This is a genomic window from Paenibacillus sp. JT22N1, from assembly GCF_059692155.1.
The window spans coordinates 1-57,671 of sequence record NZ_JCAUAW010000032.1 but is presented as its reverse complement, the minus strand read 5'-3'; the positions used below and the strand labels follow the sequence as shown (position 1 = coordinate 57,671).

General features: G+C 46.2%; 58 protein-coding genes, 1 rRNA gene, 1 pseudogene and 1 riboswitch (1 of these 61 running past the window's edge). Of the genes and pseudogenes, 56 read left to right on the top strand and 4 right to left on the bottom strand.

What is annotated here, in order from left to right; all coding sequences use genetic code 11:
- From yabA to rsmI, 3 genes are all read left to right on the top strand, one after another.
- Nucleotides 1–323, top strand: the 3' portion of a protein-coding gene (gene yabA / locus AC58UU_RS36120; RefSeq protein WP_029198494.1) for a DNA replication initiation control protein YabA. The gene continues 19 nt to the left of window position 1, outside the view; 323 of the gene's 342 nt are visible here — the last part of the coding sequence; its start codon lies off the left edge, out of view; its stop codon occupies nucleotides 321–323.
- Between the two features lie 81 nt (nucleotides 324–404).
- Nucleotides 405–1,166, top strand: a complete 762-nt coding sequence (locus AC58UU_RS36115; RefSeq protein ID WP_497322307.1) for a tRNA1(Val) (adenine(37)-N6)-methyltransferase — start codon at nucleotides 405–407, stop codon at nucleotides 1,164–1,166.
- Between the two features lie 90 nt (nucleotides 1,167–1,256).
- On the top strand, nucleotides 1,257–2,144 hold the full coding sequence (gene rsmI, locus AC58UU_RS36110) for a 16S rRNA (cytidine(1402)-2'-O)-methyltransferase (RefSeq protein ID WP_497322306.1): 888 nt from the start codon (nucleotides 1,257–1,259) through the stop codon (nucleotides 2,142–2,144).
- A gap of 170 nt (nucleotides 2,145–2,314) precedes the next feature.
- On the opposite strand, the gene AC58UU_RS36105 is transcribed toward rsmI, so the two are convergent.
- On the bottom strand, nucleotides 2,315–2,569 hold the full coding sequence (locus AC58UU_RS36105; RefSeq protein ID WP_028557356.1) for an AbrB/MazE/SpoVT family DNA-binding domain-containing protein: 255 nt from the start codon (nucleotides 2,567–2,569) through the stop codon (nucleotides 2,315–2,317).
- A 369-nt stretch (nucleotides 2,570–2,938) separates the two neighbouring features.
- On the opposite strand from AC58UU_RS36105, the gene AC58UU_RS36100 reads away from it, so the two are divergent.
- Complete coding sequence (locus AC58UU_RS36100; RefSeq protein ID WP_497322305.1) at nucleotides 2,939–4,216, top strand: HD domain-containing protein; 1,278 nt, start codon at nucleotides 2,939–2,941, stop codon at nucleotides 4,214–4,216.
- A 48-nt stretch (nucleotides 4,217–4,264) separates the two neighbouring features.
- On the top strand, nucleotides 4,265–5,032 hold the full coding sequence (locus AC58UU_RS36095) for a TatD family hydrolase (RefSeq protein ID WP_497322304.1): 768 nt from the start codon (nucleotides 4,265–4,267) through the stop codon (nucleotides 5,030–5,032).
- Here the strand turns inward: AC58UU_RS36095 and AC58UU_RS36090 are convergent.
- Nucleotides 5,018–6,250 (bottom strand): ABC transporter permease, encoded by a 1,233-nt coding sequence (locus AC58UU_RS36090; RefSeq protein WP_497322303.1) that lies wholly within the window; start codon nucleotides 6,248–6,250, stop codon nucleotides 5,018–5,020. The genes AC58UU_RS36095 and AC58UU_RS36090 overlap by 15 nt on opposite strands.
- Nucleotides 6,247–6,990 (bottom strand): ABC transporter ATP-binding protein, encoded by a 744-nt coding sequence (locus AC58UU_RS36085; RefSeq protein ID WP_497322302.1) that lies wholly within the window; start codon nucleotides 6,988–6,990, stop codon nucleotides 6,247–6,249. Before AC58UU_RS36085 ends, AC58UU_RS36090 begins: the two co-directional genes overlap by 4 nt.
- Nucleotides 6,991–7,272: 282 nt before the next feature.
- Nucleotides 7,273–7,458: riboswitch (cyclic di-AMP (ydaO/yuaA leader) on the top strand.
- 293 nt (nucleotides 7,459–7,751) lie between these two features.
- On the opposite strand from AC58UU_RS36085, the gene AC58UU_RS36080 reads away from it, so the two are divergent.
- From AC58UU_RS36080 to AC58UU_RS36005, 16 genes and pseudogenes are all read left to right on the top strand, one after another.
- Nucleotides 7,752–8,891, top strand: a complete 1,140-nt coding sequence (locus tag AC58UU_RS36080) for a resuscitation-promoting factor (protein WP_497322301.1) — start codon at nucleotides 7,752–7,754, stop codon at nucleotides 8,889–8,891.
- A 210-nt stretch (nucleotides 8,892–9,101) separates the two neighbouring features.
- Nucleotides 9,102–9,644, top strand: a complete 543-nt coding sequence (gene rnmV / locus AC58UU_RS36075) for a ribonuclease M5 (RefSeq protein ID WP_497322300.1) — start codon at nucleotides 9,102–9,104, stop codon at nucleotides 9,642–9,644.
- A gap of 182 nt (nucleotides 9,645–9,826) precedes the next feature.
- Nucleotides 9,827–10,735, top strand: a complete 909-nt coding sequence (gene rsmA, locus AC58UU_RS36070; RefSeq protein ID WP_171690729.1) for a 16S rRNA (adenine(1518)-N(6)/adenine(1519)-N(6))-dimethyltransferase RsmA — start codon at nucleotides 9,827–9,829, stop codon at nucleotides 10,733–10,735.
- Nucleotides 10,736–10,790: 55 nt separating this feature from the next.
- Nucleotides 10,791–11,663, top strand: a complete 873-nt coding sequence (yabG, locus tag AC58UU_RS36065) for a sporulation peptidase YabG (RefSeq protein ID WP_497322299.1) — start codon at nucleotides 10,791–10,793, stop codon at nucleotides 11,661–11,663.
- A gap of 296 nt (nucleotides 11,664–11,959) precedes the next feature.
- Nucleotides 11,960–12,235, top strand: a complete 276-nt coding sequence (veg, locus tag AC58UU_RS36060) for a biofilm formation stimulator Veg (RefSeq protein ID WP_028557365.1) — start codon at nucleotides 11,960–11,962, stop codon at nucleotides 12,233–12,235.
- Nucleotides 12,236–12,340: 105 nt separating this feature from the next.
- Nucleotides 12,341–12,511: pseudogene (locus tag AC58UU_RS36055) on the top strand (small, acid-soluble spore protein, alpha/beta type); the annotation flags it as partial.
- Nucleotides 12,512–12,994: 483 nt separating this feature from the next.
- Nucleotides 12,995–13,849, top strand: coding sequence for a 4-(cytidine 5'-diphospho)-2-C-methyl-D-erythritol kinase (ispE, locus tag AC58UU_RS36050; RefSeq protein WP_497322298.1), 855 nt, complete (start codon nucleotides 12,995–12,997; stop codon nucleotides 13,847–13,849).
- 199 nt (nucleotides 13,850–14,048) lie between these two features.
- Nucleotides 14,049–14,885: a pur operon repressor gene (gene purR, locus AC58UU_RS36045; RefSeq protein ID WP_497322297.1), complete on the top strand. Its 837-nt coding sequence runs from the start codon at nucleotides 14,049–14,051 to the stop codon at nucleotides 14,883–14,885.
- 4 nt (nucleotides 14,886–14,889) lie between these two features.
- Nucleotides 14,890–15,273 carry a RidA family protein gene (locus AC58UU_RS36040; protein WP_171690726.1) on the top strand — a complete coding sequence of 128 codons (384 nt, stop codon included), beginning with the start codon at nucleotides 14,890–14,892 and terminating at the stop codon, nucleotides 15,271–15,273.
- Between the two features lie 118 nt (nucleotides 15,274–15,391).
- The gene (gene spoVG, locus AC58UU_RS36035; RefSeq protein WP_028557369.1) at nucleotides 15,392–15,676 is read left to right on the top strand and encodes a septation regulator SpoVG; all 285 of its coding nucleotides are present in this window, start codon (nucleotides 15,392–15,394) and stop codon (nucleotides 15,674–15,676) included.
- Nucleotides 15,677–15,808: 132 nt separating this feature from the next.
- Entirely contained in the window at nucleotides 15,809–17,212 is a 1,404-nt protein-coding gene (glmU, locus tag AC58UU_RS36030; protein ID WP_497322296.1) for a bifunctional UDP-N-acetylglucosamine diphosphorylase/glucosamine-1-phosphate N-acetyltransferase GlmU, read from the top strand.
- A 152-nt stretch (nucleotides 17,213–17,364) separates the two neighbouring features.
- Nucleotides 17,365–18,012, top strand: coding sequence for a 50S ribosomal protein L25 (locus AC58UU_RS36025; protein WP_497322295.1), 648 nt, complete (start codon nucleotides 17,365–17,367; stop codon nucleotides 18,010–18,012).
- Between the two features lie 483 nt (nucleotides 18,013–18,495).
- Complete coding sequence (gene pth, locus AC58UU_RS36020; RefSeq protein WP_029197997.1) at nucleotides 18,496–19,056, top strand: aminoacyl-tRNA hydrolase; 561 nt, start codon at nucleotides 18,496–18,498, stop codon at nucleotides 19,054–19,056.
- A 132-nt stretch (nucleotides 19,057–19,188) separates the two neighbouring features.
- Nucleotides 19,189–19,416: an anti-sigma-F factor Fin gene (gene fin, locus AC58UU_RS36015; protein WP_029197996.1), complete on the top strand. Its 228-nt coding sequence runs from the start codon at nucleotides 19,189–19,191 to the stop codon at nucleotides 19,414–19,416.
- A 74-nt stretch (nucleotides 19,417–19,490) separates the two neighbouring features.
- The gene (mfd, locus tag AC58UU_RS36010; RefSeq protein ID WP_497322293.1) at nucleotides 19,491–23,012 is read left to right on the top strand and encodes a transcription-repair coupling factor; all 3,522 of its coding nucleotides are present in this window, start codon (nucleotides 19,491–19,493) and stop codon (nucleotides 23,010–23,012) included.
- Nucleotides 22,999–24,105 carry a peptidylprolyl isomerase gene (locus AC58UU_RS36005; RefSeq protein WP_497322292.1) on the top strand — a complete coding sequence of 369 codons (1,107 nt, stop codon included), beginning with the start codon at nucleotides 22,999–23,001 and terminating at the stop codon, nucleotides 24,103–24,105. The genes mfd and AC58UU_RS36005 overlap by 14 nt, the downstream gene beginning before the upstream one ends.
- Nucleotides 24,106–24,239: 134 nt before the next feature.
- On the opposite strand, the gene AC58UU_RS36000 is transcribed toward AC58UU_RS36005, so the two are convergent.
- Entirely contained in the window at nucleotides 24,240–24,410 is a 171-nt protein-coding gene (locus tag AC58UU_RS36000) for a hypothetical protein (protein ID WP_171649126.1), read from the bottom strand.
- Between the two features lie 56 nt (nucleotides 24,411–24,466).
- Here AC58UU_RS36000 and spoVT point away from each other — a divergent pair, with 56 nt between their 5' ends.
- The 35 genes from spoVT to AC58UU_RS35825 form a co-directional block, all read left to right on the top strand.
- Nucleotides 24,467–25,009: a stage V sporulation protein T gene (spoVT, locus tag AC58UU_RS35995; protein WP_497322291.1), complete on the top strand. Its 543-nt coding sequence runs from the start codon at nucleotides 24,467–24,469 to the stop codon at nucleotides 25,007–25,009.
- Nucleotides 25,010–25,141: 132 nt separating this feature from the next.
- Nucleotides 25,142–26,920, top strand: coding sequence for a putative polysaccharide biosynthesis protein (locus AC58UU_RS35990; RefSeq protein WP_497322290.1), 1,779 nt, complete (start codon nucleotides 25,142–25,144; stop codon nucleotides 26,918–26,920).
- A 191-nt stretch (nucleotides 26,921–27,111) separates the two neighbouring features.
- A complete protein-coding gene (locus AC58UU_RS35985; protein WP_497322289.1) occupies nucleotides 27,112–27,396 on the top strand; it encodes a hypothetical protein in 285 nt (94 codons plus the stop codon).
- Between the two features lie 91 nt (nucleotides 27,397–27,487).
- Entirely contained in the window at nucleotides 27,488–29,014 is a 1,527-nt protein-coding gene (gene yabN, locus AC58UU_RS35980; protein ID WP_497322287.1) for a bifunctional methyltransferase/pyrophosphohydrolase YabN, read from the top strand.
- A 164-nt stretch (nucleotides 29,015–29,178) separates the two neighbouring features.
- Entirely contained in the window at nucleotides 29,179–29,451 is a 273-nt protein-coding gene (locus AC58UU_RS35975; RefSeq protein ID WP_029197991.1) for an HU family DNA-binding protein, read from the top strand.
- Nucleotides 29,451–29,714: an RNA-binding S4 domain-containing protein gene (locus AC58UU_RS35970; protein ID WP_029197990.1), complete on the top strand. Its 264-nt coding sequence runs from the start codon at nucleotides 29,451–29,453 to the stop codon at nucleotides 29,712–29,714. The genes AC58UU_RS35975 and AC58UU_RS35970 overlap by 1 nt, the downstream gene beginning before the upstream one ends.
- A 139-nt stretch (nucleotides 29,715–29,853) precedes the next feature.
- Nucleotides 29,854–30,141, top strand: a complete 288-nt coding sequence (yabP, locus tag AC58UU_RS35965; RefSeq protein WP_029197777.1) for a sporulation protein YabP — start codon at nucleotides 29,854–29,856, stop codon at nucleotides 30,139–30,141.
- Nucleotides 30,138–30,713, top strand: coding sequence for a spore cortex biosynthesis protein YabQ (yabQ, locus tag AC58UU_RS35960; protein ID WP_171649121.1), 576 nt, complete (start codon nucleotides 30,138–30,140; stop codon nucleotides 30,711–30,713). The genes yabP and yabQ overlap by 4 nt, the downstream gene beginning before the upstream one ends.
- 15 nt (nucleotides 30,714–30,728) lie before the next feature.
- Nucleotides 30,729–31,052, top strand: a complete 324-nt coding sequence (locus tag AC58UU_RS35955) for an FtsB family cell division protein (RefSeq protein ID WP_171649120.1) — start codon at nucleotides 30,729–30,731, stop codon at nucleotides 31,050–31,052.
- 108 nt (nucleotides 31,053–31,160) lie between these two features.
- The gene (locus tag AC58UU_RS35950) at nucleotides 31,161–31,757 is read left to right on the top strand and encodes a S1 domain-containing RNA-binding protein (RefSeq protein WP_056833811.1); all 597 of its coding nucleotides are present in this window, start codon (nucleotides 31,161–31,163) and stop codon (nucleotides 31,755–31,757) included.
- A gap of 326 nt (nucleotides 31,758–32,083) precedes the next feature.
- Nucleotides 32,084–34,576: a stage II sporulation protein E gene (gene spoIIE, locus AC58UU_RS35945; protein ID WP_497322286.1), complete on the top strand. Its 2,493-nt coding sequence runs from the start codon at nucleotides 32,084–32,086 to the stop codon at nucleotides 34,574–34,576.
- A 245-nt stretch (nucleotides 34,577–34,821) separates the two neighbouring features.
- A complete protein-coding gene (locus AC58UU_RS35940; protein WP_497322285.1) occupies nucleotides 34,822–35,544 on the top strand; it encodes a SpaA isopeptide-forming pilin-related protein in 723 nt (240 codons plus the stop codon).
- 157 nt (nucleotides 35,545–35,701) lie between these two features.
- The gene (locus tag AC58UU_RS35935; protein WP_171649148.1) at nucleotides 35,702–36,421 is read left to right on the top strand and encodes a vWA domain-containing protein; all 720 of its coding nucleotides are present in this window, start codon (nucleotides 35,702–35,704) and stop codon (nucleotides 36,419–36,421) included.
- Complete coding sequence (locus AC58UU_RS35930; RefSeq protein ID WP_497322284.1) at nucleotides 36,405–37,310, top strand: protein kinase domain-containing protein; 906 nt, start codon at nucleotides 36,405–36,407, stop codon at nucleotides 37,308–37,310. The genes AC58UU_RS35935 and AC58UU_RS35930 overlap by 17 nt, the downstream gene beginning before the upstream one ends.
- 36 nt (nucleotides 37,311–37,346) lie before the next feature.
- Complete coding sequence (gene tilS / locus AC58UU_RS35925; protein ID WP_497322283.1) at nucleotides 37,347–38,762, top strand: tRNA lysidine(34) synthetase TilS; 1,416 nt, start codon at nucleotides 37,347–37,349, stop codon at nucleotides 38,760–38,762.
- Nucleotides 38,763–38,833: 71 nt separating this feature from the next.
- The gene (gene hpt / locus AC58UU_RS35920) at nucleotides 38,834–39,373 is read left to right on the top strand and encodes a hypoxanthine phosphoribosyltransferase (protein WP_029197788.1); all 540 of its coding nucleotides are present in this window, start codon (nucleotides 38,834–38,836) and stop codon (nucleotides 39,371–39,373) included.
- A 97-nt stretch (nucleotides 39,374–39,470) separates the two neighbouring features.
- Nucleotides 39,471–41,423, top strand: coding sequence for an ATP-dependent zinc metalloprotease FtsH (ftsH, locus tag AC58UU_RS35915; protein WP_497322282.1), 1,953 nt, complete (start codon nucleotides 39,471–39,473; stop codon nucleotides 41,421–41,423).
- 212 nt (nucleotides 41,424–41,635) lie between these two features.
- The gene (gene nadA / locus AC58UU_RS35910) at nucleotides 41,636–42,574 is read left to right on the top strand and encodes a quinolinate synthase NadA (RefSeq protein ID WP_047682971.1); all 939 of its coding nucleotides are present in this window, start codon (nucleotides 41,636–41,638) and stop codon (nucleotides 42,572–42,574) included.
- A 119-nt stretch (nucleotides 42,575–42,693) separates the two neighbouring features.
- Entirely contained in the window at nucleotides 42,694–44,304 is a 1,611-nt protein-coding gene (nadB, locus tag AC58UU_RS35905) for an L-aspartate oxidase (protein WP_497322281.1), read from the top strand.
- Nucleotide 44,305: 1 nt separating this feature from the next.
- Nucleotides 44,306–45,175 carry a carboxylating nicotinate-nucleotide diphosphorylase gene (gene nadC, locus AC58UU_RS35900; RefSeq protein WP_497322280.1) on the top strand — a complete coding sequence of 290 codons (870 nt, stop codon included), beginning with the start codon at nucleotides 44,306–44,308 and terminating at the stop codon, nucleotides 45,173–45,175.
- Nucleotides 45,172–45,936, top strand: coding sequence for a type III pantothenate kinase (locus AC58UU_RS35895; RefSeq protein WP_029197793.1), 765 nt, complete (start codon nucleotides 45,172–45,174; stop codon nucleotides 45,934–45,936). The genes nadC and AC58UU_RS35895 overlap by 4 nt, the downstream gene beginning before the upstream one ends.
- 23 nt (nucleotides 45,937–45,959) lie before the next feature.
- The gene (gene hslO / locus AC58UU_RS35890; RefSeq protein WP_497322279.1) at nucleotides 45,960–46,826 is read left to right on the top strand and encodes an Hsp33 family molecular chaperone HslO; all 867 of its coding nucleotides are present in this window, start codon (nucleotides 45,960–45,962) and stop codon (nucleotides 46,824–46,826) included.
- A 36-nt stretch (nucleotides 46,827–46,862) separates the two neighbouring features.
- Complete coding sequence (locus tag AC58UU_RS35885; protein ID WP_497322278.1) at nucleotides 46,863–47,813, top strand: peptidyl-prolyl cis-trans isomerase; 951 nt, start codon at nucleotides 46,863–46,865, stop codon at nucleotides 47,811–47,813.
- 112 nt (nucleotides 47,814–47,925) lie between these two features.
- On the top strand, nucleotides 47,926–48,867 hold the full coding sequence (gene cysK, locus AC58UU_RS35880) for a cysteine synthase A (RefSeq protein ID WP_497322276.1): 942 nt from the start codon (nucleotides 47,926–47,928) through the stop codon (nucleotides 48,865–48,867).
- Between the two features lie 117 nt (nucleotides 48,868–48,984).
- Nucleotides 48,985–50,544: an anthranilate synthase component I family protein gene (locus tag AC58UU_RS35875; protein WP_497322275.1), complete on the top strand. Its 1,560-nt coding sequence runs from the start codon at nucleotides 48,985–48,987 to the stop codon at nucleotides 50,542–50,544.
- A gap of 33 nt (nucleotides 50,545–50,577) precedes the next feature.
- The gene (gene pabA / locus AC58UU_RS35870) at nucleotides 50,578–51,159 is read left to right on the top strand and encodes an aminodeoxychorismate/anthranilate synthase component II (RefSeq protein WP_497322274.1); all 582 of its coding nucleotides are present in this window, start codon (nucleotides 50,578–50,580) and stop codon (nucleotides 51,157–51,159) included.
- A 3-nt stretch (nucleotides 51,160–51,162) separates the two neighbouring features.
- Nucleotides 51,163–52,020 (top strand): aminodeoxychorismate lyase, encoded by an 858-nt coding sequence (pabC, locus tag AC58UU_RS35865; protein WP_497322273.1) that lies wholly within the window; start codon nucleotides 51,163–51,165, stop codon nucleotides 52,018–52,020.
- A gap of 29 nt (nucleotides 52,021–52,049) precedes the next feature.
- Nucleotides 52,050–52,874, top strand: a complete 825-nt coding sequence (folP, locus tag AC58UU_RS35860; RefSeq protein WP_497322271.1) for a dihydropteroate synthase — start codon at nucleotides 52,050–52,052, stop codon at nucleotides 52,872–52,874.
- A 17-nt stretch (nucleotides 52,875–52,891) separates the two neighbouring features.
- Nucleotides 52,892–53,260: a dihydroneopterin aldolase gene (folB, locus tag AC58UU_RS35855; RefSeq protein ID WP_171649103.1), complete on the top strand. Its 369-nt coding sequence runs from the start codon at nucleotides 52,892–52,894 to the stop codon at nucleotides 53,258–53,260.
- Complete coding sequence (folK, locus tag AC58UU_RS35850) at nucleotides 53,257–53,772, top strand: 2-amino-4-hydroxy-6-hydroxymethyldihydropteridine diphosphokinase (RefSeq protein WP_307436240.1); 516 nt, start codon at nucleotides 53,257–53,259, stop codon at nucleotides 53,770–53,772. Before folB ends, folK begins: the two co-directional genes overlap by 4 nt.
- Nucleotides 53,754–53,966 carry a helix-turn-helix domain-containing protein gene (locus AC58UU_RS35845; protein WP_029197803.1) on the top strand — a complete coding sequence of 71 codons (213 nt, stop codon included), beginning with the start codon at nucleotides 53,754–53,756 and terminating at the stop codon, nucleotides 53,964–53,966. Before folK ends, AC58UU_RS35845 begins: the two co-directional genes overlap by 19 nt.
- A gap of 17 nt (nucleotides 53,967–53,983) precedes the next feature.
- Nucleotides 53,984–55,000, top strand: a complete 1,017-nt coding sequence (gene dusB, locus AC58UU_RS35840) for a tRNA dihydrouridine synthase DusB (RefSeq protein WP_497322269.1) — start codon at nucleotides 53,984–53,986, stop codon at nucleotides 54,998–55,000.
- A gap of 221 nt (nucleotides 55,001–55,221) precedes the next feature.
- Nucleotides 55,222–55,698 carry a transcription elongation factor GreA gene (gene greA / locus AC58UU_RS35835; protein ID WP_056833844.1) on the top strand — a complete coding sequence of 159 codons (477 nt, stop codon included), beginning with the start codon at nucleotides 55,222–55,224 and terminating at the stop codon, nucleotides 55,696–55,698.
- Nucleotides 55,699–55,785: 87 nt separating this feature from the next.
- Nucleotides 55,786–57,282, top strand: coding sequence for a lysine--tRNA ligase (gene lysS / locus AC58UU_RS35830; protein WP_497322268.1), 1,497 nt, complete (start codon nucleotides 55,786–55,788; stop codon nucleotides 57,280–57,282).
- A 330-nt stretch (nucleotides 57,283–57,612) separates the two neighbouring features.
- A 16S ribosomal RNA gene (locus AC58UU_RS35825) occupies nucleotides 57,613–57,671 on the top strand; the annotation flags it as partial.

Genomic DNA, 57,671 nt, shown 5'->3' with positions numbered 1-57,671 from the left:
TTGGACAAATAGATGGGATCGAAGAACGAATGGGTGCCACTTATGCCGAGTTGGGAGCCTTAAAGAAACAGATCATTAACCTTATCGAAGAAAATAAGAGATTAAGCATAGAGAATCAGCAGCTCCGCAAACTGATCCGACAAGAGGAAACGATTGTCGAGCAGCCAGTAGGAGAGGCGGAGGAACCACTTCCGTTACCTGGAGCAGGTTATGATAATTTGACTCGCTTGTATAATGAAGGTTTTCATATTTGCAATGTGTATTATGGACACCTTCGGACCGAGGGAGATTGTTTATTTTGCTTATCCTTTTTAAATAAATAAGTGATTTTGACCGTAGGGGTGTATGCCTTACGGTTTTTTTCCATAATGTGCAGACTAGAGAGGAAATGACGGAGAATACGTATGAAGCAAGTACAGTTAAGACCTACCGAACGAATTGATGATTTATTGACGTATGATTTGAAAATTATTCAGAGTGATGAAGTGTTCAGCTTTTCTCTAGATGCTGTCCTGCTAGGCCGGTTCTGCAGTGTATCTCCCAAAGGGCGCATGATTGATTTATGTACAGGTAATGGGGTCGTTCCCTTGCTCTTAACAACGCGGACACGCGCTGAGATTTGGGGCGTTGAAATTCAAGAACGGCTCGCGGATATGGCGGTTCGTAATGCAGAGATTAATGGGTTAGAAGAGCGGCTGCATATGCTCCAAGGGGATCTGAAAACGATTCATGAAGCTTTAGGTCATGGCCAATTTGATGTCGTAACGGTGAATCCTCCCTATCTGCCTGTGCCTAACGGTGAGCAGAACGCCAATGAGCATTTCGCTGCGGCTCGTCATGAGATATATTGCAACTTGGAAGATGTCATTGCGGCAAGCGCAAAACTGGTGAAGGCTGGCGGTAAAGTAGCGATGGTCCACCGGGCTACTCGTTTAATCGATATCTGCTGCTTAATGAGGCAGTATCGTCTTGAACCGAAGCGCATTCGCTATGTACACGCACGTGCTGGGGAAGAAGCGATGATGGTGTTGATCGAGGGAATGAAGGATGGAAAGCCAGAGATCCGTACCTTACCGCCGCTTATTGTTTATGATGACAATCAAGAGTACTGTAAAGAGCTGAAAGAAATTTACTACGGGGGCAGAAGCTCCTTAGAGTTTTCGTAGAAATCTTACTTCGTAAGCATAATCTTAGAGTTTTCTTAAGAAAACTAGCATCGTAAGCATAATCATAAAAAAGTGAAGAGGGAAATAACAGTGAGCTTGAATGTGCAAAAGAGCTATCGCGAGGATGGAAGCGGCGTAGGCACGCTGTACTTGGTTGCCACACCGATAGGCAACCTAGAAGATATGACCTTCCGTGCGATTCGCACCCTGAAGGAAGTGAGCATGATTGCCGCTGAAGACACGCGGCAAACACGCAAACTGCTGACGCACTTCGAGGTCGCTACGCGACTCGTCAGCTATCACGAACACAACAAGCAAGCAAGCGGACCCGAACTGATCCGCTTGCTGCTTGAAGGGCAGAGCATCGCGCTGGTCAGCGATGCAGGGCTTCCGGCCATCTCCGATCCAGGCTATGACCTGGTGAGGATGGCAGTCGAGCAGAGCGTGCCGGTGGTGCCCATCCCCGGCGCGAATGCAGCCCTGTCGGCGCTGATTGCATCAGGCTTGCCGACAGAGCGTTTCGCCTTCGTCGGTTTTCTCCCCAGGGAGAAAAAGGATCAGACGAAGGTGCTTGAAGGGCTGCAGCATGCGCAGGATACGCTGCTGTTCTATGAATCGCCGCACCGCGTAGAGAAAACACTTACCCGCATGGCGGAAGTGTGGGGGGCGGAGCGCCGGGTGTGTCTCGCCCGCGAGCTGACGAAGCGGTACGAGGAGTTCCTGCGAGGCACCATCGCAGAGTGCCTCGCGCACTTAGAGCAGTACCCGCCTCAGGGCGAGTACTGTGTGATCGCCGAAGGCGCCTCGGAGAAGGCAGCCCGCGAAGCAGCCGACGGCTGGTGGGAGGCGATGACGCTGGTTGAGCATGTTGAGCACTACGAGCAAAGCGGGAGTGATCGTAAGGATGCACTGAAGTTGGTCGCAAGCGATCGCAGGCTTTCCAAGCGCGATGTCTACAATGCACTACTCGAGCGCTAAGACGCGCGGAGAGTGCAGCGTTCCCGCCGCACTCTCCGCTATATCGTTCTCCGGACAAAAAAAGATCTCTAATCCGTGGCCGAAGCCAACAAATTAGAGATTAGAGGAGATATGAAAAAGGTTAGAATTACCAATAGGATAAGTGCTACTTCTATTATATACTACTTTTCTTATTTTGTCACAGGTGTTGGCATTTCTGCTAAACAAATATGACAAACAATTTTTCCTTTGAAGTAAGATACGTTTTCAGCATTACCACAGAAGATACAAGCAGGCTCATATTTTTTCAACATGATGCGCTCGCCGTCTACATAAATCTCCAAAGCGTCTTTCTCACCAATTCCCAACGTGCGGCGCAACTCGATTGGAATAACAACGCGACCCAATTCGTCAACTTTTCTTACAATTCCCGTAGATTTCATCATATATATAAACCCCTTTCGATTTTATCAAAAATTTATCAATATCGTCATGTTTCGACATAACTTCTTGCTTTATGATACCAACGATTCCCAAAATAGTCAACCATATTTTCGTCTGTTTAAGCTTATAATTCAAAAAAAATTTAAATGTAGTTTCTGTTTAAAATATGAGAAAAACCAAGTAGAATAAGGGGATGTAAGGAATATATTACGTGTAACCTCCATAAAAAGCTCAAAATTACGAAGATAAAGGCTAGCCTAGTAAGACAGAGAAATTGGAATATGTAATTCGACAAAAAACGACAATTATGTCGAAGTAACGAGGAGAATTGTCGAAATTATTTAAATTTGCTAAAGAGAGGTTGTGAATGGATGAAAGAAGAGAAGGTTTTTAAAGATCCGGTTCATAAATATATTTACGTGCAAGACAATACGATTTGGGATTTAATTAATACGCGAGAGTTTCAGAGACTGCGCCGCATAAGGCAATTAGGCACCTCATATTTAACTTTTCATGGTGCTGAGCATAGTAGATTCTCTCATTCACTCGGTGTTTACGAAATCACTCGGAAAATTATTTCACAATTCGAACGAAATCACTATGAGGATTGGCCTCAAGAGGAACGACTGCTCTGCCTTTGTGCGGCATTGCTCCATGATCTGGGCCACGGGCCCTTCTCGCATTCCATTGAAAAAGCTTTCGGAACGAGACATGAAGACTGGTCATGTAGAATTGTCCTTGGAGATACCGATGTGAATAAAGTCCTCAGCCGAGTGTCACCTGATTTTCCCGAAAAAGTGGCTGGCGTTATTTGTAAATCGTATAGTGAAGAAATTGTGGTTAGCCTTGTGTCGAGTCAGTTGGATGCAGATCGCATGGACTATTTATTGCGCGATGCCTATTTCACTGGTGTAAATTACGGCACGTTCGATCTAGAGCGAATTCTTCGTGTTATTAGGCCCTATAAAGGGCATATTGTTGTCAAGGAAAGCGGCATGCATGCCGTAGAAGATTATTTAATGTCTCGTTATCAAATGTACTGGCAGGTATATTTTCATCCTGTGACACGCAGTGCGGAAATTTTGCTGCACAAAGTTTTTGCGCGTGCCAAACATTTATACGAAGAAGACTATACGTTTGGTTTTATGGTGGAACCCATTTTACATCTGATTCAGAATAAAATTACATTGGAAGATTATTTACTATTGGATGAGTCTGTTATGCAGACGATGCTAACTTTCTGGAGTAATGAGAAAGATCCTATTTTAGGCGATATGTGTAAGCGATTTTTGGACCGTAAGTTGTACAAATACAGTACCTTTGATGAATCTAATCAACGTCAGATCAAGCTGATGGAAAAAGTGATGGCTGAGGTCGGATTCGACCCTACCTATTACATGGAAATTGATTTTCCGTCGAATCAATCCTATGACGTGTATAGACCAGGCGAAACGGATGACAATTTGCCTATTTTCCTGCTGGATCATAAGGAGACTTTAACGGAAATTACGCATCGATCTGAGATTGTTCAGTCCATCAGTGGATTCCAAATGGGTAAGCATCATGTCTATTATCCGGAGGAGCTGTTGGAACGATTGAATGCAACTAATTATCCTGATTTATGGGCACTGCTTGGTGAGCAAGATTAGCGAGAAAAATAAGTGCAGCAGAATATTTCAAGTTAAGGGAGAACAAAGATGCTAACGGATTCACACACACATTTAAATGCCGAACAATTTAATGAAGATCAAGATGAAGTGATTCAAAGAGCGCTGGACGCCGGAGTGACAAGAATAGTAAATGTAGGCTTCAACCGGGAGACCATACCCAGTTCGATTGCCCTCGCTGAGAGGTACGATTTCATCTATTCTACGGTAGGGTGGCATCCTGTTGATGCTATTGATATGATGCCTGGCGACTTAGAATGGATTGAAGAGTTGTGCAAGCATGAGAAAGTTGTTGCCATCGGAGAAATTGGACTAGATTACTACTGGGATAAGTCGCCGAAGGATGTACAGCAGCGGGTATTTCGGGAGCAAATTCGTTTAGCTCGTAAATTGGGTATGCCCATCGTCATACATAATCGAGATGCTCATCATGATATTTTGCACATTTTAAAAGATGAGAAGGCCGAGGAAGTTGGGGGAATCATGCACTGCTTCTCAGGAAGCTGGGAGACGGCGAAGCAGTGTCTGGATATGAATTTTCATATTTCTTTTGGAGGTCCAGTTACGTTTAAGAATGCTAGGCAACCGAAGGAAGTGCTGGCGCAAGTTCCATTAGATCGTTTGTTAATTGAGACCGATGCTCCCTATCTAACCCCGCATCCTTTCCGCGGCAAGCGTAATGAAACCGGCTATGTTCGCTTGGTAGCTGAGACAGCCGCGGAAATTCGGGGTATGACTTTGGAAGAAATTGCGGAAATAACAACAAACAATGCAATTCGGTTGTTAGGTCTCAAGTAGAACATTTTTCTCGAACTTACGGCGAAGCACAATACCGCAGCTGAAAGAAATGAAGATGAGACTGATAAGTGGAACGAGCAGATAGATTGGTGAAGAGCGAATCATAAGAGGGATCGTTAAAATACATAGCTCTAGCAGTAAGGCTAACCAAATTATAAAGGCCAATGAACCGGCTTTCGTATTCTGATTGAGTGGATACATCTCTAGCCAGAACGTATAGCGATGAGCGCGCTCTAGCGACGATAACTGAACAAGAGAGATCACAAGGGCGATCAGGAAGATCAACGTCCTTGCAGTACCGCTGCTTGAAACGGCTATAGCTAGTACACCTAACAAGGTGATACGCAGTATGATCGCGAACAGCTCCGTACGCAGCAATGTCTTCATATACAGGTACAAATAGGCAGCATCTTGTCTAAAAGGAATGAACCGTGTCAGCCCGCTGATCCAACTTCGGCGGGCTATTCGCGTTCCCATTTGAGGCACATCGACGAACCAGCTGAAAAAGGCATAAAGCCTAGCTTGCTGCTGATTTTCCTTGATGATCAAGTAGTCCCAACCGATGAAGTATTTAGATACGAAATGAACGGCTGCTAACCATACGAAAATGAGAAGCAGCGCAGCGCAACTTGCCCATAAAATACTAGTTAGAAATTGCAGCGAAATGAGAGCGGTTGTTGCCATCCAGCGAAAGCTAACCGAAGCTAATCTGGTGCGCTCATGAGCAAAGCGACTTTCCTGCCAGCTCGCTAGTAAATTAGCTATCTTTAATAGAAGAAGTAATGCAAGCATCAGTAAGAAATGCTGCTCTGAAGCGCCAAGACAGTGATGGTAAAGCGGCCATAAAATAACCCAGGCGATAAATGTCCCGAAAGCTTGCAGTGTCAAACTGTACATGAATCCACTTCGAAAATAAGCACTCATTTGATGTTCGATACGTAACAAAAACATGCGGTCTGCTTTCCTTACCAATGTACGAATGGGGCTTGAAGATAGAAGCGGAACGAGCAGCAAAAGCACGATCCACAGATAGGGATAATCTGTCGGAAGACGCTGTAGTATTTTTGCATAATAATAGGAAGAAACGATGACAAGAAACAACACGAGACCGATGAAATTACTACGCGCTGCATATTGCCAATAGCCCATGGATTCCTTCATATAATGCTCGAATCTTTGCTGCCATAAGGTACGGGTGTTGATGTCCATATTTCTCATAACGAATCCCCTTGTACGAGCTTATAGAAAATGTCGTCTAGTGACGCTCCCGGGAGTTCGGTTTGCCCGCGTAATTCGACTAAATCACCCTGAGCAACCATACGACCTCGATGAAGGACAACGTAGTTATCGCAATATTTTTCAATTGTAGACAAAATATGCGATGAGATGAGGAATGATGCTCCTTTATGTTTCATTTTGACCATTAATTCGAGTAAGGAACGGATCGCTAAAGGGTCGAGGCCGAGAAAGGGTTCATCAATAATATATAACGAGGGTTCGATCAGAAATGCGTTCATAATCATGACTTTCTGTTTCATGCCTTTGGATAAATGACTGGCGAAGCTGTTCAGCTTGTCCTGCATTTGAAACTGCTCCAAAAGGGAGCTAGATCGAGCCAAATAATCGTCCTTCGACAATCCGTAGGCCATAGCGGTTAACTCAAGGTGTTCGCGGATCGTAAGCTCTTCGTAGAGCTCAGGACTTTCGGGTACATAAGCGTAGGTTGCGCGATAGGACAAAGGATTCTCAGCTAAAGTTAGTCCGTTGATTCGAATCGATCCTTTTTGCGGTTGAAGAAGACCGAGAATATTTTTGATTGTCGTACTTTTACCCGCACCATTAAGTCCGATCAGACCCATCATTTCACCTTGACGAATAGAAAAGGTTAGGTCATGAAGAACAGGTTTTTTTGGTAAATATCCCCCGTATAAAGAGTCAACTTGTAGAATGGAGCCCATCTCATTGCCTCCCTGATTAGCAAATTATTGGTATTTATGAATCACTTTCCTATACGATCATTATAAACAAATTTGTAATTTAAGCCTAGTTTAGGGATGAAAAGTTGAAAAGAGTTAGTATACGTACGTTAAAGTGAGATATAAGTAGAAATAGGGCTGTTTAATTGTTCATTTAAGCAAATTTTAGTCGATTTAGCCCTTTTTAGTAGGTGTCAATCCCTTTACAGGTTAAGATTAACAGCGTAATATACTTTTCATAATAACTTAATAACCAATTTGCCATTTTTCCATTCGCTGAGTTCCATTTATGGGAACGGGGGAACCACTGTAAGCTGAAGAAGAATACTTCTTGAGTGAACAGAGTGAGTAACAGGGGTGAATCTTGGAGTATACTTTGTATGCTCTTAGTAGGGCGACTCTCACGTCCGAATCCGTCAGCTAACCTCGTAAGCGTAAGAGAGGTAACGATTGTCGTGCGTGCTATTTGTGTATTTTACTATACAAACTAAGCCAGCGAGAAGAGTCCTCTTCTTGCTGGCTTTTTGTCTTCATAAAGGGCTATACACATTTCGGACGACTAAAGATTGCCCGGAATTCATATGAATGTTGAATAGGCAAACTGGTGTGGGACGACCAGAAGGCAGCGGTATAGCACCGTACTGCTGATGGCGAACACGTTAAGTTAAACTAAAAAACCTTAGTCGCGTCAAATCTAATCATGCTGTAACCTGGCGGCGAGGCTTTGAAGGAGGACCGAAGAAGTGGGCAGTATCTCTATTAGCGAGACCCATGTAAAACGATCATCCAGCATGTCCTTCGCATTGCGATGGAAGCATGAAAACTTGCGTTTGATTTTAAGTCTAGCCATAATTTCAATCGCAATGACTTTCATGTTTTTGGTGTTGTTGTACGGTACGGCTACCAAGAGCGTATCCGTGGTTGTGAATGGACAAGAAACCGTTGTGCATACGAAGCAATGGGTCCTGCAACGCCTACTGGATGAACAAGCCATAAAGATTGGTGAACACGATGAAATTTCTACTGCGCCAACGACAACAATCAAGGGTGGAGACAAAATTGTCATCGAACATGCCTCACCGATTCAATTGACTGCTGATGGAAAGACCACCACTGTTTACACAACTGCAAGAACGGTAGAAAGTGCATTGCAACGTTTAAATATTGCACTTGGGGAGCACGATCGTTTAACTCCCGAACCGACAGCCGCTCTGGGCTCGGGCGATGAAATCAAAATCGTTCGTGTGAAAAAAGAGACGGAGGAAGTAACTGAGCCGATTGCGTTCGATACGGAAAAGAAAAGCGACGCATCGCTACTCAAAGGCAAAGAGCAAGTCGTCCAAGAAGGTAAAGAGGGCGTACTCTTGAAGAAGAAAGAAAAGACTTTCGAAGATGGTGTTTTAGTCGCGGAAGCAGTTGTGGGTGAAGAAGTACAAACAGAAAGTATTAATAAAGTCGTGTCCGTGGGCACGAAAAATCCTGTTGTTGTTCTCTCGGCTTCATCACCTGGTGTGGATGAGGTTTCGAAGAATGGTGTAACATTTGGGTACAAACAAATCCTGAAGAATGTGAAGTTGACTGCTTATTCGGCAGACGTGGCATCTACAGGTAAGTCCGAAGGAACTCCTGGTTTTGGTAAAACCTATACAGGGACTACCGTGTCGGAAGGCAGAACGATAGCGGTTGATCCCAAAGTTATCCCACTCGGATGGTGGGTTTACATTGAGGGCATTGGCTTCCGCCGTGCTGAAGATATTGGCAGCGGTGTGAAAGGTCAAATGATTGATGTATACTTTGAAGATCATGGTTATGCCAATAAATTCGGAACGAAGCAAGGGTACACCGTGTATGTGGTAGGACCGAAAAAGCCGTCTGAAAATTAACGTGTAAACGTCTGTTTCAGCGGGAAGAATGTCATATATACGTTGCCAGGTAACAACCTGGGCGAAAGAAGAGGGGACCCCTCTTCTTTTTCTGCGTTGAATATGGAAGTATAAGTTCTATATTTTAGCTCCGCATCAACATTGACAAACGCGCTCGTCCCTGTAGGACGACGGAGTCGTTTATCCTTGGTACTTGGAAGGGAACCGCTTATGATAAAAGAAGTGATTGTCGTCGAAGGTAAAGACGATACAACTGCTATTCGCCGAGCGGTAGAGGCGGATACGATTGAAACAGGTGGCTCTGCGATCGGACAAGCCGTGCTAAAGCGTATTGCGCTTGCACAGCAGCGCAGAGGCGTTATTATATTCACGGATCCGGATCACGCAGGTGAACGGATTCGGAAGATTGTAGCAGCCAAGGTGCCTGGCTGCAAGCATGCCTTCATTACGCAGGAGCAGGCTGAGTACAAGGGTGATATTGGCGTCGAGAATGCGACGCCTGAGACGATCCGTCAGGCTCTTCAGAGCCTTCGCACGGAATATGATGGTGCGGTTTCACAACTGACCATGGAGGATCTCATGGCCGCAGGGTTGATTGTTCATGCTGAGGCGGCTTCTCGCCGGCTGATAGTGGGTAAAGCGTTAGGAATTGGCTATTGCAATGGCAAGCAGTTTTATAAGCGCTGTGCGATGTTTCAAATCTCGCGTGAGGAATTTGAGGCGGCTTTGGAGCATTTGGAAGCTGATAAGTAGAATGGCCATTTTTCTCTAAAGACGGCATTTGAGCAGCAATTGTTGCACTTCCTGCAATATTATCCAACTGAATATATGTATTCATTTAGCGAGCTCTCATGAGCTTACATGACTTTGCATGTAGAAATAAATTGCAATGAAGAATGTGAAATCCAGAACCTATAGATAATGAGGTCTATATCATGAATATACCCAACAATGAAGTGATTGTAACAGCAGATGACGTAGCAACACCGAGTAAAACGAAACAAATTATTAAGAGAAATGGTTTGGTGCTCAAAAAGAGCTTGGGTCAAAACTTTCTAATTGACCAAAATATCCTGAGCAAGATTGTCATGGCAGCTGAGCTAGGGCCGAACAAGGCTGCGCTTGAGATCGGCCCCGGCATTGGGGCGCTCACGCAGCAGCTGGCCAAGCTCGCTGGCCGCGTCTTGGCCGTCGAGATCGATCAGCGTCTGCTGCCCATCCTGGACGAGACGCTAGAGCCTTATCCCCATGCTACCGTTGTCCATGGGGACATCTTGAAGACCGACCTGCCGGAATTGTTCCGGCAGCACTTTGAGGGCATGGACGGCGTCAGTGTCGTCGCCAACCTGCCCTACTACATCACGACGCCGATCATCATGAAGCTTCTCGAAGAGAAGCTTCCCTTGGAGAATATCGTCGTGATGATTCAAAAAGAGGTGGCCGACCGCATGGCGGCTCGCCCGGGCACTAAAGATTACGGCAGCCTCAGCATTGCCGTGCAGTTCCACTGCGAGCCGGAGCTTGTCACGATCGTGCCGCGCACCGTCTTCGTGCCGCAGCCGAACGTCGACTCCGCCGTGATCCGGCTGCGTGTGCGCAAAACCCCGCCGGTCGAGGTGGCGGACGTGGACTTCTTCTTCGCCGTCGTCCAAGCGTCCTTCGTCCAGCGGCGCAAGACCCTTTACAACAACCTAGCTGCGCGGTTCTTCACCAAAGAAAACAAGCCTGAGCTGGAAGCTCTGCTGCTCGGCATTAACATAGAGCCTTCGCGTCGCGGCGAAACGCTCAGTATGGAAGAGTTCGCGCGCTTGTCGTCGGCTCTTCGCGCGCACGGCTGCAAATAACCCGCACCAAATGCCTAGTCCCGCCATAGGATACCCCTAGGAGGGGATTTGTGCGATGAGGCAAGGAGACTTTGTTACCCGTAAATCCTATGGCGGAGACGTCATGTTTAAGATTGAGCGCATAGAGCAGCTGAAGGCTATCCTGCGAGGTGTAGATTATAGGCTGCTCGCGGATGCGCCGTTAGTTGATTTAACCATTTCAAATCCGACAGATGTCATGGATCATCCCCGATCGAGTTCCCCCGAATTTCGGGAATCGCTTCGGCGTCTGGCGGTATCCCAGGTGCAGCTGCAGGAGAAGAACCAACTCTTAATAAACCATAAACAAAATACCAATAAAACCTACTTCGAAGTGCCTGGTAAGGTGCTGCACTTAGATGGTGATCCTACTTACTTACGTAAAAGTATGCAGATCTATGGGGAATTGCGTGTGCCTGCCGAGGGATTTTATATTCCTGAAGCGCAAATGGCAGATGCTCTTCACAGGCTGCTTCCACAAATTAAGCCGGACATTGTTGTCGTTACCGGTCATGACGGAATACTTAAACAACGTAAAGGTAGAGGTCCAAGCAGCCTGGCCAGCTATAAAAATTCACAGAACTTCGTCAATGCTGTTCAGATCGCTAGGCAGTATGAACGAAACCGGGACTCCATGATTATTGTGGCTGGTGCCTGTCAGTCTCATTTTGAGGCCCTACTGAGGGCTGGAGCTAATTTTGCGAGTTCTCCTGCTCGTATCCTCATTCACGCCTTAGATCCGCTTTGTATCGCGGCTAAACTGTCGTATACTTCCGTGAAGGATACCATATCCATGCTTGATATCGTTGACTTGACGGTGACAGGTTTGGATGGGTTAGGTGGGGTAGAGACAAGAGGGAGCTATCGCATGGGGGTTCCAGGTATTCAATATACGGAAGATCATGTTTAAATATTCCTATGGTACATGTAAAAGCAACATGATCCGACAAAACATACGGTATGCAGTAGTAACACTTACCTGTCATTCGACTCATTGGAGGAGGCTGACTGGGTAAGTGTTCTTTTTTTAGTGGAAAAGTGTGAATAATTTGCGAACTTTGGAGACAACCTGTAAGAGGGGGATTTCGAAAATTCAGCAAAAATGCCGTTGACAACAGGAATGTGGTGCTGATATAATATTTGACCGCGTTTGACATGCCTGTCTGAATGGGTTATAATTAACTAGGAAAGAGGTGGTAGTTGACAATGGCAAAAAATGCGCTGTTGGAGATCAAACGCAGTTTGGAGCCCCACGTTGGGCAGAAGATCATGTTAAGAGCGAATGGTGGCCGTCGAAAGACTGTCGAGCGTTCTGGTGTTTTAGAAGAAACCTACCCTTCTGTGTTTATTGTGAAATTAGATCAAGAATCCCACGCCTTTAAACGAGTGTCGTACAGCTACGCCGATATCCTTACCGAATCCGTTGAAGTTACCGTATGTAATGACGATGGACAGGTTCGTATCACCTACATCCAACATTAGCTTAATGCATTCCTATATGAGCAGACCCTGAGGGTCTGTTTTTGCATTAGAATGGACCTCATCAGGTTGGGCATACTATAGCAAAACTCTAAGGAGGTTCCAATTATGAGTCGCAGAAGAGGAATCATGTCCGAAAGCTTTAAATATGAATTAGCTAAAGATCTAGGGTTTTATGATGTGGTGCAGCGTGAGGGCTGGGAGGGCATCCGAACGAAGGATGCAGGGAACATGGTGAAGCGGGCGATCCAAATTGCTCAGGAACAGCTGGTGAAACAGTATAACCCTTCGGCTTCTACATTCAACCAGACGCAATCTACGTACAGTCAGCAAAGTAACATTCAACCTAACTATAATCAGCCTAACTTCAATCAAACTAACTACAGTCAACCTAACTACAGTCAAGCTACTTCCAATCCGTCTAGCTACACTCCATCGAATTATAATCAGTCTGTCTATCAATCTGTATCTTCCCAACAACCCTATTCACAGCCTCAATCAAACTTTAGTCAGAACGTATACAGTGGAACGCAGCAAATGCAATCTTCATATACAGCTGCTGCCGACACGCCGAATACGTCCAATGTAAATACCTATAGATCTTCTAATCCAATACAACCGTAAATCAAAATAATTGCAGGAACGCAGCAAGTAACGCAAGCGGAACTGCGTCCCTTCTACAGCTAAAGCGAATGCTTTAGCTTTTTTTTTGCGCTTTTGTTATAATATTTTAACGGCAAACGAGCAAAAGAAGGTGATCTGATGAAGATTTTTGAAAAAGCACCGGCTAAAATCAATTTATCCCTTGATGTTTTACATAAAAGATCAGACGGTTACCATGAAGTTGAGATGGTCATGACGATGGTAGATCTAGCAGATCGGATCGAAATGCAGGAGCTTTCGCGGGACACCATCATCATTTCTAGTCAAGCGGGGTATATTCCACTCGATGAGAAGAACTTAGCCTTTCAGGCGGCACGCCTTATAAAGGATCGATACGACGTCAAACAGGGCGTGTACATCCATTTGGACAAGCAGATCCCCGTAGCAGCGGGTCTAGCAGGGGGCAGCAGCGACGCGGCAGCTACACTTAGAGGTTTGAATCGGCTTTGGAACTTAAACATCCCTATGGAAGAGCTGCAGGTGCTTGGAGCGGAGCTTGGCTCGGATGTACCCTTCTGTGTAACGGGAGGGACGGCTGTCGCTAGAGGACGCGGAGAGAAGCTGGAACCAATCGTCTCGCCGCCACAGTGCTGGGTCGTACTTGCAAAGCCACCTATTAATGTGTCCACATCGGAGATTTACGGGAAATTGAATGCTCGGGAGATTAAGCATCATCCTTCGACTGAAGGTGTGCTAATCGCGATTCGAGAGAAGCGGTTCGATCAGCTTTGCGGAAGCCTCGGCAATGTGCTTGAGGAAGTAACGCTGGACCTTTATCCCGAGGTGAGACATCTCAAAGAATGCATGCAGAGGCTTGGTGCGGATGGTGTGTTGATGTCAGGCAGCGGGCCGACGGTATTCGGTCTCGTATCCAAGGAAGCGAAGGTACCCCGGATTTATAACGGGCTGCGTGGATTTTGTAAGGATGTTTACGCAGTGCGGATGTTGACGTAGATGAAGTAGGACGGTTGCAGGGCCCGCGAAGGGCTCTTTTTCATTGATTAGAGGGCGGACTATGACTCCATCCATTTCTATAAACTGTGTTAGATTAATGTTAAGTTCATGTTAATATAATTTTCATGAGAAGCTTGAATAAATACGTATAAAAATGGTATATTTTCATTATAATATTCGGATTTTTGGGGGTAGTGCGATGAAAAAGTTGAAAAGGAGCGCTAGGCTGGTGGAAATGACGCAATATTTGTTATTCCGCCCCCATTCGTTAATCCCTTTAACGACTTTTGCCGAGCGTTACAACTCTGCTAAATCCTCCATTAGTGAAGATTTAGCGATCATCAAGGAAGTTTTTGAAGAAGAAGGACTAGGCGAGCTGAATACGCTTGCGGGGGCAGCCGGAGGTGTGAAATTTTCACCAAAGGTGCCAAAGGAAGTATCACTGAAATTTATACAGAACCTTTGTTTACAACTGCAGCAGCCAGAACGGATTCTTCCAGGCGGTTATTTGTATATGTCAGATATCATGGGGCAGCCCCAATATTTGAATGAAATTGGCAAGACGTTTGCATCCGCTTTCGCTGGTCGTGATATTGATGTGATTATGACGGTAGAAACGAAAGGCATTCCACTTGCTTATGCGACGGCAACTTATATGAATCTGCCCGTTGTGATTGTCCGCAGGGACAGTCGAGTGACGGAAGGTTCAGCGGTTAGCATCAACTATGTTTCAGGTTCCAACAAGCGGATCCAGACGATGTCACTCGCAAGGCGTGCTTTGAAAGAAGAGTCTAAGGTGCTTATCATTGATGATTTCATGCATGTTGGTGGTACCATCCACGGCATGATGGATTTGTTAGCGGAATTCAAAGCCTCGGTTCAAGGGGTTGGTGTGTTCATGGAGTCTTGTGAGGCTGAAGAGCATTTGGTTGATCACTACGTATCGCTTGCTCGTTTATACGGCGTAGATTCCAAGACGAAGCAAATCACGGTAGAGCCAGGCAACTATTTTGACAGTAAAAAAGGAGATTCGTAAAACGATGGAACTTATTTCAACAACAGCAGCACCTGCTGCTATCGGACCTTACTCGCAAGCGGTAAAGTTAGGTAACCTTCTCTTTACTTCTGGACAAATTCCACTTGGCTTGGATGGACAGATTGTAGAGGGTGGAATCAAGGAACAAGCACATCAAGTGTTCGCGAATTTGAAAGGTGTGCTTGAAGCAGCAGGTTCATCATTTGATCAAGTTGTGAAAGCGACGGTTTTTTTGAAGGATATGAATCAGTTTGCAGAGCTGAATGAAATTTATGGATCGTACTTCGGAGACCATAAACCGGCTAGATCCACTGTCGAAGTGGCTAGATTACCCCGTGATGTTTTTGTCGAAATCGAGTTAATTGCTGTGATTTCTGTCGAAATTTAACAGTAACATTAAGATTGTATAAAATTATCGAAAATTTCAAAAAAAGAAGAAGGAATTTGCACGACGATGTGGAATATTACACCCAAGTCTCAGAGATGGAAAAAGGTGGTGAACACAAGTGCAAATTACAGATGTAAGACTCCGCCGGGTCAACTCCGAGGGGAGGATGAAGGCGATTGCTTCCATTACCATTGATAACGAGTTCGTCGTTCATGACATACGTGTCATCGACGGTAATAATGGGATGTTCGTGGCTATGCCAAGCAAACGAACACCGGATGGTGAATTCCGTGATATCGCTCATCCGATTTCTTCCACAACACGTGAGAAAATTCAAGCGGCTGTATTGGCTGAATACGATCGCGCGGCTGTAGAAGAAGAGGTAATTGAAGAAGGCGCATAATTCAGATTATTGAGAGAGCCCTTGGGCTCTCTTTTCTTTTGGGTGGTATTGATGCTATATTTGGTTGAAGAACTCGTCGATTATACATATAGTAGTGTGTAACTATTTATATTAAAAGGGGTTGGATGTTAGTTGAAACTCATGGGGATCGTACTGGCCGCAGGACAAGGAAAACGCATGAAATCGAAGCTATACAAGGTGCTACATCCGGTTGTAGGTAAGCCAATGGTGGAACACGTTGTAGACACGCTGCAGCATATAGAAGTAACAAAAACACTCGTCATTGTTGGATTCGGGGCGGAAGCCGTGAAGGGACATCTGGGAGATCGAGTGGAGTACGCTTTACAGGAGCAACAGTTGGGGACAGGGCATGCTGTTCTTCAAGCGAAGGATGCTCTTGGCGAAGAGGAAGGGATGACTGTTGTCATTTGCGGCGATACACCGCTGATTTCGGAAGCCACCTTGATGAGCACCATTGAGCTGCATGAACTGTCTGGAGCGTCTGCGACAATTCTGACAGCCAAACTCGATGAACCGCATGGTTATGGACGTATTATTCGCGGTGAAGACGGCCGAGTAGCAAGGATTGTTGAGCAGAAGGACTGCAGCAGTGAGGAGGCAGCTGTTCAAGAGATCAACACAGGTACTTATATTTTCGATAATCAGAAACTTTTCAAGGCCCTAGCTTCGGTTACGAACAATAATACGCAAAATGAATACTATTTGACGGATGTCATTGGGATTATGACAGGCGCTGGAGAAGTTGTTCAAGGCTACTGCATGGCTGACAGCGCAGAGTCGATCGGTGTGAACGATCGTGTGGCACTTTCTGAAGCCGAGCGGTTGTTCAAGGCGCGTATTAACCGTGAGCACATGCTGAACGGGGTTACGATTATAGATCCATTTAATACGTATATTGAAAAGGATGTTACCATCGGTATGGATACCGTACTGCTGCCGGGTACTATTTTGCGGGGGCGCACAGTTATTGGGGAACAATGTACAATTGGACCGCAAACGGAAATTATCGACTCGACGATTAGGGATGAGGTTACGATTAAACAATCCGTCCTTCAGGATGCCTATGTGGATAATGAGGCTAGTGTGGGGCCGTTTGCATATTTAAGACCTGGCGCTAATATTGGGAAGCAAGTGAAAATTGGCGACTTTGTTGAGATTAAGAACGCGACGCTGGGTGAGGGGTCGAAAGTTTCTCACTTAAGCTATGTAGGGGATGCGGTAGTTGGTACGAATGTAAATATCGGCTGCGGCGCAATTACCGTGAACTATGACGGATTCAATAAGAGCTTAACGGAAATTGGCGATGATGCCTTTGTGGGCAGTAATGTGAATTTGATTGCTCCCGTGAAAATCGGCAAGGGTGCTTATGTTGTTGCAGGTTCTACAATTACACATTCCGTAGATGATGGCGATCTAGCGATTGCCCGCGAGAGACAATCCAACAAGCCTGGCTATGCTGATAAAATTAGAGCGCGAGCTAAAGCGAAGAAGGAAAATAAACGGAACAAAGAGTAATTCACAAAATAGGAACGGTAAATCTCACTTTGTGAGGATGAAATTGGATGGAACTTCTTGAGGTTGGGTAGGCTATGAACTAGCTGTTACCCACTTGGCACTGCTTATTCAAGCGAGATGCTGAGCAAAACCCTTAGGAGGTTCTTTTTCTTATGGCATTTTCATTAAAAGCGGAATCCCGCAAAGAAACAACGAAATCAGATATTAAACAACTGCGTGCGAAGGGCAGAGTGCCTGCTGTTGTGTATGGCGAGAAGGTTGCCTCTACGGTCATTACAGTTGACCAGAAGGAATTAATAGCGCTGCTGCGGCAAAATCCTCATGCTATTATTGATTTGGATATGCCAGACGGCAGTGGCAAGCAACCAGTGATGATTAACGAGATCCAGAGGGATAAACTAAAACGAGAGCGGTTGCTCCATATCGATTTTCATCAAATTAATATGAATGAGCCTGTTAAAACGATTGTAAGTTTGGAATTTATCGGTGAAGCAGAAGGGGCCAAAGAAGGCGGTATTGTTCAAATTCAAATGCATGAGCTGGAGATTCGATGTCTGCCTAATCAGATACCAAGTTCGATCAAGGTGGACATTTCGAACATCGGACTCGGGGATAACTTATTAGTAAACCAACTCACTATCCCTGCGGGGATTGAAGTGAAGTCTGAATCTAATGATTTAATTCTCACGGTTCTTGCACCTCAGAAAGAGACTGCTGTAGATGAGCCAGCAAATAATGAAGAGAAGGTTGGACAAACAGAAACATCGAACGAGGCTGCGACTGAAGGACAGCCGGTATAGCCCAAACGAACGACAAGGAACCCTCAACGATATGTGGAGGGTATCCTTAATTACTGTGATGTAAGCGCTTAATATCCGGGTCGCGAAAGAAAAACGTGAGTATTTCGGTTGTAGAATGTATTATTTACTTTGATAAAATACAAGGTGTAGATTTCAATGAAGCCTATATCCTTATGTACATTTTGATAGTATACTTGGACGGGAATACAGGATTCAGCATGATCCTGAAAATGAAGATCAGTTGTAAGCTGTTGACCATTTAAATACATATGACTGAATCACCCACAGCTTTAAATTTGATGGTTAGTTTTTCAGTAGATAAGAAAGATAAGTTTTATACTTTTGCTTCGCATCTACCTTGACAAACGCGCTCGTCCCAGAAGGACGACGGAGTCGTTTATCCTTGTATAGGTAAACAATAACCTCTAGATGATGGTTCCGCAAAGGGTTTTTTAGTTTAACTTTAGGAGGATTTAGAAGAAGATGAAATGTTTTATTGGACTGGGTAATCCGGGAAAACAATATGAGATGAATCGACACAATGTTGGTTTCATGGCCATTGACCGTTTTGCTGCCAAATGGGGTATTACTTCTTTTCAAAATAAAAGTAAGGGGCTTCTAGGCGAAGGTATGGTAAATGGTACGAAGGTATATTTACTTAAACCGATGACTTATATGAATCTTTCGGGCGAATCCATGCGAGCGTTCTTGGACTTTTATAAAGCGAAACTGGAAGACGTTACGATTGTTTATGATGATATGGATACATCCTTCGGTCAAATTCGACTCCGTTATCAGGGGAGCCCTGGCGGTCACAATGGGATTAAATCCATTATTCAACACGCTGGGACGCAAAGCTTCAATCGTATTCGAGTAGGTGTGAACAGGCCTGCACCCGGCTATAATATTGCCGATTATGTCTTATCTAACTTTTCCAAAGACGAGATGAAGTCGATTGATGAGGTACTGGACCTCACCTGCGAAGCCATGCTGTTCAGTTTGAGTGAGTCATTCGAAAAGACGATGGCGAAGTTTAATAAATAAAGTGAAGCCATCCGCTTCAGACTCATTGTATGCAAGTCGACTATTCGAAAATGACAATGGCACATTCGGCTAATTTCTCCGGAGAATGGTCATACTAGGATGTAATCGAATAGTCGAAGGAGGCATACATATATGATTAAGTATATTTGCAGACATTGTCATACCTTTGTTGGGGAAATTAATCAGAATTCGATCACGGAGCAGCAGTTAGGCTTCCATTTCTTGACCCCCGATGAGCGTAGAGATATAATATCGTATAACACGAATGGAGATGTTACGGTAAGGGTCGTTTGCGACTACTGTCGTGAGGCATTAGATGCAAACCCAGAACTGTCCCTGCTGGCAAGTCCGTTGCAGTAAAATTGATGAAGATAAAGAGTTAATAGCCGAGGCAAGTGTGCCGAGGCTTCTTTTTGTGAGGGGAGTGTACTTGTTTGCAAGCTTTAATTCAAGCTTTTTCTACGGATAGCGACTTTCAAACGATCGTGACAGGCCTCAGGTCCGAAATGAAAGAGCAGCTCGTTGCCGGACTTACCGGTTCCTCCAGGCAGGTGATGATTGCCACTCTTGCGCGAGAGTTAGCGCGCCCGCTGTTCATTGTTACTCACAATATGTTCGCCGCTCAAAAAATAGCGGAGGATTTACTAGAATGTCTATCGCCTGGTGAAGTGCTGCTCTACCCATCTCAAGAGCTTCTGACGACAGAAGAAGCGGCTTCAAGCCCTGAGATGCTAGCGCAGCGTATTGACGTTCTCACCAAGTTGGCTGGCGGTTTCCGTGGGGTTGTTATTGCGCCTTTTGCTGGAGTACGTCGACTTCTTCCGCTTAAGCAAGTATTCGAGGAATCCCGCGTTACGGTCAACGTAGGGGATACCGTGCAATTGGATGAGCTCTTAAGTTCTTTATCCAGCCTAGGTTACGAACGCGTGGAGCGGGTTGAGACGAAAGGTGAAATGAGCGTACGCGGCGGAATTCTGGATTTATTTCCGCTAACGTCGGAGAACGCCATTCGGATTGAACTGTTCGATGTCGATGTTGATTCTATTCGTACTTTTGATGTAAGTGACCAGCGTTCAATTGATAAACTAAACTCGATAACGATTCCCCCTTGCCGCGAGATTCAAGCGGATAGAAAGCGGTTACAATCTGCCGCGCAGCATGCCTATGAGCTGCTTCAAGCGCAGCTGGAGAAAATGACGGACCGATCTGCCAAAGACAAGCTGCTCGAAGGCATCGGACATGATATTGAACTGCTTCGTGAAGGGCAGACGTTTCCTGGTATTTATAAATATATTTCGCTTTTATATACGGAAAGACAGACCCTCATGGACTACATGCCTAAGGATACTGTGCTAATCATCGACGAACCGGCCCGATTGCTGGAGACAGCAAAGCAGCTAGAACGCGACGAGGCAGAGTGGATGATGCATGCGCTGACAGAGGGGAAGAGCTTGCCGGCTTTTGTGCTGTCCAAATCGTATGAATCACTGCTGCATCGCAGGCCTTTCCCGACATTATATGTATCGCTATTTCTGCGCCAAGTGGCTGGGATTCAACCGCAAAATATCGTAAACTTCGTTTGCCGCGTCATGCAAAACTTCCATGGACAAATGAATCTCCTCAAAGCGGAGATGGAGCGTTGGAAGAAAAATGGAAGCAATGTTATTTTGCTGGCTAACGGCGAGGACCGTGCTGAACGTGTTCGGCGGGTGCTGCAGGACTACCAAATTGACGTCCCCGAAATTGTAGATGGGAATCTGCAGACGGGGTTTGAAATGCCTTCGATCCATTTGGTTGTCATCACGGAAGGCGAGATCTTCACACAGAAACAGCGTAAAGCACGTAAGGTCGAGAAGAAGCTAGAGAACGCTGAGCGTATCAAAAGCTATCAAGAGCTTAAGGTTGGCGACTATGTTGTTCACGTGAATCATGGGATCGGGAAGTATGTTGGGATCGGCACCTTGGAAGTGGGCGGTATTCATAAGGATTACCTCCACATCATGTATGCTGGCGGCGATAAGCTGTCTGTACCGATTGATCAGATTGATTTAATCCAGAAATATGTGGGGTCCGAAGAGAAGGAACCGAAGGTTTATAAGCTCGGAGGCGCTGACTGGGCTAGAGTGAAGAGCAAGGCGCGGGCATCCGTTAAGGATATTGCCGATGAGCTGATCAAGCTTTATGCAGAGCGTCAAGCTGCAACCGGCTACGGATTTAGTAAAGACAGCTCCTATCAGAACGAATTCGAAGCGATGTTCCCTTACGATGAAACGCGGGATCAGCTTCGAGCGATCGAAGAAATTAAGGGAGACATGGAGAAGGCACGTCCGATGGACCGTTTGCTTTGCGGCGACGTAGGTTATGGGAAGACGGAAGTTGCGGTACGCGCAGCCTTCAAGGCAGCGATTGACGGCAAACAGGTTGCTGTTTTGGTGCCGACGACGATTTTGGCTCAGCAGCATTACGAAACGTTCCGTGAACGGTTCTCAGGCTATCCTTTTAACGTAAAAGTATTAAGTCGTTTCCGCTCTAAGAAGGAGCAGACTGAAGTTATGAAAGGCGTCAAGAAAGGGACGGTTGACGTCGTTATTGGTACTCACCGGCTATTGTCGCAGGACGTGCAGTTCAAGGATCTTGGTTTGCTTATAGTCGATGAAGAGCAGCGTTTTGGCGTGTCCCACAAAGAGAAGCTGAAACGGCTCAAGACGAATGTGGACGTGCTAACACTGACGGCAACACCGATTCCGAGAACTTTACACATGTCCATGTTAGGTGTTCGTGATTTATCGGTCATCGAGACTCCGCCGGAAAATCGTTTCCCTGTCCAGACTTATGTGGTCGAGTACGGACCAACGCTTGTTCGAGAGGCGATTGAGCGAGAGTTAGCGCGTGAAGGTCAAGTGTATTATTTATATAACCGTGTACAAGGTATCACTCAGATCGCTGATCAGATCTCCATGATGATTCCGGATGCCCGCGTTACTGTGGCACATGGACAAATGGGTGAGCAAGAGCTGGAGAAGACGATCCTTGATTTCCTCGATGGGGAATACGATGTGCTGGTAAGCACCAGCATTATCGAGACGGGTGTCGATATTCCGAATGTTAACACACTGATTGTTCACGATGCGGATAAAATGGGGCTGTCCCAGCTCTATCAGCTGCGTGGACGTGTGGGACGATCTAATCGCGTAGCGTATGCCTATTTCACGTATCAGCGTGATAAAGTGCTCACGGAAGTGGCGGAGAAACGCCTTCAAGCGATTAAAGAGTTTACAGAACTTGGATCAGGCTTTAAAATTGCGATGAGGGATTTATCTATTCGCGGTGCTGGTAATTTGCTTGGCGCAGAGCAGCATGGTTTCATTGCATCTGTCGGATTTGATTTATACTCCCAAATGTTAGCGGAAGAAATTGCAAAGCTGAAACTAGAAATAGATGGGGAAGCGGTCATTCCGGAACCGGAGTGGAATACTTCCATCGATATACAATTGGATGCGTACTTACCATCCGACTACATCTACGACAGCATGCAAAAAATCGAAATCTACAAAAAAGTGGCCGCCATTCGGACGTTGGAAGAAGCCGCGGATCTGCATGATGAGCTTGTTGATCGCTTCGGCGATCTGCCGCAGGCCGTGTTCAACTTACTAACAGTGGCTCGTTTGAAAGCATACGGTTCGGAGTACCGGATAGAAACGATCAGCCAAAAAGGGGATGATTACCTAATCAAGGTGCATATTGACCAGAATGGCAGGCTGGAAGGACAGAAGCTTATCGCATTGTCCAAAGGCTTTGATGGTCGAATCAAGTTGAACGCGGACCCTCAGCTTCATATCGTTATTCGTTGTAAAGGCATGAAACCAGAAGCTTCCATCGAATTAGTGGAGAAGTTTCTGGTACAATATAAGGATGTTCTGAAAACGAAAGGGGAATTACAGGATGTTGCCAAATAATACTAGCGAACGACGTTTTTCGAAAAAATGGATTTTAAGCATGGTGGCATTGCTCCTTGCATTTTCAGTCTTAAGTGCATGTGGAAGTAAAAAGGAAGGTGCAGCAACAGCTTCACCTTCACCTTCCTCTACTGCAGCAGCAACTGGTAACCCGAGTGACGTGATTGCTACGTATAAAGAGGGCGGTAAAATTACGCGCGGCGAGTTTAACTCTTTCATCAGTGTGAACAAAATGTTCTCACCGCAGCTGGCGCAATTCATGACTGACCCGGCTTTTCAACAAGATATGTTGAAACAAATGGTTACTTTCCGTGTTCTATCGGCCAAAGTGGACGATAAAGTGAAAGCTGACGCTGATAAACAAGTGACGGAGCAAATGAAAGCCATCACTGATTACTTCGGTAAGCAAGAAGGCGGAATGGACAAGCAGTTGAAAGACAATGGTATCGAGCTTAAGGATATCGAGTCATTAATGAAAATGAGCTTCTACACCATGGGCAGCATGGAGAGTAAAATCACTGATCAAGCTGTTCAGGATGCCTACAAAGAACAATCGGCTACTCATGCCTTTGATATTGCAACAGTTAGCCATATTCTGATCTCCTTGAAGGATGCAGCTACACAAAAAGATTTGCGTACCAAAGAAGAAGCTTTGGCAAGAGCCAAAGAAGTGAAAGGGAAACTGGATAAAGGCGGCGATTTCGCAGCACTTGCGAAAGAATATTCCGATGATCCAGGTTCCAAAGACAATGGCGGTACGTATAAAGATGCAGACATCAATCAATGGGTGCCTGAATTCAAACAAGCAGCAAGCACGCTTCCTTTGAACACAATCAGTGATCCTGTTGAATCCTCTTTCGGTTACCACGTGATGAAAGTGGAGTCCAGAAGCACGAAGCCACTGGATGATACGCTCAAAACACAAATCAAATCTCAGCTTGCGGAGAAATCCCTGTCTGAATTTGCAGAGAAAGAATATCCGAACTTGATTCAAACCAACAATCTGCCGAAACCGGAAGCAAGCCCAGCTCCAGCAGCAAGTCCTGCTGCAAGTCCGGCAGCAAGCCCGGCGGCTAGTCCAGCTGCAAAGTAAGAACTTACCAGGATGTCCAATAACGGGCATCCTGTTTTTATTTGTTACCACATAAGAAAGCAAATATAAGTTTTCGGTTCACGAAAACAGCTTTCTTATTGGCGATAAAATCTACCTCTAAGCGCGGTCGCTCATCATTGAATTTCTTCGATATAGATTTTCTCATTTTTGGACATGATAAGCGCAGCAGGATGCAAAGCTAAATAAAGTAAATTCCGTAGAAAAGCGTCTGCATAGAAGAATGGGAAGTGAAGAATACTATGGATAGAATTCGAGTTCCCACCAAATCCCGATCTAGCATACAAGATTTCATGCTCCTGTCGTATCTAATTACTGAGCGGAAAGTGAGGCATCTAGAGGTATGAAAGCAACTGGAATTGTCCGTCGGATAGATGATTTAGGGAGAGTTGTTATTCCCAAGGAAATACGACGCACACTACGCATTCGCGAAGGTGACCCTTTGGAAATTTTCGTGGATCGAGATGGTGAAGTGATCCTTAAGAAGTATTCACCTATCGGCGAACTTGGTGATTTTGCCAAAGAATATGCGGAATCGTTATTTGAAAGCACGAATCATGTGGCCCTGATCTCAGATCGAGATAACATTATTGCGATGGCTGGGGGGTCCAAAAAGGACTATTTCGAAAAGTCGGTTGGATCGATCGTTGAATCATGTATGGAAAATCGCAAAGCGATTCTTGAAAGCGGCAGTGGTCAATTTGAGCTTATCAAGGATACAAGTGAAACATTCTCTTCTTTCGTAGCCGCTCCGATTGTAGCCGGTGGCGACCCTATTGGATGTGTCATTTTGCTCTCCAAAGATGATAATGTGAAAATGGGGAATATGGAAGTTAAGATGGTGGAGACTGCCGCTGGATTTTTAGCGAAGCAGATGGAACAATGAAAGAAAAATAAGACATAAAGGCTTCCTTACCGAGATGCCCCCGCATCTGTAAGCGAAGCTTTTTTTGTCTGCCATGACTGATTTCGTTATAATATGTCTATACACATGAAGTCAGGGTAGAGGAGAAGTAAGATGGGGGACTCCGACAAGGGGCATCAAGGTTATAAAGAGGAGCTCCAGAGGAATGTCGGTAATAAGAGTGCCAAGCTGTTAAGAGGCGCTGCTCTACTTGGGGCTGCCGCTATTCTCTCTAAACTATTGGGAACACTGCAGAAGATTCCGCTGCAAAATGTAGCCGGTGATACAGCTTTTGGTATTTATAATGCGGTTTATCCGCTCTATATTCTGATTTTGTTTGCGGCTACAGCCGGATTTCCGGTAGCTGTATCTAAGTTCGTAGCCGAACGAGCAATTGATGGTGATCATCAAGGGGCTAGGCGTATTGTCCATGTCTCCACAACCATATTAATGAGCACCGGCTTTGTAGTGTTTGTTCTGTTGTACTTCGGAGCAAGCGAGATTGCCAGTTGGATTGGAATTAGCCAGACAGAAAAGGCGATCCGAAGCGTATCCTTCGCGCTGCTGCTATCCCCGATGCTTGCTGTCCTGCGTGGTTATTTCCAAGGGTATCAAAATATGGTGCCGACGGCTGTTTCACAAGTGATTGAGCAGCTTATAAGGGTGATCACGATGGTCGCGCTGCTGCTCTATATGGTGGCCTTAGCTTATAACGAGGAGTGGATTGCTGCTGGGGCTACTTTTGGCTCCGTGACAGGTGCAGCGGCTGGGTTGTCCGTGATGTATGTTTATTGGCGGAAGGCGATGAGACAGGAACGGGACCGGGAGGGTGGAGTGAAAGAAGATGACGGGCTGAGGTCAAATGAGCGAAATAGACTGAGGCCAGAAGATAGCATGCGAAAAGAGGACGGGGCGCTGTCGAAGGAGCTTTCCTCCTGGGAATGGGCGAAACGCATTACGGCTTATGCGATTCCTGTTTGTTTGGGTGCTATCGTGGTTCCTCTGCTCACGCTTGTCGACACGTTTACCATGCCGCGTCTTCTCGAGGCTGCACAAGGGAGCGAGAGTGAGGCTATGAGGCAGTTCGGGCTTTATAACCGAGGGCTTCCTCTCGTTCAGCTCGTTGTCATGATCGCTTCCTCTATGTCCGCTGTGCTAGTTCCTGCATTAGCAGAAGCTAAAGCAAGAAGGCAGGACGAGCTCATCCGCTTTAGGGCTGAGATGGCGATAAGACTCTCCTGGCTTATTGGGCTCGGAGCCTCGTTTGGACTTGCCTTTGCAGCAGTGCCGATTAACGTGATGCTATACAAAAGTGATGAGGCCAGTTGGACGATGGCCGTGCTTGCCTTCACGGCCTTGTTTAGTACGCTGAACGCTGTCTCGGCCAGCGTTCTCCAGGGCACCGGCGCGATCCGCACGCCGGTGAAGGCCTTGCTCGTTGCCATCGTGCTGAAAGCACTCGGCAACGTGTTGCTCATGCCCCGCTGGGGCATCGACGGCGCCGCGCTGAGCGCGGTGATCGCCTATGCCGCTGCGGCGGGGCTGAATCTGGTGCAGCTGCGCCGCAGCACCGGGGCGCGCTTCGCGCTGCGGCCGTACGCCGTCAGTCCCACGCTGGGCGTGGGGCTGATGGGCGGCTGCCTCGCAGCGCTGCAGCTTCTGGCCATGCCCGCTGCGGCGGCATGGCACGTGCCTGTGCGATTGAGCGCAAGCGCAATCGCCTTGGTTTGCGTAGTCGGCGGCGCAGCCGTCTACGCGCTCGCGCTGCTGCGCAGCGGCAGCATCAGCCGCGAGGAGCTGCGGCTGATGCCTGAGCTGGACCGGAAGCTGGCGCCGGTCCTGGCGAAGCTATGGCCGACTAAGGCGTCCGCCGGCCTACGCGACCAAATCTAATGGTTCCTTTGTGGTTACTAGCGTATGGTTCCTTTATTGTTAATAAGCTGCAAAAACTACAGCAAAATCAACGGTAACTCCTTTGTTTCCATCCATTAGCTGCATTTCCTACAGTTAAATTTCGTCCAAGCAGCCAAATCGGCTGATTTCCTCTAAATTAGCTGCACATTTTGCAGCAAAACTTACTGGATATGGGTTGTTTGCTCAGATTACCTGCACTATTTGCAGCAAATGTCGGTTGGGATGGGGGGAAGGTGGTAGCTCTGGAGAGTGGTTTTGTGCTCAGATTACCTGCACTATTTGCAGCAAACGTCGGTTGGGATGGGGGGAAGGTGGTAGCTCTGGAGAGTGGTTCTGTGCTCAGATTACCTGCACTATTTGCAGCAAACGTCGGTTGGGATGGGAGAAAGGTGGTAGCTCTGGAGAGTGGTTTTGTGCTCGGATTACCTGCACTATCTTCAGCTAACACTGGTTAAGCTGGAACCAGCTAGTGTAGGCCTTTTGCATAATCCTTAAATCCCATCCTTATACATAGCAGTTAACCAACAATCAGGAGGTGTTTCCTACATGTCAACAAACAACCCGCAAATAACCGTCCTCGGACTCGGAACGGGAGACGAAGACCAGCTCACACTAGGTGTCTGGAAAAAGCTGCAGCTGGCAGCCAAGGAGCAAGCCGTGCTTTATCTGCGAACGAAAGATCATCCGATGGTTCAGATGCTGGATACGAACCAAATTCCTTACCAAACGTTCGACGAGAATTACCTAGCGCACCAAACCTTTGAACAAGTGTACGAATCGATCGCAGAGGCGCTCATCCAATCTGCCAAGATTCAATCCTCTGAGGTTATTTATGCCGTGCCAGGCCATCCGATGGTGGCTGAATACACGGTACAGCTTCTGAAACAACGCTGTCCATCTGAGGGCATCTCACTCCGAATCATCGGCGGGGAGAGCTTTCTTGATCAAGCGTTTCTACGTTTTGGTTTTGACCCGATTGATGGCTTTCAACTGCTTGACGCGACAAGCCTGAGCCGTTATACTCTTAATCCGCAGCTTCATACGGTTATTGGACAAGTGTATGATAGCCTTACCGCGTCAGATCTTAAGATTAGCCTCATGGATGCTTATTCGGATGATTACCGTGTTGTCGTTGGTCATTCCTTGGGTGTGGCAGGGGAGGAACAGATTATCGAGGTCCCCCTGCATGAGCTTGATCATGTGAAGGGGTACGGCAATCTTTCCCTTGTCTGGGTGCCGAAGAGTGAAAAGGATGAAGACTATTACCGCACTTTTGGCCGATTGCATGAAATCGTTCAAATCTTACGCAGCCCGGAAGGCTGCCCTTGGGATCGTGAGCAGACGCACGCAAGCCTGCGCAAAAATCTCATCGAGGAAGCGTATGAGGTTCTTGAAACAATTGATGAGGACGATCCGGAGCACATGTGTGAGGAGCTCGGCGATCTGCTTTTACAAGTGATGTTGCATGCGCAGATGGAAGAGGAAATTGGCACGTTCACCGTTTATGATGTCATTGCCACGTTGAATGAGAAACTCATCCGCCGTCACCCTCATGTATTCGGTGAGAACAAGGCTGAGGATGCCGACGAAGCTCTTGTGAACTGGAATGCCATGAAGGCGGAGGAGAAGCGCAAGAAGGGCATTGATGTCACGAAGCAATCCGTACTTGACGGTGTGCCACGCGAGCTGCCAGGCCTTATGAAGGCGATGAAGCTTCAGAAAAAGGCAGCAACAGTTGGTTTTGACTGGTCAGAGCTGGAAGATGTCCTGAATAAGGTGGAAGAAGAGTTAACGGAGCTTCGTGAAGCCATCGCTAATCCAACCGAAGTAGGGGCTCAAGATCGGCTCGAGGAGCTGGGCGACGTCCTTTTCTCCATCGTCAATGTCGCTAGATTCCTGAAGGTTGATCCGGAAGAGGCGATCGCGCAGACGAACCGCAAATTCATTCAAAGATTTTCGTATATCGAAGATCAACTACGTTTAAGAGGGCTTTCTTTTGAACAAACTGAATTATCAGAGATGGAAAATTTATGGCAGGAAGCAAAAAAAGTTACAAAACTTGGCCAGAGTTAGAAGGATTTTGACGAAAAAAGCAGAATACTAGATTTGGTGTAAGGTTGAATATGGAAATATAATATAGGGATCTTTGAACAAAGTTCAAAGTCTCTCAGCTTTGCAAAATAGCTACATAGTAGAAGACTAGATCTTCAAACATTTTTGGGAGGTAAAGAAACCACATGAACAAAACAGATTTGATCAACAACATTGCAGAAAAAAGCGGACTTACTAAGAAAGACGTTGAAGTTGTACTAAACGGATTCCTTGGTGAAGTAACGGACGCTCTTTCATCCGGAGATAAAGTTCAATTAATCGGTTTCGGAACATTCGAAACTCGCAAACGTTCTGGTCGTACAGGCCGTAACCCACAAACAGGCAACCCAATCGTGATCGCGGAATCCAACGTTCCTGCTTTCAAAGCGGGCAACAAGCTTAAAGACGCTGTAAAATAATGCGTATCGATAAGTTTCTCAAAGTATCTCGTCTCATCAAACGTCGCACCGTGGCGAAGGATGTGTCCGATCAAGGGCGTGTCTGGATTAACGGTAGAGATGCCAAAGCGAGTACACACGTGAAAGTCGGAGATGAGCTCTCTATTCAATTCGGTCAGAAAAAAGTGACGATTCGAGTCGAGGTTCTTTCGGAGTCGACCCGCAAGGAAGACGCTGCTCAGATGTACACGCTGCTCAAGGAAGAAGCTTTTCAATCCGAATAACACGGCAAGTTGTGAAATAGCCTGAGATTCCTGAATAGGGGTCTCGGGCTATTTTTATATTTGTATGAAGGCTAATGCATGGTTCTAAAATAGGACATCCTCCCATATCGTAATGATAGATGAAGGAGGGGTACAGGCCATGATTGAACCCGTGAAAAACACGAATAAGCGGCAAGAAATTAAAATGCTGAATCGCAAGCTCTTGGAGATCTCCGGAGTTTTGAACGTAGAAAGCTTTGACAGTGAAGAGTTCCTCCTTGAAACGGAAATGGGCTACTTGATGATTAAAGGACAGAATTTGCACATCAAGAACTTAAGTTTGGAACAAGGGTTGGTCGCCATAGAAGGAATCATCCACGAATTAGCTTATGTGGACGGAAATACCCAGGAGAAATCCAAGGGGTTCCTTGGTAAGTTATTCAAGTGACTCTAAATGTTCAGTTCCATACGATCTTCATGATGTTCCTGAGCGGAATCGCCATAGGTGCGATCTTCGATGTGTTTCGTGTGCTCTCTGGCAAGCTGAGACTGCCGCGATGGACGATTCCGTTCATTGATATGGTTTATTGGATTGTGGCGACAATCCTCGTGTTCCGTCTGCTCATTTACAGTAATGAAGGACAAGTTCGTGTATTTATTTTTCTGGGGATGGGGATTGGCATTTGTTTTTATTTCGCCTTCCTCAGCACTTGGGTCATCCGGCTTACGCTGCTTCTCATTCGAATTACGATTGCTATCTACCGTTTCATTGCTAAAACTGTCGAAATTATCCTGATTAAACCGATTATTGGCTTATATCGTCTAACTGTGATTATTTTAGGCTTTTTACTAGCTGTAGCTATATTCCTTTATAGAATTGTGCTACAATTGCTTTATCCTGTGTGGAGATTACTCCTTTGGATGACTCGGCCTGTGCATAAATATTTTGTTATCCCTGTTTGGTTGAAGAAACTTAAGGGTAATATCATATTGATCTTTCGCAGGTTATTCTCAAAGTAGGAGGCATTCCTATTCATGCATGCTAAAGCAACCGTTCCATCCAAGCGCAGCAACAGTGTAGGCTCGAAACGAAGACTGCGTTTTCTGATGATTTTTGTCCTATGTTTTATGAGCTGGGCTGCTGTGAACATCTGGGGGCAGTTCGCTAAGCTGCAAGAGAAGAGTAGTGTCGTAGCGAATATGGAGCAACAGCTTGTTGAGTCAAAAAAACTCAAAGAGCAAACAACGAAAGAAATCGCTCGACTTCATAATGACGAATATTTGGATCAAATTATTCGTCGAGATTTTCATTATAGTAAAACCGGAGAGACGCCACTAAGTGTCTCAAAGTCGCAATAAAAATCAACAAGAAGAAGAGGCTGTTGCCGTGTTGACCGTGGTTTCTGCATCGGTTATAATCGGCGTAGCCAGTGTTTTCAACATTTTAAGGGAGGAACATTTTACTTTATGGCAATTGAAGTTGGCACCAAGTTAGAGGGTAGAGTGACGGGGATTACTCACTTTGGAGCATTCGTCGAGCTTGCTGAAGGAGTTACCGGTCTTGTTCACATTTCGGAGATCGCGGACAACTATGTGAAAGACGTTAATGACCATTTAAAGCTGGATGACAAAGTATTGGTCAAAGTGATTAACGTGGACAAGGATGGCAAGATCGGACTGTCGATCAAGCAGACGGTTGACAAGCCAGTTGAGGAAAGACCAGCTCGTCCTGAACGTACAGGTGGCAGCAGCTATCAAGGACGTCCAAGTGGAGATCGTCCAGGAGGCTACCAAGGTGGTCGTCCAAGTAGCGGCGGAGAACGTAGTGGTCCTCCAAGCGGTGGTCCCGGTGGTGGTGGCGGTCGTCCAGGTGGCGGCGGTGGCTTCAATCGAGGCGGCGGCGGTGGTGGTCGCGGCGGCTTTAACAAGCAGCAAGGCGGAGCTAGACCGTTTTCGTTCGAAGATAAAGTATCTCGGTTCCTTAAAGATAGTGAAGAGCGGATTTCGTCTTTGAAAAAGAACACCGAGTCCAAACGCGGTGGCCGAGGCGGAAGAAGAGATTAATAGATGCAGTAACGAACCACATTCGCTTAGGCGAGTGTGGTTTTTTTTATCCAAACGTCAAATAGTTAAAATAACGTAAAGAACAATCGACATGGAATTACGGGTATCTCCCCCATACGCAGGTCGAAAGTTCGAGGCAATCAGACTTTTGGAAACGTTTTCGATATGGTAAAACGAGACTAGGCAAGGGCTGAGGCATGGTGACAAGGCAAACGCAGCTTGTCGGAAATTTCTTTGAATCTATCAACTCATTCTGACAAACTTTCTGCTAGATTGTCTCTATACTAGAGAAACAAATAAGGAATGAATGGATGGTGTTCGAAAACATGCAGAGAAGAAGCTTAGGCACAGTGATTGGTGGCGGTTGGTCGGGATTGTGGCAGAAAGCGAAGATAGGCGCACACAGCGCTGCCGTGGAAAATCGATTCGTACAAGCCTTTGTAGCTAAGAAGTGGTCTTTACTGCTCATCGTGATGGCTTTCTTACTCGGTCGTGCGATGATTTTGGAACAGCTATCTCCGTTTGCGCTTGCGTTCATTGCTGTCATTTATTTTACAAGGAGAGATATTTTACACTGGGTAGGTGTCGCTGCATTTGCTGGTAGCTTATTCTCGCTGAGTTCGAATACTGGTTATCTTGTTACGGAGATCATCGTGTTCTTACTCATCCAAAAAGCTTTGGAGAAATTTGAACGCTCTGATATTTCCTTAGCGCCGCTTCTTGTATTCAGCTCAACCTTGCTGGTTCAGCTCTTTGCAGAGCTTGTAGTCTCGAACTTAAGCTGGTATACGCTAATGATGGTCTCCGTTGAGGCACTGCTAAGTTTAGTGCTGACGCTAATTTTTATTCAAGCCATTCCTGTATTTACGCTTACCCGTAAGAACTACCATTTAAAACATGAGGAAATTATATGTCTGATTATCTTGTTAGCTTCTGTGATGACAGGAACGGTGAGCTGGGTTGTGGGTCCAATCACTGTAGAACATGTACTGTCCCGGTATTTAATTCTATTATTTGCGCTGGTGGGAGGAGCGCCTTTCGGAGCCTCGGTAGGTGTCATAACAGGATTAATCCTAAGTCTTGCGAATAGCAATGCAGTTTATCAAATGAGTTTACTGGCTTTCTCGGGGATGTTAGCAGGACTTCTCAAAGATGGTAATCGATTGGCTGTTGCTTTCGGAATGCTGATCGGGTCATCGATACTTGCTTTCTATATGGGATCGGGGGCTGATGTGATCAACTCCACGTGGGAGTCGCTTGCAGCTGTTGCACTCTTCCTGTTGACACCGCGGAGTCTGATTCTGACTCTTGCTAAATATGTGCCTGGTACGCAGGAAAATCTGAAATCCCAACAGGACTATGCGAAGCGGGTTCGGGATGTTACGGCAGGACGTGTTGAACAATTTTCTGAAGTGTTCCGCCAGCTTGCACGCAGTTTTAAACAGTTGACGACGGATGATGCGGTGAGCCGCAAGGAGGAGGATGTTGGCCATTTCATGAATGCGGTTGCGCAGAAGGCTTGTGATTCCTGCTGGAAAAAGAGCCAGTGCTGGGATCAAAAATTTTATCAAACCTATACGTATATGACCGATATGATGACCCAAATTGAGATGAAGGAGAGTATGACGAAGAAGAATATTCCACCAGAGTGGAGGAAGGTATGTATTCGCACGGATCAAGTTCTGGATGTGATGAAGCAGCAATATGGCTTGTACAAGAATGATTTGCATTGGAAAAAGCAGATTATGGATAGCCGGCATCTCGTGGCGGATCAGCTTTCGGGTGTATCCCAAGTAATGGAGGACTTGGCCAAGGAGATTAAACGGGAAGGACAGGAACTGTTCCTTCAAGAAGAGCAAATTCGTAATGCCCTGGAGGAGCTGGGCTTATCCATCCATACCATCGATATCATTTCCTTGGATGAAGGAAATATCGAGATTGAGATCATTCATCAATACACGAAGGGCTTCGATGAATGTCGGAAAATCATTGCGCCGCTCTTGAGCGAAATTATCGGCGAGAACGTCGCCGTCATGCGCGAGGAGATGCATGCGCGCGGCGAGGGCTACAGCACGGTCGTATTCGGCTCCGCCAAGGAATACGAGGTTGAGACCGGGGTCGCCGGCGCAGCCAAAGGGGGCGACCTCTTCTCGGGTGACAGCTTCTCCACGGTGGAGCTGGGCAATGGCAAGTATGCCGTGGCGCTTAGCGACGGCATGGGTAACGGCGAGCGCGCGCGTGCGGAGAGCCAGACAGCTCTGAGCATCCTGCAGCAGCTGCTGCAGTCAGGGATGGACGAGAAGTTGGCGATCAAGTCGCTGAACTCGGTGTTGATGCTGCGCTCCTCGGATGAGATGTACGCGACCGTAGATATGGCCTTGATCGACATGTACAGCGCAAACACAACGTTCATGAAGATAGGCTCTACCCCTAGCTTCATTAAGCGCGGAACGGAAGTGATTTCGATATCGGCTAATAATCTGCCGGTCGGCATCCTGAGTGAGATTGATGTTGATCTGGTCTCGATCCCACTCCAATCGGGTGATATCCTTGTCATGATGACAGATGGTATCTACGATGCGCCGGGACATGCGGTAAACAAAGAGATGTGGATGAAGCGGATGATTCAGGAAATTGATACGACGATGCCGCAGGATTTTGCGGACTGTTTATTAGAAAGGATTTTCCGCCACCATCATGGCGAAATTCAAGATGATATGACCGTCGTTGTGGCACGCGTTGAGAAGAGGCAGCCCGAGTGGGCCACATTCCGCTGGCCAGGAATTACGCGAATGGAGCGTCCCAAGACGGTTAGTTAATGGAGAAATAGAAGCCGTAACAGCTCATTTGCTGTTATGGCTTTTTATGTGCAGTTATTCTCATAAGAGTATAGTGGATGCTGCATTTTTTAAAACTGGAAAATTTTCACTTCGTGGTTGCACTTAGAATTCAAATCATGCTTAACTTATGAATATGTCTGTTAACTAATTATGCCAAATCTAGCGATTTCAATAAAATTCTAAGTTGTCAGGGCTGTATATGATGCCAAAGCCCCCTATTAATTATGGGCAACGATAACGAAACGGTTTCCAATAAAATCGGTCTCAGCGGCACCAACGTAACCTCTATCACGAAAGAAACGACCAAGGATATTGTGGTAGGCATTTCGGATGGATCTGGCACCGGCAGCGGAGTCCGTGGGTCTTTGACGGTTAAGAAAATTGATTCTGCAAACAACACCTTATTGCTCAGCGGCGCAATTTTTGAACTGCATCGTAAATCGGGTGTCACGAAAACGTTTATTAACAGGTTAACAACGGATGAAACAGGTACGGTTGTCTTTAATAATCTGCTTGCAGGTGATTATATAGTGAGTGAAATAACAGCTCCTCTTGGATACGTTGTAAATAAAGAGGATAATACGATTACCCTTCATCCGGGAGATGAATTTCATCTCAATGTGATCAACACCAAGAAAACTGATTCTGAAACACCGCCAGAATCGCCGCCACCGCCAACACCAAGCCCGACACCAAGTGCACCGCCAACGCCGTCTATAACACCAGCGCCAAGTGTAACGCCAACACCGCCAACGGTTCCTACTCCTTCGACGGATCCGGACATACCGATTGATACTGATAATGATGTGCCTTTGGGGGGGATTCCTCCTGTCACTAAACCGGAGACCCTCCCGAAGACAGGTGAATCTAGTCATCTGTACGTGGAAATCGCAGGTATCACCTTAATCCTACTAGGTCTTATCTTAAGAAGGAGATTCACTCGATAACTCTTCAATCTTGAGACAGTCCGCCATTACCACTGGGCAGGCTGTCTTTTAATTTCGCTTAATTAGTTCGTGATTAGACTCTCTCATAAATGGAAAAACTAGGAGTAGAACTACTAGAGAGCTAATCTTTTCTTGGGCCAGGGAGGCAAATATCATGATGAAGCAGATTCTTTTAATTACAGATGGGTGTTCAAATGTAGGGGTAAGTCCGGTAATAGCGGCAGCACAAGCGCATACCGAAGGCGTTACCGTGAATGTCATTGGTGTGATTGACCATGGGGAGCTAGGGGTGTTAGGCTCTGAGGAGATTCAAGAGATTGCTGCGGCAGGCGGTGGGATGAGCCGAATCGTGAATTCAGGCCAACTTTCCCAGACGGTTCAGATGATGACGCGCAAAACGGTAACAACAACAATTCAGCATGCAGTAGGCAAAGAGTTGCAAAGTATTCTAGGCTTTAATCAATTGGAGCAATTACCTCCAGAGAAGCGCGCTGAAGTGGTTCAAGTGATCGATACCATGAGTGAAACCACCTCACTCCGCGTAGCTCTTTTAATAGATGCGAGTGCCAGTATGAAGCCCAAGCATGCAGCGGTGCGTGAAGCGATTCATGATCTTTTGCTTAGTCTTAGAGCCCGCAGCGGCAAGAGTGAGCTGGCAGTTTTCCACTTTCCGTCAACCAAAACGAGAGATCAGGAATTAGAAATGGATCTCAGTTGGACGAATCAACTTGCAAATTTAGACAAGATGTTCTATAAAATAAACATGAAGGGTACAACTCCGACAGGTCCGGCGTTACTGCAAACTTTGCAGTTCATAACGGAGAAGCCTATCTTACCAAAGACCGAGGATGGGATGCTGAGTGACTACGTGGTATGAAGACGCCTTCCGTCCAGGGTCAGAAATCCAAGGGAAATGGAACGGCAAGATGTATGTGGTCGAACGTTTATTAGGTGCTGGTTCCAACGGAGTAGTGGCGCTCGTACGAAGAGGGACAGCTAGATTTGCGCTTAAAGCAGGTCATGAGACGGTTGATCATCAATCGGAGATTAATTCCTTGCTTGCCATCTCACTGACAGAAACTTCGTTCAAGAACTTTTTAATAGATGCCGATGATATGACGATAAATGGGAAAGAAGTCTCTTTCTATGTCATGCGCTATATTGAGGGAATGACGATTTCTAATTTTATACATAAACGTGGTCAGGATTGGATCTATGTGATTGGTTCTAACCTGCTTCGAAAGTTAACGGAGGTTCATAAGAGCGGCTATGTTTTCGGTGATCTGAAAATCGAGAATATGATCGTTTCCAATTATGGCGATGTGGATCTCATTGATTTTGGGGGTGTGACTCCTAAAGGCAGAGCGATTAAACAGTTAACCGAAGTGTATGACCGCGGCTTTTGGAATATGGGGGAGCGGGTTGCGGAAGAGAGCTATGATCTATTTTCATTTGCCATTTTACTATTAAAATCGCTCGATCAACGCAAACGCTTCACTGGTTTATCCAAAATGCTGCCTCAAAACCGAGATTTAGATCAACTAACGGCCATTATGCGCGAAAATTCAGTTGCCGCCCATATCGCGCCATTTCTTAACAAAGCTTTAAATAATGAGTTTGATTCTTCGCAAGAAGCCTATCAGTACTGGAGAACTTTGGTTTCAGGTAAGAAGATTACGCAGACAACACTTCAAATGCCATGGCTGAAAATATGCTTCGCCGCTTCTATTTTTATTTTTGGGGCAACGCTCTATATGTACTGGTAGCATGACGGAAAGTGCAGGAATAGAAAGGAATACCCGATGGAAATCGATCTTGTTGCCAAGGTGGAACAGCGAATTATTGAAGAAAAACTCGTCGATCCAGGAGATGTAGTTGTCGTTGCGGTTTCAGGAGGACCTGATTCCGTGGGGCTGCTTCATGTCCTGTTTGCCCTTGCTGAGCGTTACGGCTGGCAACTCGTTGTTGCGCATGTGAATCATCAATTCCGCGGCGCGGAATCGGATGCGGAAGCCTCTTTCGTAGGGAAGCTTGCAGATGACCTAGGACTTCCATGTGAAATCGGCGTCATTGATGTGCCCGCCTATATAGAGGAAACGTCACTCAATGGACAAGCCGCGGCCCGTGAGAAGCGCTACGAATTTCTACATCAGATCGCAGCGAAATACAGCGCTAAGCGTATTGCCTTCGCTCATCATGCGGATGATCAAGCCGAAACCGTCATGATGCGGATTCTGAGAGGGACAGGCCCTTCGGGTCTGGTTGGCATGCCGGAACGCAGGCGCGAAAAAAAAGTGGAACTGATTCGTCCGTTTTTACGTATATACAAAACAGATATTGTGAATTATTGCGCTCAGCATGAAATGACGTATTGTAAGGACAGCAGCAATGAGCTGCGGAAGTATTTTCGAAATCAGATTAGGCTTGATGTAATGCCGATGCTGAAGCAGTATAATGAACAACTTCCAGAGTCACTGAATCGATTGACGGATTTGATGCGAGCTGAGGATGATTATTTGGCCAAAGAAGCCGAGCAGGTTTTTCACCGAATAACTACTTTCCAGCAAGCCTGCTGCCGTATAGAAAGACGTGATTTCACTGAGCTGCACGTTGCTTTACAAAGGCGTTTGATTAAATTAATATTAAACTGTCTTTGTTTGGAAAGAGATCGGTTGGATTTTACGCGAATTGAAAGTATACGTGAGTTGATTTTACAGGATAAGGTTTCTAATCAAGTCCTTCAGGTGGATGAACAGGTTTATATTGTGAGAGAATATGAATCTATTCAATTTCAGACCTTCGCTCCTTCTCCGAAGCCTTATGCTTATGAGGTTGGATTAGATACAAGCGAGCTGAGCCTGCCGGAAGTTGAAGCCAAACTGATTTGCTCATGGGTGCCGGCTAGTTCGAAGGAGACAACTGCTTATATCTCATATGCAACGGACGTGTTTTTGGATCTAGATCAACTTAACTTGCCGCTAGTTGTAAGGAGTCGCAGGTCAGGAGATCGGTTTGAGCCCCATGGTTTAAACGGATCCAAAAAAGTAAAGGATATGTTCATTGATGCCAAAATGCCGCTAAGCCGGCGTGATGTCATTCCACTGCTGGTCGATGCTTCCGGGCAAATTCTTTGGATTGCTGGCTTTCGTAGGTCCAAGCACGCTCTGGTTGGACCAGATACAGTACGTGTACTTCATATGAAGCTAGTGCTGAAGTAATATGCGTAAATTTCGTTCTTCTAGAATGTAAATTTATAAGGATTCATAATATAAAACTAGGGGGTTCATCCTTGTACAGCGACATTCAAGAAGTTCTTTACAGTGAAGAACAAATTCAAGGCAAGATTAAAGAATTAGGGGAGAAACTTTCCATCGATTACGAAGGTAAGAACCCATTGGTTATCTGTGTGCTTAAGGGAGCTTTCATTTTCATGGCTGATCTTGTGAAGCAAATCAGAGTACCATTGGAACTCGATTTCATGGCTGTATCCAGCTATGGTCAATCCACGAAATCTTCTGGTGTTGTCAAGATTATTAAAGATCTTGATGTTCCCGTAGAAGGACGTCATATTCTTATCGTGGAGGACATTATCGATAGCGGTTTAACGCTGAGTTATCTGATAGATGTGCTAGAGCGACGCAATGCTAAGACGATTTCGGTCGTTGCGCTGTTTAATAAACCGGCACGCAGAACTGTGGATCTCGAACCTGAATATGCAGGTTATGTGCTTCCAGATGAGTTCGTAGTCGGGTATGGTCTGGATTATGCAGAGAAATATCGCAACCTTCCATTTATCGGCATATTGAAACCAGAGATCTACAGTAGCTAATGTCATTTCCCGCAGACTCGTCAACGCTGTTATGTTGTAGTGCTTTACCGGGATGTGGTAAAATAATAAACGTGTGCCGTTTGAGAGGAGGCTCGGGATGAATCGAATTATCCGGAATACCGGCTTTTATTTACTTATATTTTTGGTTACTGTAGGTATCGTCCATTTCATTAGTACCCAAAACGAGCAAAAGGAGTTAATTACTTACGATAAATTCCGCCAAGCGGTGGTTAACAAAAATGTGGAATCCGTGACATTAAAGTTTGATGGATACACATATTTGATTAAAGGTAAGTACATTAACCCACCAAGTGGTGCTGATAAGAAGAGCTTCGAAACCCATGCTCCGTTCGAGCCTATGGTCGTCCAGCTGATTGAAGCGAATGGCGTTCCATCAGAAACGTACGAGACTATGGAACGGGATAGCGTTTGGATTAGTTTCCTAACTTCCATCATCCCATTCGTCATTATCTTCATCTTGTTTTTCTTCCTGTTAAATCAGGCTCAAGGTGGCGGCGGCAAAGTGATGAACTTCGGCAAAAGCCGTGCCCGCTTATATAATGAGGAGAAAAAACGCGTCACGTTTGAAGACGTGGCAGGAGCAGACGAAGAGAAGCAAGAATTGATCGAGGTTGTCGAATTCCTCAAAGATCCACGGAAATTCGCAGCTGTCGGTGCTAGAATTCCTAAAGGGGTTCTGCTCAATGGTCCTCCGGGAACCGGTAAAACCCTTCTTGCACGAGCTGTCGCTGGTGAAGCAGGCGTACCATTCTTCAGTATTTCAGGTTCTGACTTCGTTGAGATGTTCGTCGGTGTCGGTGCTTCCCGTGTTCGTGACTTGTTCGAGAACGCGAAGAAGAACTCACCTTGTATCATTTTTATCGATGAGATCGATGCTGTAGGTCGTCAACGTGGCGCTGGTTTAGGCGGCGGACATGACGAGCGAGAACAAACACTCAATCAATTGCTAGTAGAAATGGACGGATTTGGCGCGAACGAAGGTATCATTATCGTTGCAGCGACTAACCGCCCTGATATCCTTGACCCAGCCTTACTGCGTCCAGGTCGTTTCGACCGTCAAATCACGGTAGATCGTCCGGACATCAAAGGCCGCGAAGCTGTACTGAAAGTACATGCTCGCAACAAACCACTTGCCAAAGACGTGAAGCTGGACGCGCTATCTCGCTACACAACTGGATTCACAGGTGCAGATCTAGAGAATCTTTTGAACGAATCAGCTTTGATTGCTGCTCGTCGTAACCGTAAAGACATTTCGATGGCTGAGATTGAGGAAGCTTTTGACCGTATTATTGTTGGTACGCAGAAGAAAAGCCGGATTATCAGTGAGACTGAGAAGCGCATTGTTGCTTATCATGAAGCCGGACACGCGATCATTGGTTATTATGCAGAGAATGCCGATATGGTGCACAAAGTTACGATCGTTCCGCGCGGACGCGCTGGCGGTTATGTCATGATGCTGCCCAAAGAAGGCGAAGATCGCATGATGCAGACGAAGAACGAATTGCTGGATAAAGTAACAGGACTCCTGGGCGGCCGTGTTTCCGAAGAACTATTTATCGGAGAAATTGGCACTGGGGCTTATAGTGACTTCCAGAAAGCAACCGGTATTGTCCGTCGCATGATTATGGAATATGGAATGAGCGATAAGCTAGGACCAATGCAGTTCGGCAGTTCGCAAGGTCAAGTGTTCTTAGGCCGCGATATCGGACATGAGCAAAACTACAGTGATGCGATTGCTTATGAGATTGATCAAGAGATGCAAAGCTTTATTCGCACTTGTTATGATCGTGCTCGTGCGATGCTTACGGAGCATGCGGATCAGATTCATCTCGTAGCCAAAACGCTGCTTGAGAAAGAAACACTCGATAAAGACGAAATCATCGAGCTTCTTGAGAAAGGCAAATTGAATGCAAGCGCGGATGACGAAGAGGTCAAAGTGAACATTCAAGGGCAAAGCCAATCTAGCGAAAGCAACAAATTGGAGTTAAACAAAGATAAAGATTCTAATTCGGATCATTCCGAAGAGTAACAAGCAATAGCAACTCGTAAATCCGGTGTACACGTCAGGTGTACCCGGATTTTCTGGTTTTTTCGGCATATTTGCGCATTGACAGGGGATGTGAGAATGTGTAAATTAGTTGTAAATCTCTAATTTTATTACGATTAGAACATACTACTGTTAATCCTATTTTTAGATAGACAAGAAGTACATTATGCGTCCCAGACAGGGGAGGAAGCACCATGGAAGCTCTAGCATTAGAACGCAAAGCCGAGCAGAACCGTGAACTCAAAGAACGGTTGCTGCAGCTAAAGAAAGAACGGAATGCTATTATTCTTGCTCATTATTATCAACGTGACGAAGTTCAAGAGGTTGCCGATTTCCGGGGAGATTCCTTTCTGCTCGCGCAGAAGGCAGCGCAAACCGATGCTGATGTGATTGTATTCTGTGGCGTTCATTTCATGGGGGAAAGTGCTAAGATTCTTGCTCCTAACAAAACAGTCATTATTCCTGACGAACGTGCAGGCTGCCCGATGGCGGATATGGTGAATGTAGAAGGTCTACGTGCTCTGAAACGCCAGCATCCTAATGCCAAAGTTGTTGCTTACATTAATACATCTGCTGATGTGAAATCAGAAACTGATATTTGCTGTACTTCGGCAAATGCCATCAACGTCATCAATTCCGTCGATTCAGATGAGATCATCTGGGTACCGGATAAAAATTTGGGTGACTATGTATCAAAATTCACAAGCAAAAAAGTGATTATCTGGGAAGGCTATTGCAATACGCATGATATGCTGACCGTTAAAGATGTGGAAGAAATGAGAGCCCAGTACCCGAATGCTCAGTTCGTTGTTCATCCGGAATGTCGTCCAGAAGTTGTTAAACTGGGAGATTTCGTCGGAAGTACGACAGCGATTATCAAATATTGCAAAGAGTCCGATTGCAAAGAGTTTATCGTTGGAACGGAAGATGGAACTGGATACCAGCTTCGTCTGGACAGTCCAGATAAACAGTTCCATTTTGCAACCAAATACTTGGTATGTCCGAATATGAAAGTAAACAATTTGAAGAAAATTGTGAAGTGTCTTGAAACGATGCAGCCAGAGATTTATGTGCCAGAAGATGTAGCCGATAAAGCAAGATTGTCCTTAGAGCGCATGTTACAAGTAAAGTAGCATGCGCTACTCTCTTGTTTAATAGGTAGGGTACCCTCGCAAAGCATTCCTATAGTCGATTTATTCATTGGATAGGTTTGCTTTGCGAGCTATTAATGGTGAAGAACAGGTGAAGCGGCATGATTCCTAGATACCTTGTAGATGTAGATTTAGATTCCATTCCTCATGTACATACAGATGTTATTGTGATTGGCGCGGGCATTGCAGGTTTATTTACTGCTCTTCGCGCTAGTGAAAATAAGAAAGTGCTGATGATTACGAAGAAATCGCTCCTCGACAGTAACACACGCTATGCGCAAGGCGGAATTGCTGCTGTTATATCGGACGAGGATTCACCGGAATATCATATGCAGGATACCCTGATAGCAGGTGCAGGTCTATGTTCGCCAGAGGCCGTTGACGTTCTGGTTCATGAAGGCCCCAACGGCGTTCAGGATCTCATTCGGATGGGTACCCAGTTCGACCTTGAGAACGGGGAGTTTGCTTTGACCAAAGAGGGAGCGCATAGCCAGCGTCGCATCTTGCATGCGCATGGCGATGCCACAGGCGCTGAAATTGTACGAGCTCTTTCGGAACGCACGAAGCAAGATCCGAACATTGAGATCTGGGACGATCATTTCGTGATCGACCTGATCACGCAGGATGGCGAGTGCTATGGCGCACTCGTACAGAAGCCTAGCGGCCAGCGGGTATTCGTCCGCGGTAATGCCACGATCCTTTGCTCCGGTGGTGCGGGACAGCTGTTCCGCTACACCACAAACCCTGACATCGCTACAGGCGATGGAATAGCTATTGCTCATCGCGCTGGTGCGCAAATACAAGACGTGGAATTTATTCAATTCCACCCTACGGCGCTGTGCTACCCAGGTGCTCCGCGCTTCCTGATCTCGGAAGCTGTGCGCGGCGAGGGTGCATATCTGCGTAATATCAAAGGGGAGCGCTTTATGGAGCGTTACCATCCCCAACTAGAACTTGCACCAAGGGATGTCGTAGCCCGTGCCATTGTCGACGAGATGGAGAATTGTAAATCGACTTTCGTCTATATCGACATTACGCACGAATCCGAAGAATTAATTAAACATCGATTCCCAACGATATATGAATATTGTCTCAAGTACGGTCTAGATATGAGCACCGACTGGATTCCGGTTGCACCTGCGGCTCATTACATGATGGGCGGCGTAAAGACAGATCTACACGGAGAAACGATCGTCCGCCGTCTTTTCGCTTGTGGGGAGGTGTCTTCTACAGGTGTACATGGCGCTAACCGATTAGCCAGTAATTCCTTATCTGAAGCTATTGTTTTCGGTAGAAGAATCATCGAACGGATACAGAAACTCGCTCCTTTGGAAGGTAACATTCAAATACGCGCTGAATCCAAAGCGCCAAGAACGGAAATCCCGAATCAAGCCGTTGTCGAGAAAAAGCTTAAGCTGCAAAAGGTTTTGCTTCGTTACGCGGGACTGAAACGTTCAGCCAAAGGCTTGCAAAAAGGGTATGACGAATTGGCAAGACAACTCTCCATCTTCGGTTCTTTAATGACGAAACGTGAAGATTATGAGTTTGCTAATTTACTCAATTGTGCACTTCTTACGACAACAGCGGCTCTAGCGCGGGAAGAAAGTCGTGGCGGTCATTACCGGGAAGATTTCCCCGAACGGGATGATCAAGTATGGAAGAAGCATATTGTTTTTAAGCGCGGGGAAGATAGCATTGAGGAGTGGATTTAACATGCTCGATTTAAATATGGAACTCATTCGTAAACATATTCGGCTTTGGCTGGAAGAGGATATTGGAACCGGCGATGTCACTACTCTGACAACGATCCCTTTGGAACATGCGTCCAAAGGGATTATCCACGTCAAAGAAGACGGAATTGTCTGTGGACTCCGAATCGCCCAAGAAGTTTTTGCTGTGGTTGATGATTCTCTTCGTTTTGAAACAAAAGTAGTTGAAGGATCGTCTGTTTATAAAGGGACCATACTAGCTGAAGTGGAAGGCAATACGCGTAGTATTCTGCTAGGTGAACGATTAAGCCTTAATTTGATGCAGCGATTATCAGGAATTGCAACCAAGACTCGTGAGTTTGTCGATGCTTTAGAAGGCGTGCCGACTAGACTTGTTGATACACGGAAGACGACTCCGGGACACAGACTGCTTGAGAAGTATGCTGTACGAGTGGGTGGTGGTCATAATCACCGATTCGGACTCTACGATGCTGTGATGATTAAAGATAATCATATTAAAGGTTCAGGCGGCATCACACAAGCTGTGCAAGCGGCTCGACAGCAGATCCCCCACACGATGAAGATCGAGGTGGAGGTCGAGAATTTTGAGCAATTGCACGAAGCATTAGCGGTTGGTGCGGATATCATCATGCTCGATAATATGATTCCTGAGAAGATGAAAGAAGCAGTTTCCATAATTAAAAGTAAAGCGCCGCATATTGTAGTAGAGGGCTCAGGTTCTGTGACACCTCAGACCATTAAAGCGATGGCAGAAACGGGCGTCGATGTGATCTCCGTTGGGCGCTTGACGTATTCAGTTGCAGCTCTTGACATCTCCTTAGATCTGAATGAGCGGAAGGAGACGGCACTATGATTCTCGTTATCGATGTTGGGAATACGAACATTGTGCTCGGCCTCTATCAAGAGCGAACGCTCCTTCATCACTGGCGGGTAAGTACGAACCGTTCAGCGACAGTCGATGAGTACGGGATGCAGCTGCATAGCCTTTTTCAACACTCGGGCATCTCATTCGCGCAGGTGGAAGGTGTCATTGTCTCTTCCGTTGTTCCTCCGCTTATGAATGTAATGGAAAACCTTTGCTTACACTATTTGAAAAGGACGCCATTCATAGTTGGTCCTGGTATTAAGACAGGACTGAACGTGCGTGTAGACAATCCCAAAGAGGTCGGCGCTGATCGCATAGTAAATGCTGTCGCGGCTCTTGAGCTGTACGGGGCACCTTGTATTATTGTTGATTTCGGGACGGCCACCACATACGACTACATCGATCCTTCCCAACAGCTTGTTGGCTGCGCGATTGCACCGGGAATCGGGATCTCAACGGAAGCCTTATATCAAAAGGCGGCGAAGCTGCCGCGCATCGAGCTGGTAAAGCCGAAGAGTGTCGTCGGTCGTAATACCGTAGCGGCTATGCAAGCAGGGATTATTTTCGGCTATGTAGGCCAAGTTGATGGGATTGTCGAGCGTGTCATTCAAGAATTTAATGTCAATCCAACAGTTATTGCTACGGGTGGTCTTGCGGAGCTGATTTCCAGTGAATCTCGTACTATTCAGATCGTCAATCCACTGTTGACCCTGCAAGGTCTACAAATGATTTATGAGAAAAATGCATAAGCTGTTTAAGGAAAGGATTTAATATGGGCGATTATTTGATTCGAGGAACGGCGCTGGGTGGAAAAGTTCGCGCTTTTGCCGTTGAAACGACTGTCCTCACAGAAGAACTTAGCCGAAGACACCAAACAACACCAACAGCCACGGCCGCATTAGGAAGAACGGCAGCTGCGGGACTTCTCATTGCAGCTATGCTCAAGGGTGAAGAACATCTCATTGTTCAAGTAAAAGGCGATGGACCTATCGGTCAAATTGTGGTTGATGCCAATGCGAAGGGTGAGGTACGCGGTTATGTTGATAATCCGTTAGTCGATCCTCCACTTAAAGAGAATGGGAAGCTAGATGTTGCTGCTGCGGTGGGAACTGATGGATTTTTGTACATAACGAAAGATTTAGGTATGAAAGAGCCTTATAAAGGCAGCGTTCCGATCATTTCAGGAGAATTGGCTGAAGATTTCACTTATTATTTTGCCAAGTCTGAACAAACGCCTTCAGCTGTTGCGCTAGGGGTATTGGTCAATACGGATCACTCCATTCTTGCCTCAGGCGGATTCGTTATTCAACTGCTCCCAGGATTAACAAATGACGAAATTGGGGACATTGAAGAGATGCTCTCTCGCATTCCATCTTTCACAAGTATGCTCGGTGGGGGTTTGAATCTAGAAGAAATCCTTCAAACCGTACTACCATCTTTCCAGAAGCTTGTTCAGATGGATGTTATGTTCCGCTGTAAATGTAGTCGTGAAAGAGTTGAAACAACACTTATTTCCTTAGGGAAGACAGAGCTGCAAGAAATTCTTGAAGATGAAGGGTTTGCTGAAGTCGTTTGTCATTTCTGCAATGAAGCTTATCGCTTTAACGAAGATGATTTGAAGCAGATGATTGAACTATAGAGCAAGCAGCATTATAGATGTAAAGAGGGAGTCAGGATGCAGAACGTGAAGCGATTGTGGGGAGTCATTATCGTGATGGCTGTAGGTAATCTCGTGCTCGCATCCTTGCTGGTCACCCATACCATAAACCAATCAGAACCAAGTCAACCACCAAAACCTGAGAAGCAGGGTGAGCAGAAGAATGATCGGGTAGTCGCCAAAGTTGGAGATCGTGGAATGACCATTCTGGAGCTTCAAACAGCTCTTGAACGTCATTATGGGGCAGAACTGCTGGGTCAAATGTTGGATCGTGAAGTGATACGTCTGGAAGGAAACGAGACAGGGACTTCGATTGGAAGCGCGGAGATTAACCGTGAGTTGAAACGGATGCAGCAAGGTTATGAGAGTGAACAACAATTTTATGCATCCATGCAAAATCAGTTAGGTTTGTCAGAGCAAGAAATCAAGGAAGATGTAACCAATAAATTGTTACTCGAGAAGCTCGCAACCAAACATATTCAGATAACGGATGCTCAGGTAGAAGACTATATGAAGACGCATGCCGATGAGTTCAAGCAAGATACCGAATATAATATTCTTCAGATTATCGTGTCAACCAAGGATCAAGCGAATAAAGTCATTGCGGAGCTGGCAAAAGGAGAGAGTTTTGCGACCCTTGCCAGAGATCGTTCCCTAGATGATGCAACCAATAACACCGGCGGTGATTTGGGTTGGATTGAAGGAGACGATCCCTTTGTTGCTGCTCCCGTTCTTGAAACGGCGAAACTACTGAAGGTTGGAGAAGTGAGTAAGCCTGTCCCTCTGCCACAAGGATTCGCGATTGTGAAGCTGAAAAATCGGCGAGAGAAAGTAAATCCAGATCTTGCTTTCGTTCGAGAAAATGTGCGGAGAGAGCTAGCGCTTCGGGAAGCACCGCCTCTCAAGGATTATGTGCAGCAGCTTCGAGGAAAATGGAAGGTTAACATCCTTGACCCTCAATTGCGTTGACATTCTGTGAAAATATGGTTGACAACCAGTAAGTGCATTGATAAGATTAATGTATTAATACCGACTAATTAACTCGGAAATCATCGATTATTTAACCTGGAGGGGAATTAGCATGGCAAGATTAGTGCAAAGCATTACGGATTTGATTGGCGATACACCGCTTGTTCGTTTAAACCGCGTTGTTCCAGAAGGAAGCGCAGAGATTTATGTGAAACTCGAGTACCAAAATCCAGGTGCCAGCGTAAAGGACCGTATTGCCATCTCCATGATCGAAGTAGCTGAGCAAGAAGGTATATTGAAGCCGGGCGATACGATTGTTGAGCCAACTAGCGGTAACACAGGAATCGGAATAGCTTTAGTCGCAGCTGCTAAAGGATACAAGGCGATTCTGGTTATGCCAGAAACGATGTCTTTGGAAAGACGTAATCTGCTTCGCGCTTACGGGGCTCAGCTGGTTCTGACGCCAGGAGCAGAAGGAATGAAGGGCGCGATCAAACGTGCTGAGGAGCTTCAAGCAGAGAATCCTTCCTACTTCATCCCACAACAATTCAAGAACCTAGCAAACGTGAAAGTTCACCGTGAAACAACAGGTCCAGAAATCGTTGAAGCGATTAATGCACACGATGGCAAATTGGACGCTTTCATTGCGGGTATCGGTACGGGCGGAACCATTACAGGCGCAGGTGGCGTACTGAAAGAAAACTTCCCGAACATCAAGATCTATGCCATTGAACCTGCTGCATCCCCGGTACTTTCCGGCGGCAAGCCAGGTCCTCATAAAATTCAAGGTATCGGCGCAGGCTTTGTTCCAGACATTCTGAACACAAGCATCTACGACGAAATTATTGCCGTAGAGAACGAAGATGCGTTCGAAACTTCACGTCGTGTTGCCAAAGAGGAAGGTATCCTTGGTGGTATCTCCTCCGGTGCAGCGATTTTTGCGGCGCTTAAAGTTGCTAAAGAACTTGGTGCAGGCAAACGTGTAATTGCTGTGATTCCAAGTAACGGTGAGCGTTACCTTTCTACGCCACTTTATCAATTCGAAGAGCAATAAGATTACTTGCTACGAACGAGCTTCCAGCTACTGCTGCTGGGGGCTTTTTTTCTGTGTAAGGTTGGAGTATACTAATGGACAACTAATCATCGGATGTCACAGGAAGGAGGGCAAGTATTGATCCTAACAACAGTAGAGCAGTGGCGTAATTGGTCCTCCACGTACACGATGCTGCCTTATGTCATTAAACTGGGACTTGCCGACGACCGGATCGCTTCTTGGCAAGAAGCATGGAAAGTGGCCGCGCCTGATTCCTTTGTCCTAGAAAGCGGCAAAGGGGGGCGTTACACGTTCTTCGGTTTACAGCCATTTTCTACGGTTCATGGAACTGGTTTGGATGCGGAAATGACCATGGCCAACCCAGTTGAAAAGGGGAAGCCTCAAGTTTCACGCTTGCATGGAAATCCGCTAGACATTGTGAAGCAATGGATGTCCGCTTATCACAGCCCCAAAGTCGAAGGAGCCCCTAAGTTTCTTGGCGGCTGTGTAGGTTATTGGAGCTATGACGTGATCCGCACCATTGAGAAACTCCAGGAGCAAGCGGCAAATGACTTGCCGATTCCGGATTATAGCTTCGCTATGTATGATCAAGTTTGGACCTTGGATCATATCGATAAGAGCCTGTACATTGCGGTGCATATGCCGCTTGAGAAGAGCCGAGCAGCCGATGACACTTATCTCCGGCAGCTTTACGCACAGGCGCACGCTGAGGCTGAAGCGATGCTCGCACGCTGGCATGCGATCCGCTCCAGCAGCTGGTCAGGCTCGCACCTGAGTGGTGCGGAACAACCAGCGATAGCGCGTGAGCAGCTGCACATCGACGTCGAGAGCATCGCAGGCATCCAGCCTGCCTTCGGCAAAGCCGATTTCATCGCGGCGGTGCAGCGCATCCAAGCCTACATCTCCCAAGGTGACGTGTTCCAAGTCAACTTGTCCGTTAGACAGAGCCGGCAGCTTCGCACGACGCCGGAGGAGATCTACGAGGCGCTGCGCATCGTCAATCCCTCGCCTTACATGGGCTTGCTGCGCTTCGCAGGCTTCGCCCTCGTCTCCGGCTCGCCAGAGCTGCTCGTGCAGCTCGAGGACGGCGTCCTGCGGACGCGTCCTATCGCTGGCACGCGCCCGCGCGGCAAGGACGAGCAGGATGATCTGCGCCTAGCCGGCGAGCTCATCGACAATGACAAAGAGCGCGCCGAGCACGTCATGCTGGTCGATCTCGAGCGCAACGATCTCGGCCGCATCTCGAAGTACGGCTCCGTCCATGTGAAAGACTTCATGGTCATCGAATACTACTCCCATGTGATGCATATCGTCTCGGAAGTCGTCGGCGAGCTCGCAGAGGGGAAGGACGCCTATGATGTCATTGCGGCGACCTTCCCAGGAGGCACGATTACAGGTGCTCCAAAGATTCGCACCATGGAAATTATTGAAGAATTAGAGCCAGTTCGCCGTGGACCTTATACAGGATCCATGGGGTGGATTGACTATAATGGAAATATGGAATTTAATATAATTATACGGACGCTGGTAGCTGTTCAAGGGATGGGCCACATTCAAGCAGGGGCAGGCATCGTTATTGATTCCATACCTGAACGTGAGTACATTGAATCCTTGAATAAAGCCAAAGCAATGTGGAAAGCGATAGAATATAGCGAGCGGAGCATGAGCCGAGCTTAAGCCCTAGCAGGGCTGACGAAAGGGGAGCTTAGAATGATTTTAGTGATTGATAATTATGATTCGTTTACGTACAACCTCGTCCAATATTTGGGGGAGATCGGTGAAGAAGTCGTCGTTCGTCGTAATGACGAAATTGATTTAGCTGGCGTTGAGGCTTTGGCGCCCGATCATATTCTAATATCTCCGGGTCCTTGCACGCCGAATGAAGCCGGAATTAGCTTATCACTTATCGACCATTTCAAGGGCAAAATTCCCATCTTCGGCGTCTGTCTAGGCCATCAATCGATTGGTCAAGCTTTTGGCGGCGACGTCATTCGCGCAGAGCGATTAATGCATGGTAAAACTTCGGAGATTTTCCATGATGGTAAAACCTTGTTCGAGGGGCTTCCATCCCCTTTTATAGCGACTCGGTATCATTCCTTAATTGTCAAAACCGAGACGCTGCCTGATTGCTTGGAAGTTAGTGCGCGTACAGCTGAGGGTGAAATTATGGCATTACGCCATAAGGAATATCCGATTGAAGGCGTGCAGTTCCACCCAGAATCGATCATTACTCAGCACGGTCATCAGATCCTGCGGAATTTTCTTCGCCGCACGGCCAAAGCGGGAGTTTAATTTATGATTATTAGTGTCAATGGGATTCTAACAAATGATAAGGAAGCTGTGGTCTCGGTTTACGATCACGGCTTTCTTTACGGCCTCGGCCTTTTTGAGACATTTCGCACCTATAAGAAAGAACCGTTCCTGCTGCCCGAGCATCTTCGGCGTCTAACAGAGGGCTGCCGTGAGCTTGGGATTGGCTATGAGCCGAATCTTGCACACATTCAGCGTCTGATTGATGAGCTGCTTAAAGCCAATAACCTAGAGGATGCGTATATCCGCTACTCCGTTTCGGCCGGAGTTGATATCCTTGGGCTGCCATCAGGCGTCTATCAAAACCCAACAGAGATCATTTACATCAAGCCGCTTCCGCCAAGGGACGAGCAGATCTATACACAGGGCAAAGCGCTGCAGCTGCTGAAGCTGCCTCGTAATACGCCGGAAGGACTATACCGCTTTAAGTCCTTTCACTATATGAATAATATCCTTGCTAAAAGAGAGCTGCAGCAGTATGACTGGGCAGCTGGCGCAGAAGGCCTAATGCTGACCGAAGAAGGTTACGTGGCTGAGGGCATTGTGAGCAACATCTTTTTCATAAAGGATAGAGCCTGCTATACGCCATCGCTGGATACAGGCATCTTACCTGGCATCACAAGAGCCTATGTGTTACAGCTGGCACAGCAGCAGCAGATTCCAACACAGGGCGGCCTATACAGATGGGAAGATCTTCTGGAAGCCGATGAGGTGTTTATCGTTAATTCCATACAAGAGATCGTACCCATTACGACACTGTTCACACCCAGTGGACAAATTCACTCTGTTGGAAAAGGCATCGTAGGTCCGATAACCCGCCAACTTAGCGAGCTTTATAACTAACATCTAATAACAACAGGAAGTGAACGGTAATGAAAGTGTTATCCTGTAGAGGACATGAGCTGCCCATTGGTGATCGAACGATCATTATGGGCATATTAAACGTAACCCCGGACTCCTTCTCGGACGGTGGGAATTACGTAAGGGTAGAGGATGCGGTGCGCAGAGCTCGCCAAATGGTAGCCGAAGGCGCTGACATCATTGATATCGGGGGAGAATCGACCCGACCGGGTTTTGCCAAGGTCACACAAGAAGAAGAACTGCAGCGGGTTATTCCGGTCATTGAGGCAATAAGTAAGGAAGTAAACATTCCTATTTCTATAGATACTTACAAAGCGGAGGTCGCGAAGCAAGCATTAGAAGCGGGAGCGCATATCATCAACGATGTTTGGGGAGGCCAAGCCGACGCTCGAATGGCAGAAGTTGCGGCCAGCTACGATTGTCCGTTTATCATCACGCATAATCGTGTGAACCCGACTTATTCTGATTTTCTCCGTGACGTTACTACCGATTTACAACTCTATGCGAATCAAGCCAGAGAAATTGGCGTTCGGGAAGAACGTATTATTTTAGATCCGGGCATCGGATTCGCCAAAACCTACGAGCAGAATTTGTTCCTCATGAATCATCTGCGTACGATCGTCGATCTCGGATATCCGGTCCTTTTAGGCACATCCCGCAAAAGCGTCATTGGCCTAACGCTTAATCTGCCTCCTGAAGAACGTCTGGAAGGAACAGCATCGACCGTGGTGCTTGGAATTGCCCAAGGCTGTGGGATGATCAGAGTACACGATATTCAAGCGATGAAACGTTTAGTGGTTATGACAGATGCCATCATTCGTTCGCAGTTAACCTAAACTTGGAGGCTCTTACATTGGACAAAATAACACTCTCCCGCATGCAGTTCTTTGGTAATCATGGTGTTTTTCCGGAAGAGAATAAGCTCGGTCAACGCTTTTATGTAGATGTAGAGCTTATGCTTCCGCTGGACAAACCCGGCAAGTCGGATCATCTGGATGATACGGTTAATTACGGGGAAGTATTTTTCAAAGTCAAAGAGGTTGTGGAAGGTCGAACTTATAAATTAATTGAAGCTTTAGCAGAAAATATTGCATCCGAGCTGCTGCATACTTATACTAGTATCAATGAAGTGACGGTTCGCGTCATTAAGCCGCATCCGCCCTTTGCCGTATTTTTTGACGGGGTAACTGTAGAGATTAACCGAAAGCGGGCAAATGAATGACAGCCGAAGAACGAGAACAAGGCACGATAGCTTATGTCGCATTGGGATCCAATATAGATGATCGTGAACACTATCTGCAGGATGCGATTACAGCGCTGAATCAGGAATCGGGCATAACGGTGACTGGATTGTCCAGCATCTACGAAACCGAACCGGTTGGCTATGTAGATCAATCTGCTTTTCTTAATATGGTTATTCAAATCATCACCGTTTTACCTGCAGAAGAGTTGTTGTTCACTATGCTTGCCATCGAGAAAAGACTGGGTCGAACGCGTGATCTTCGCTGGGGCCCGAGAACGATCGATTTGGATTTACTCCTTTACGGCGACCATCAGCTTACAACCCCCGACTTGATCATTCCGCATCCGCGGATGCATGAGCGGGCTTTTGTATTAGTTCCTCTCACTGAGGTTCTCTACAAGCGACAAGATGCTGCATTTGAATTCATCTCCGCGCATTTGGAGAAACTGGAAGGAAAGGAAGGCGTCATCCTATGGAAAAAAGCTCAGTAGCTCAGCGTATACGCGCTTTTCGTAAGTTAAAAGGGTACACTCAGAACGAATTAGCTGATTTACTCGGTGTGTCGATTGCCATCTTAGGTGCTATTGAAAGAGGTACACGTAAACCGGATACCAAAATAATAAATAAAATCTCGCAAGTCCTGAATATTGAACCGGATGAGTTAGTCGCGGCGGTTGCGAGATGAGAGGAGTGGAATCTTCGGTGCTGAAAATAGGAAATGTCGAAGCTCCCAATAAAGTCGTGCTTGCCCCAATGGCGGGTGTTTGTAACCCTGCGTTCCGACTCATAGCCAAAGAATTTGGTACGGGTTTAGTTTGTGCAGAAATGGTTAGTGATAAAGCCATTGTTCACGGGAATTCCCGTTCGATGGAAATGCTTTATGTTGATGATCGAGAAAAACCGCTAAGTCTGCAAATCTTTGGAGGCGATACCGAGACGCTTGTGCAAGCGGCTAGAATCGTTGACCAACAGACGAATGCAGACATTATTGATATAAATATGGGTTGTCCAGTACCGAAAATCACAAAGTGTGACGCTGGTGCAAGATGGTTGCTCCAACCTGAGAAAATTGAAGAAATGATCGCAACCGTTGTTGCGGCAGTAAGCAAACCAGTAACTGTGAAGATGCGTATCGGTTGGGATTCCGAGCACATTTATGCGATAGAAAATGCTAAAGCTGTCGAAAGAGGCGGTGGAAGCGCAGTAAGCGTCCACGGCCGTACGCGTGAGCAGCTGTATACAGGTAAAGCGGATTGGGACATCATTCGTGATGTTAAGCAAGCTCTCTCGATTCCCGTTATCGGGAACGGTGATGTTGTGACACCTGAGGATGCAAAACGCATGTTAGACCATACGGGTGTAGATGGCGTGATGATTGGACGCGGCGCGTTAGGCAACCCTTGGATGCTTTACCGTACCGTACAATACCTTGCTAATGGTGAATTACCGCCTGAGCCGACACCGGAAGAGAAGATCCGCATCGCGATATTACACATGGACCGTCTTGTTGCTCTTAAGGGTGAGCATGTTGCCGTGAAAGAGATGCGCAAACATATGGCGTGGTACCTCAAGGGTATGACTGGGGCAGCTCGTGTGAAGGATGCGCTTATGGAGATGTTGAAGCGTGATGAAATGGTGCGAGCTTTGAATGATTATGTCGAGCATCTCTATGCGCATTCCTCATCACCTACGAATGAAGAATCAGCCGTACTTCAATAAAAAATGCAGCTATGGTTGAGATTGACATTTTGAAACCGTTGCAATATAATCAGTCAATATTAATGTGTTCCTGCATATATTGAAAGACAAACGAGCAACTAACTTATTTAAGAAACGTGAATTCATACTACTTGAATCAGCTCTTTTAAGACCCAACTCCTAGCAGGAAGCATCGATTCAACGATATGAAAATCTTTCACATGACGGGAGATCAGTTGGAAATGGCTGAAAAAGAGGTCATTCTTACACCAGAAGGTTTAAGAAAGCTCGAAGATGAGCTTGAGCATCTGAAATCAGTGAAGCGCCGGGAAGTGGCTGAGAGAATCAAGGTTGCCATCGGATATGGCGATATCAGTGAGAACTCAGAGTACGAAGACGCGAAGAACGAACAAGCTTTTATTGAAGGCAGAATCATTACTTTAGAAAAATTGCTGCGCAATGCGCGTATTATTAATAACGATGATGTCGATACCAACACCGTGAGTGTTGGCTCAATCGTAACGCTGAAGGATTTGGAATTCGGTGATTTGGTTGAGTATAACATCGTAGGTACGGCGGAATCCGATCCGTTGATGAATAAGATTTCCAATGAAAGCCCTGTAGGTAGAGCTATTTTAGGTAAACAAAGGGGCGCGAACGTTGACGTTGTCGTTCCTGCAGGCGTCATTCAGTATCAAATTATTGATATTAAAAAGTAGCGTGCAGCCGCATTCCTTTGGAAAGCTTCCTTTCGGAAGCTTTTTTCCGGTTTTAGCACCCTTTACTAATAAGTAGGAGATGAAAGCATGAGCCAGGAATTGGAATTGAACGAATTGCTCGTCATTCGCCGTAATAAATTGGACGAGCTTCGCGGTCTAGGGGTCGATCCTTTTGGTAGCAAATACGTAAGGACGCATTCAACGAAAGAAATCCTTACTGCATACCAAGATAAAACCAAAGAAGAGTTGGATGCTGAACAACATGAGGTCAGTATCGCCGGACGTATTATGCAAAAAAGAGGCATGGGTAAAGCCAGCTTCGCACATCTTCAAGACATTACAGGCAAAATTCAAATCTATGTGCGTGAAGATGCACTAGACGCAAACAAATACCAAGCCTTTGATCTTCTGGATCTAGGCGATATGGTTGGGGTTCAGGGTGTTGTTTTCAAAACAAAAACCGGCGAAACTTCTATTAAAGTGAAATCGCTTGAGATTTTGACCAAATCCTTGCTTCCGCTGCCGGATAAATTCCATGGTCTTAGTGATGTAGAGCTGCGCTATCGTCAACGTTACGTTGATTTGATTATGAATCAAGATGTGCAGCAGACATTTATTCTTCGTTCCCGTATTATCCAGTCCATGCGTCGGTACTTGGATTCTCTGGGCTATTTAGAAGTGGAGACACCTACATTACACTCCGTAGCAGGTGGAGCGTCTGCGCGTCCTTTTAACACACATCATAATGCTCTAGACATGCAGCTGCATATGCGTATTGCGATTGAGCTTCATCTGAAGCGTCTGATTGTTGGTGGATTAGAGAAAGTATACGAAATTGGGCGTGTATACCGTAACGAAGGTATCTCTACCCGTCACAATCCGGAGTTTACGATGATAGAACTTTATGAGGCTTATGCCGACTATAAAGACATCATGAAGCTTACGGAGGAGCTTATTGCACATATTGCGCAAGAGGTTCTTGGTGGTACAACGGTTCCATATGGCGATCACGAGGTTAATCTAGCTGTTGGCTGGAGACGTGTATCCATGGTGGATGCCATTAAAGAAGTTAAGGGTGTGGACTTTAGCGTTCACATGTCGAACGAGGAAGCTCATCGCTTGGCCAAAGAGCATCATGTACAAGTTGAGCCTCATATGACATTCGGTCATATTGTGAATCAATTCTTCGAAACATTTGTTGAAGAGACCTTAATACAACCGACCTTTATTTACGGACATCCTTTAGAAATTTCACCGCTTGCCAAAAAGAACCCCGAGGATCCGCGCTTCACGGATCGCTTCGAACTCTTTATCGTAGCGCGTGAGCATGCCAATGCATTTACGGAGCTTAATGATCCTATCGATCAAAGAGAGCGTTTTGAAGCTCAGCTTCGTGAGAAAGAGCAAGGCAATGACGAAGCACATGAGATGGATGAAGACTTCATTCGTGCGCTTGAATATGGTATGCCTCCAACGGGTGGTTTAGGAATAGGAATTGACCGATTGGTTATGCTATTGACGAATGCACCGTCCATTCGAGATGTACTGCTATTTCCGCTTATGCGTGAACGTCAAGGTGAATAATGGCTTAAGTTTCGAGGCGCCGATCGGTGTCTCGAAACTTTTTAAAATAGTACTTGCAATGTCCATGGCGTCTGTGGTATCTTATAAAAGTTGCCGCTGAGACAACAAAGAGCTTAACAAAAACAACTTACAAAAATAAGTTGCAAAGTAATTCTCGGTATGGTATATTGGTCTTCCGGCTTTCGAAAGAGAGCAGGTTGAACAAGAGAAATTGATCTTTGAAAACTGAACAACGAGTGAGTAAGCACGAACGAGAAATCGTTCAAAAAAGAGATTGTAAAATCTCGCTAGCAACGCAAATGAGCAATTAAGCTTTCAAATAGTTTTACTATTATGGAGAGTTTGATCCTGGCTCAGGACGAACGCTGGCGGCGTGCCTAATACATGCA

Excerpts from the sequence above, each read along its gene's own strand:
- AC58UU_RS36115 (WP_497322307.1), top strand. The coding sequence starts at position 405 with ATGAAGCAAGTACAGTTAAGACCTACCGAACGAATTGATGATTTATTG.
- AC58UU_RS36105 (WP_028557356.1), bottom strand. The coding sequence starts at position 2,569 with ATGATGAAATCTACGGGAATTGTAAGAAAAGTTGACGAATTGGGTCGC.
- AC58UU_RS36100 (WP_497322305.1), top strand. The coding sequence starts at position 2,939 with ATGAAAGAAGAGAAGGTTTTTAAAGATCCGGTTCATAAATATATTTAC.
- AC58UU_RS36095 (WP_497322304.1), top strand. The coding sequence starts at position 4,265 with ATGCTAACGGATTCACACACACATTTAAATGCCGAACAATTTAATGAA.
- AC58UU_RS36090 (WP_497322303.1), bottom strand. The coding sequence starts at position 6,250 with ATGAGAAATATGGACATCAACACCCGTACCTTATGGCAGCAAAGATTC.
- AC58UU_RS36085 (WP_497322302.1), bottom strand. The coding sequence starts at position 6,990 with ATGGGCTCCATTCTACAAGTTGACTCTTTATACGGGGGATATTTACCA.
- rnmV (WP_497322300.1), top strand. The coding sequence starts at position 9,102 with ATGATAAAAGAAGTGATTGTCGTCGAAGGTAAAGACGATACAACTGCT.
- rsmA (WP_171690729.1), top strand. The coding sequence starts at position 9,827 with ATGAATATACCCAACAATGAAGTGATTGTAACAGCAGATGACGTAGCA.
- yabG (WP_497322299.1), top strand. The coding sequence starts at position 10,791 with ATGAGGCAAGGAGACTTTGTTACCCGTAAATCCTATGGCGGAGACGTC.
- veg (WP_028557365.1), top strand. The coding sequence starts at position 11,960 with ATGGCAAAAAATGCGCTGTTGGAGATCAAACGCAGTTTGGAGCCCCAC.
- ispE (WP_497322298.1), top strand. The coding sequence starts at position 12,995 with ATGAAGATTTTTGAAAAAGCACCGGCTAAAATCAATTTATCCCTTGAT.
- purR (WP_497322297.1), top strand. The coding sequence starts at position 14,049 with ATGAAAAAGTTGAAAAGGAGCGCTAGGCTGGTGGAAATGACGCAATAT.
- AC58UU_RS36040 (WP_171690726.1), top strand. The coding sequence starts at position 14,890 with ATGGAACTTATTTCAACAACAGCAGCACCTGCTGCTATCGGACCTTAC.
- AC58UU_RS36025 (WP_497322295.1), top strand. The coding sequence starts at position 17,365 with ATGGCATTTTCATTAAAAGCGGAATCCCGCAAAGAAACAACGAAATCA.
- pth (WP_029197997.1), top strand. The coding sequence starts at position 18,496 with ATGAAATGTTTTATTGGACTGGGTAATCCGGGAAAACAATATGAGATG.
- fin (WP_029197996.1), top strand. The coding sequence starts at position 19,189 with ATGATTAAGTATATTTGCAGACATTGTCATACCTTTGTTGGGGAAATT.
- AC58UU_RS36005 (WP_497322292.1), top strand. The coding sequence starts at position 22,999 with ATGTTGCCAAATAATACTAGCGAACGACGTTTTTCGAAAAAATGGATT.
- spoVT (WP_497322291.1), top strand. The coding sequence starts at position 24,467 with ATGAAAGCAACTGGAATTGTCCGTCGGATAGATGATTTAGGGAGAGTT.
- AC58UU_RS35990 (WP_497322290.1), top strand. The coding sequence starts at position 25,142 with ATGGGGGACTCCGACAAGGGGCATCAAGGTTATAAAGAGGAGCTCCAG.
- AC58UU_RS35985 (WP_497322289.1), top strand. The coding sequence starts at position 27,112 with ATGGGTTGTTTGCTCAGATTACCTGCACTATTTGCAGCAAATGTCGGT.
- yabN (WP_497322287.1), top strand. The coding sequence starts at position 27,488 with ATGTCAACAAACAACCCGCAAATAACCGTCCTCGGACTCGGAACGGGA.
- AC58UU_RS35975 (WP_029197991.1), top strand. The coding sequence starts at position 29,179 with ATGAACAAAACAGATTTGATCAACAACATTGCAGAAAAAAGCGGACTT.
- AC58UU_RS35970 (WP_029197990.1), top strand. The coding sequence starts at position 29,451 with ATGCGTATCGATAAGTTTCTCAAAGTATCTCGTCTCATCAAACGTCGC.
- yabP (WP_029197777.1), top strand. The coding sequence starts at position 29,854 with ATGATTGAACCCGTGAAAAACACGAATAAGCGGCAAGAAATTAAAATG.
- AC58UU_RS35955 (WP_171649120.1), top strand. The coding sequence starts at position 30,729 with ATGCATGCTAAAGCAACCGTTCCATCCAAGCGCAGCAACAGTGTAGGC.
- AC58UU_RS35950 (WP_056833811.1), top strand. The coding sequence starts at position 31,161 with ATGGCAATTGAAGTTGGCACCAAGTTAGAGGGTAGAGTGACGGGGATT.
- spoIIE (WP_497322286.1), top strand. The coding sequence starts at position 32,084 with ATGCAGAGAAGAAGCTTAGGCACAGTGATTGGTGGCGGTTGGTCGGGA.
- AC58UU_RS35940 (WP_497322285.1), top strand. The coding sequence starts at position 34,822 with ATGGGCAACGATAACGAAACGGTTTCCAATAAAATCGGTCTCAGCGGC.
- AC58UU_RS35935 (WP_171649148.1), top strand. The coding sequence starts at position 35,702 with ATGAAGCAGATTCTTTTAATTACAGATGGGTGTTCAAATGTAGGGGTA.
- tilS (WP_497322283.1), top strand. The coding sequence starts at position 37,347 with ATGGAAATCGATCTTGTTGCCAAGGTGGAACAGCGAATTATTGAAGAA.
- ftsH (WP_497322282.1), top strand. The coding sequence starts at position 39,471 with ATGAATCGAATTATCCGGAATACCGGCTTTTATTTACTTATATTTTTG.
- nadA (WP_047682971.1), top strand. The coding sequence starts at position 41,636 with ATGGAAGCTCTAGCATTAGAACGCAAAGCCGAGCAGAACCGTGAACTC.
- nadB (WP_497322281.1), top strand. The coding sequence starts at position 42,694 with ATGATTCCTAGATACCTTGTAGATGTAGATTTAGATTCCATTCCTCAT.
- nadC (WP_497322280.1), top strand. The coding sequence starts at position 44,306 with ATGCTCGATTTAAATATGGAACTCATTCGTAAACATATTCGGCTTTGG.
- AC58UU_RS35895 (WP_029197793.1), top strand. The coding sequence starts at position 45,172 with ATGATTCTCGTTATCGATGTTGGGAATACGAACATTGTGCTCGGCCTC.
- hslO (WP_497322279.1), top strand. The coding sequence starts at position 45,960 with ATGGGCGATTATTTGATTCGAGGAACGGCGCTGGGTGGAAAAGTTCGC.
- AC58UU_RS35885 (WP_497322278.1), top strand. The coding sequence starts at position 46,863 with ATGCAGAACGTGAAGCGATTGTGGGGAGTCATTATCGTGATGGCTGTA.
- cysK (WP_497322276.1), top strand. The coding sequence starts at position 47,926 with ATGGCAAGATTAGTGCAAAGCATTACGGATTTGATTGGCGATACACCG.
- pabA (WP_497322274.1), top strand. The coding sequence starts at position 50,578 with ATGATTTTAGTGATTGATAATTATGATTCGTTTACGTACAACCTCGTC.
- pabC (WP_497322273.1), top strand. The coding sequence starts at position 51,163 with ATGATTATTAGTGTCAATGGGATTCTAACAAATGATAAGGAAGCTGTG.
- folP (WP_497322271.1), top strand. The coding sequence starts at position 52,050 with ATGAAAGTGTTATCCTGTAGAGGACATGAGCTGCCCATTGGTGATCGA.
- folK (WP_307436240.1), top strand. The coding sequence starts at position 53,257 with ATGACAGCCGAAGAACGAGAACAAGGCACGATAGCTTATGTCGCATTG.
- AC58UU_RS35845 (WP_029197803.1), top strand. The coding sequence starts at position 53,754 with ATGGAAAAAAGCTCAGTAGCTCAGCGTATACGCGCTTTTCGTAAGTTA.
- greA (WP_056833844.1), top strand. The coding sequence starts at position 55,222 with ATGGCTGAAAAAGAGGTCATTCTTACACCAGAAGGTTTAAGAAAGCTC.
- lysS (WP_497322268.1), top strand. The coding sequence starts at position 55,786 with ATGAGCCAGGAATTGGAATTGAACGAATTGCTCGTCATTCGCCGTAAT.